The 57,671-nt window shown below is 40.6% G+C and carries 49 protein-coding genes and 2 tRNA genes (2 of these 51 running past the window's edge); 15 read left to right on the forward strand and 36 right to left on the reverse strand.

What is annotated here, in order from left to right; genetic code table 11:
- Both pstC and H8B06_RS16485 read right to left on the reverse strand, forming a co-directional pair.
- A protein-coding gene (gene pstC, locus H8B06_RS16480; RefSeq protein ID WP_317170945.1) for a phosphate ABC transporter permease subunit PstC crosses the window boundary here: on the reverse strand, positions 1–22 show its start. It extends 866 nt beyond the left edge of the window; only the first 22 of its 888 coding nucleotides appear in the window; it begins with the start codon at positions 20–22; its stop codon lies off the left edge, out of view.
- The gene (locus tag H8B06_RS16485; RefSeq protein WP_190995313.1) at positions 19–987 is read right to left on the reverse strand and encodes a PstS family phosphate ABC transporter substrate-binding protein; all 969 of its coding nucleotides are present in this window, start codon (positions 985–987) and stop codon (positions 19–21) included. The genes pstC and H8B06_RS16485 overlap by 4 nt, the downstream gene beginning before the upstream one ends.
- Positions 988–1,161: 174 nt before the next feature.
- Here H8B06_RS16485 and H8B06_RS16490 point away from each other — a divergent pair, with 174 nt between their 5' ends.
- The 8 genes from H8B06_RS16490 (at position 1,162) to H8B06_RS16525 (ending at position 9,412) form a co-directional block, all read left to right on the forward strand.
- Complete coding sequence (locus tag H8B06_RS16490; protein ID WP_190995314.1) at positions 1,162–3,270, forward strand: nitrite reductase; 2,109 nt, start codon at positions 1,162–1,164, stop codon at positions 3,268–3,270.
- Between the two features lie 2 nt (positions 3,271–3,272).
- The gene (cobA, locus tag H8B06_RS16495) at positions 3,273–4,052 is read left to right on the forward strand and encodes a uroporphyrinogen-III C-methyltransferase (RefSeq protein ID WP_190995315.1); all 780 of its coding nucleotides are present in this window, start codon (positions 3,273–3,275) and stop codon (positions 4,050–4,052) included.
- Between the two features lie 6 nt (positions 4,053–4,058).
- Entirely contained in the window at positions 4,059–4,652 is a 594-nt protein-coding gene (locus H8B06_RS16500) for a precorrin-2 dehydrogenase/sirohydrochlorin ferrochelatase family protein (RefSeq protein WP_190995316.1), read from the forward strand.
- On the forward strand, positions 4,636–5,331 hold the full coding sequence (locus tag H8B06_RS16505; protein ID WP_190995317.1) for a phosphoadenylyl-sulfate reductase: 696 nt from the start codon (positions 4,636–4,638) through the stop codon (positions 5,329–5,331). Before H8B06_RS16500 ends, H8B06_RS16505 begins: the two co-directional genes overlap by 17 nt.
- Before the next feature lie 25 nt (positions 5,332–5,356).
- The gene (gene cysD / locus H8B06_RS16510; RefSeq protein WP_190995318.1) at positions 5,357–6,247 is read left to right on the forward strand and encodes a sulfate adenylyltransferase subunit CysD; all 891 of its coding nucleotides are present in this window, start codon (positions 5,357–5,359) and stop codon (positions 6,245–6,247) included.
- 19 nt (positions 6,248–6,266) lie between these two features.
- Complete coding sequence (locus H8B06_RS16515; protein WP_190995319.1) at positions 6,267–7,511, forward strand: sulfate adenylyltransferase subunit 1; 1,245 nt, start codon at positions 6,267–6,269, stop codon at positions 7,509–7,511.
- 246 nt (positions 7,512–7,757) lie between these two features.
- A complete protein-coding gene (gene gdhA / locus H8B06_RS16520) occupies positions 7,758–9,092 on the forward strand; it encodes an NADP-specific glutamate dehydrogenase (protein WP_190995320.1) in 1,335 nt (444 codons plus the stop codon).
- 74 nt (positions 9,093–9,166) lie between these two features.
- Positions 9,167–9,412 carry a hypothetical protein gene (locus tag H8B06_RS16525; RefSeq protein WP_190995321.1) on the forward strand — a complete coding sequence of 82 codons (246 nt, stop codon included), beginning with the start codon at positions 9,167–9,169 and terminating at the stop codon, positions 9,410–9,412.
- 263 nt (positions 9,413–9,675) lie between these two features.
- Here the strand turns inward: H8B06_RS16525 and H8B06_RS16530 are convergent, their stop codons facing one another.
- The 9 genes from H8B06_RS16530 to H8B06_RS16570 form a co-directional block, all read right to left on the reverse strand.
- Complete coding sequence (locus H8B06_RS16530; RefSeq protein ID WP_130140157.1) at positions 9,676–9,942, reverse strand: hypothetical protein; 267 nt, start codon at positions 9,940–9,942, stop codon at positions 9,676–9,678.
- A 214-nt stretch (positions 9,943–10,156) separates the two neighbouring features.
- The gene (locus H8B06_RS16535; RefSeq protein WP_190995322.1) at positions 10,157–10,756 is read right to left on the reverse strand and encodes a gluconate 2-dehydrogenase subunit 3 family protein; all 600 of its coding nucleotides are present in this window, start codon (positions 10,754–10,756) and stop codon (positions 10,157–10,159) included.
- Between the two features lie 16 nt (positions 10,757–10,772).
- A complete protein-coding gene (locus H8B06_RS16540) occupies positions 10,773–12,200 on the reverse strand; it encodes a Gfo/Idh/MocA family protein (RefSeq protein WP_190995323.1) in 1,428 nt (475 codons plus the stop codon).
- 29 nt (positions 12,201–12,229) lie between these two features.
- On the reverse strand, positions 12,230–13,912 hold the full coding sequence (locus H8B06_RS16545; RefSeq protein WP_190995324.1) for a GMC oxidoreductase: 1,683 nt from the start codon (positions 13,910–13,912) through the stop codon (positions 12,230–12,232).
- Positions 13,913–13,939: 27 nt separating this feature from the next.
- The gene (locus H8B06_RS16550) at positions 13,940–15,184 is read right to left on the reverse strand and encodes an MFS transporter (protein WP_190995325.1); all 1,245 of its coding nucleotides are present in this window, start codon (positions 15,182–15,184) and stop codon (positions 13,940–13,942) included.
- A gap of 61 nt (positions 15,185–15,245) precedes the next feature.
- Positions 15,246–16,157: a hydroxypyruvate isomerase family protein gene (locus H8B06_RS16555; RefSeq protein WP_190995326.1), complete on the reverse strand. Its 912-nt coding sequence runs from the start codon at positions 16,155–16,157 to the stop codon at positions 15,246–15,248.
- Positions 16,158–16,176: 19 nt separating this feature from the next.
- Positions 16,177–17,163 (reverse strand): FAD:protein FMN transferase, encoded by a 987-nt coding sequence (locus H8B06_RS16560; RefSeq protein WP_190995327.1) that lies wholly within the window; start codon positions 17,161–17,163, stop codon positions 16,177–16,179.
- Between the two features lie 3 nt (positions 17,164–17,166).
- Positions 17,167–18,480 (reverse strand): Gfo/Idh/MocA family protein, encoded by a 1,314-nt coding sequence (locus tag H8B06_RS16565; protein ID WP_190995328.1) that lies wholly within the window; start codon positions 18,478–18,480, stop codon positions 17,167–17,169.
- Positions 18,481–18,505: 25 nt separating this feature from the next.
- The gene (locus H8B06_RS16570; protein WP_190995396.1) at positions 18,506–19,483 is read right to left on the reverse strand and encodes a formylglycine-generating enzyme family protein; all 978 of its coding nucleotides are present in this window, start codon (positions 19,481–19,483) and stop codon (positions 18,506–18,508) included.
- Between the two features lie 244 nt (positions 19,484–19,727).
- On the opposite strand from H8B06_RS16570, the gene H8B06_RS16575 reads away from it, so the two are divergent.
- Positions 19,728–20,837: an acyloxyacyl hydrolase gene (locus tag H8B06_RS16575; RefSeq protein ID WP_317170946.1), complete on the forward strand. Its 1,110-nt coding sequence runs from the start codon at positions 19,728–19,730 to the stop codon at positions 20,835–20,837.
- Positions 20,838–21,134: 297 nt separating this feature from the next.
- On the opposite strand, the gene H8B06_RS16580 is transcribed toward H8B06_RS16575, so the two are convergent.
- From H8B06_RS16580 to H8B06_RS16600, 5 genes are read right to left on the reverse strand one after another with little or no spacing between them, the layout of a single operon-like run.
- Positions 21,135–21,734 carry a hypothetical protein gene (locus H8B06_RS16580; protein ID WP_190995329.1) on the reverse strand — a complete coding sequence of 200 codons (600 nt, stop codon included), beginning with the start codon at positions 21,732–21,734 and terminating at the stop codon, positions 21,135–21,137.
- A gap of 10 nt (positions 21,735–21,744) precedes the next feature.
- Positions 21,745–22,506, reverse strand: coding sequence for a hypothetical protein (locus H8B06_RS16585; RefSeq protein ID WP_190995330.1), 762 nt, complete (start codon positions 22,504–22,506; stop codon positions 21,745–21,747).
- Between the two features lie 31 nt (positions 22,507–22,537).
- Complete coding sequence (gene pyrF, locus H8B06_RS16590; protein ID WP_190995331.1) at positions 22,538–23,380, reverse strand: orotidine-5'-phosphate decarboxylase; 843 nt, start codon at positions 23,378–23,380, stop codon at positions 22,538–22,540.
- A 2-nt stretch (positions 23,381–23,382) separates the two neighbouring features.
- Positions 23,383–23,982 (reverse strand): TlpA family protein disulfide reductase, encoded by a 600-nt coding sequence (locus H8B06_RS16595; protein ID WP_190995332.1) that lies wholly within the window; start codon positions 23,980–23,982, stop codon positions 23,383–23,385.
- Between the two features lie 14 nt (positions 23,983–23,996).
- Positions 23,997–24,740 (reverse strand): RluA family pseudouridine synthase, encoded by a 744-nt coding sequence (locus tag H8B06_RS16600; RefSeq protein WP_190995333.1) that lies wholly within the window; start codon positions 24,738–24,740, stop codon positions 23,997–23,999.
- Between the two features lie 81 nt (positions 24,741–24,821).
- Here H8B06_RS16600 and panB point away from each other — a divergent pair, with 81 nt between their 5' ends.
- Positions 24,822–25,637, forward strand: coding sequence for a 3-methyl-2-oxobutanoate hydroxymethyltransferase (panB, locus tag H8B06_RS16605; RefSeq protein ID WP_190995334.1), 816 nt, complete (start codon positions 24,822–24,824; stop codon positions 25,635–25,637).
- 27 nt (positions 25,638–25,664) lie between these two features.
- Entirely contained in the window at positions 25,665–26,276 is a 612-nt protein-coding gene (locus tag H8B06_RS16610) for a hypothetical protein (protein WP_190995335.1), read from the forward strand.
- Between the two features lie 4 nt (positions 26,277–26,280).
- Here the strand turns inward: H8B06_RS16610 and obgE are convergent, their stop codons facing one another.
- The 4 genes from obgE to H8B06_RS16630 form a co-directional block, all read right to left on the reverse strand.
- Positions 26,281–27,279, reverse strand: a complete 999-nt coding sequence (obgE, locus tag H8B06_RS16615; protein WP_190995336.1) for a GTPase ObgE — start codon at positions 27,277–27,279, stop codon at positions 26,281–26,283.
- Positions 27,280–27,310: 31 nt separating this feature from the next.
- The gene (locus H8B06_RS16620; protein ID WP_130140141.1) at positions 27,311–27,880 is read right to left on the reverse strand and encodes an adenylate kinase; all 570 of its coding nucleotides are present in this window, start codon (positions 27,878–27,880) and stop codon (positions 27,311–27,313) included.
- 60 nt (positions 27,881–27,940) lie between these two features.
- Positions 27,941–28,014 (reverse strand) — tRNA-Arg (locus H8B06_RS16625).
- Between the two features lie 48 nt (positions 28,015–28,062).
- Positions 28,063–28,135: transfer RNA gene (locus H8B06_RS16630), tRNA-Thr, on the reverse strand.
- Between the two features lie 288 nt (positions 28,136–28,423).
- Here H8B06_RS16630 and clpB point away from each other — a divergent pair.
- On the forward strand, positions 28,424–31,030 hold the full coding sequence (gene clpB, locus H8B06_RS16635; protein WP_190995337.1) for an ATP-dependent chaperone ClpB: 2,607 nt from the start codon (positions 28,424–28,426) through the stop codon (positions 31,028–31,030).
- Positions 31,031–31,040: 10 nt separating this feature from the next.
- Here clpB and H8B06_RS16640 read toward each other — a convergent pair whose 3' ends face one another.
- From H8B06_RS16640 to yihA, 11 genes are all read right to left on the reverse strand, one after another.
- Positions 31,041–32,381: an MFS transporter gene (locus tag H8B06_RS16640; protein WP_190995338.1), complete on the reverse strand. Its 1,341-nt coding sequence runs from the start codon at positions 32,379–32,381 to the stop codon at positions 31,041–31,043.
- Positions 32,382–32,390: 9 nt separating this feature from the next.
- A complete protein-coding gene (locus H8B06_RS16645) occupies positions 32,391–34,679 on the reverse strand; it encodes a glycoside hydrolase family 65 protein (RefSeq protein ID WP_190995339.1) in 2,289 nt (762 codons plus the stop codon).
- A gap of 11 nt (positions 34,680–34,690) precedes the next feature.
- Positions 34,691–35,347 (reverse strand): beta-phosphoglucomutase, encoded by a 657-nt coding sequence (gene pgmB / locus H8B06_RS16650; RefSeq protein ID WP_190995340.1) that lies wholly within the window; start codon positions 35,345–35,347, stop codon positions 34,691–34,693.
- A gap of 3 nt (positions 35,348–35,350) precedes the next feature.
- On the reverse strand, positions 35,351–37,189 hold the full coding sequence (locus tag H8B06_RS16655) for a glycoside hydrolase family 13 protein (protein ID WP_190995341.1): 1,839 nt from the start codon (positions 37,187–37,189) through the stop codon (positions 35,351–35,353).
- A gap of 14 nt (positions 37,190–37,203) precedes the next feature.
- Positions 37,204–38,229 carry a SusE domain-containing protein gene (locus H8B06_RS16660; protein ID WP_190995342.1) on the reverse strand — a complete coding sequence of 342 codons (1,026 nt, stop codon included), beginning with the start codon at positions 38,227–38,229 and terminating at the stop codon, positions 37,204–37,206.
- Positions 38,230–38,256: 27 nt separating this feature from the next.
- On the reverse strand, positions 38,257–39,837 hold the full coding sequence (locus tag H8B06_RS16665; RefSeq protein WP_190995343.1) for a RagB/SusD family nutrient uptake outer membrane protein: 1,581 nt from the start codon (positions 39,835–39,837) through the stop codon (positions 38,257–38,259).
- A gap of 16 nt (positions 39,838–39,853) precedes the next feature.
- On the reverse strand, positions 39,854–42,835 hold the full coding sequence (locus H8B06_RS16670) for a SusC/RagA family TonB-linked outer membrane protein (protein WP_223857726.1): 2,982 nt from the start codon (positions 42,833–42,835) through the stop codon (positions 39,854–39,856).
- Positions 42,836–42,850: 15 nt separating this feature from the next.
- Positions 42,851–45,430 (reverse strand): alpha-amylase family glycosyl hydrolase, encoded by a 2,580-nt coding sequence (locus H8B06_RS16675; RefSeq protein ID WP_190995344.1) that lies wholly within the window; start codon positions 45,428–45,430, stop codon positions 42,851–42,853.
- A 206-nt stretch (positions 45,431–45,636) separates the two neighbouring features.
- Complete coding sequence (locus tag H8B06_RS16680; RefSeq protein WP_130140133.1) at positions 45,637–46,650, reverse strand: LacI family DNA-binding transcriptional regulator; 1,014 nt, start codon at positions 46,648–46,650, stop codon at positions 45,637–45,639.
- 83 nt (positions 46,651–46,733) lie between these two features.
- Entirely contained in the window at positions 46,734–47,582 is an 849-nt protein-coding gene (locus H8B06_RS16685) for a 4-hydroxybenzoate octaprenyltransferase (protein ID WP_190995345.1), read from the reverse strand.
- A gap of 2 nt (positions 47,583–47,584) precedes the next feature.
- Positions 47,585–48,205, reverse strand: a complete 621-nt coding sequence (gene yihA, locus H8B06_RS16690; RefSeq protein WP_190995346.1) for a ribosome biogenesis GTP-binding protein YihA/YsxC — start codon at positions 48,203–48,205, stop codon at positions 47,585–47,587.
- A gap of 125 nt (positions 48,206–48,330) precedes the next feature.
- Between yihA and H8B06_RS16695 the strand changes: the two genes are divergently transcribed.
- Entirely contained in the window at positions 48,331–48,747 is a 417-nt protein-coding gene (locus H8B06_RS16695) for a cupin domain-containing protein (RefSeq protein ID WP_190995347.1), read from the forward strand.
- Here the strand turns inward: H8B06_RS16695 and H8B06_RS16700 are convergent.
- Entirely contained in the window at positions 48,734–49,528 is a 795-nt protein-coding gene (locus H8B06_RS16700) for a Rossmann-fold NAD(P)-binding domain-containing protein (protein WP_190995348.1), read from the reverse strand. The genes H8B06_RS16695 and H8B06_RS16700 overlap by 14 nt on opposite strands.
- A gap of 34 nt (positions 49,529–49,562) precedes the next feature.
- Positions 49,563–50,210, reverse strand: coding sequence for a hypothetical protein (locus tag H8B06_RS16705; RefSeq protein WP_190995349.1), 648 nt, complete (start codon positions 50,208–50,210; stop codon positions 49,563–49,565).
- Positions 50,211–50,353: 143 nt separating this feature from the next.
- Between H8B06_RS16705 and H8B06_RS16710 the strand changes: the two genes are divergently transcribed.
- Positions 50,354–52,363, forward strand: coding sequence for a M13 family metallopeptidase (locus H8B06_RS16710; RefSeq protein WP_190995350.1), 2,010 nt, complete (start codon positions 50,354–50,356; stop codon positions 52,361–52,363).
- A 42-nt stretch (positions 52,364–52,405) separates the two neighbouring features.
- On the opposite strand, the gene H8B06_RS16715 is transcribed toward H8B06_RS16710, so the two are convergent.
- Entirely contained in the window at positions 52,406–53,503 is a 1,098-nt protein-coding gene (locus H8B06_RS16715; RefSeq protein WP_190995351.1) for a sensor histidine kinase, read from the reverse strand.
- Between the two features lie 481 nt (positions 53,504–53,984).
- On the opposite strand from H8B06_RS16715, the gene H8B06_RS16720 reads away from it, so the two are divergent.
- The gene (locus tag H8B06_RS16720) at positions 53,985–54,497 is read left to right on the forward strand and encodes an RNA polymerase sigma factor (RefSeq protein ID WP_190995352.1); all 513 of its coding nucleotides are present in this window, start codon (positions 53,985–53,987) and stop codon (positions 54,495–54,497) included.
- A 44-nt stretch (positions 54,498–54,541) separates the two neighbouring features.
- Here the strand turns inward: H8B06_RS16720 and H8B06_RS16725 are convergent, their stop codons facing one another.
- Both H8B06_RS16725 and H8B06_RS16730 read right to left on the reverse strand, forming a co-directional pair.
- Positions 54,542–54,988 carry a DoxX family protein gene (locus tag H8B06_RS16725; RefSeq protein ID WP_190995353.1) on the reverse strand — a complete coding sequence of 149 codons (447 nt, stop codon included), beginning with the start codon at positions 54,986–54,988 and terminating at the stop codon, positions 54,542–54,544.
- A 157-nt stretch (positions 54,989–55,145) separates the two neighbouring features.
- Positions 55,146–57,671 carry the 3' portion of an efflux RND transporter permease subunit gene (locus H8B06_RS16730; RefSeq protein WP_190995354.1) on the reverse strand. The gene runs 666 nt beyond the window's last position, so 2,526 of the gene's 3,192 nt are visible here — the last part of the coding sequence; the start codon falls outside the window, past its right edge; its stop codon occupies positions 55,146–55,148.

Consider the following 57,671-nt stretch of genomic DNA (forward strand, 5'->3'; position numbering starts at 1 on the left):
CTTTTATTAATCTCCAGTTCACTTTAATTTATTTAATTCATTGTTCTTTATTTCGTCATTCAATGGGACATACCCATTTTCGAGGAGATAGCCCTGTTGCTCCTTTTCCAGAACAAATTGTATAAATGCCTTTAATAAGGCTGTTTTCTTGTCGGAGTGAATGACAAATGTCAAATCGCGGGAAGGTGGAGAAGGGTACCGATTGGTGGCGACTGCATGTGTTAAGGAATCCAGGTGATCGTAGAAATCTTCTTCTTTATGGATATGGCCGTCACCATCAAGATCCAACGGAAGAATAGCGATGTGTTCTACCGTTCGCTTTGTTTTCAAATCATAAACAAAATTGATATTGCTAAAACCTATTGAAAGCGGCTTATCCTTAATCGCTTGTACTAAACCGGGATCTCCGAATATACCCACTCCTTTTAGCCCTTCTTGATGTACTCCCAGAAATTTGGCCCATGTTTCGGCAGCACCGGCGGCATCCGATCGTACGTAAACTTCGATAGGTTTATTTATAAAGCGAGCATCAAGATCACTCCAAAGCTTGTATTTTCGGTGTACAAAAATACCTTCTAGCTCTTCTTGCGTAAGACCCCGTTCCTTTAAAAGGGTATAATTCGGGTGGTTACGGTTAAAAGAACCTACTACGGCATCTTTAGCCACATGTATAGGATAAGCGCCACGCACAAGTTCCTGTTGATGCAGGTCGCGAGACACCAGACCGATATCCACCATGTTAGACAAGACGTCGGAAATACCCTTTCCAGCACCTCCTGCCGAAATATTAAACCGTACATGGGGATGTTCCTTTTTGAAATCTTCACTCCATAATACGACGATAGGATACAAAGCAAATGCACCGGAAATAGAAATATTTCCCGTATAACCTCTTTTTTCGTCGTATCCCTCTTTAACCTTAGGGGCGCACGAAATTGTTATAAATATAAATAAAAATCTGTATATTAGGTAATTGTATATTTTCACTTAACTTGCTGTTTGAATCGCTTCGGGAAATTTCTTACAAATATATACTAAATTGGTAGATTTTGTATTATTAATAGATAAAAAATTTGTAACTTTGCGAACGCGCTATTGCATAAATATAGCCGTAATGAGGAGTAAATTAGAGAATTCGTAAATAGAAAAGAGTTTAGGTTCATGCAAAGTTTTCGAACAGAATTAGAGAATCCAGTTGTTCCACAAGAGATTATTGATTTAGAAAAGAATATTCGTGCTTATAGAGAGGGGCAGATAGTCGAAGATAAATTTAAATCGTTAAGATTAGCACGTGGAATCTATGGTCAACGTCAGCCGGGTGTGCAGATGGTACGTATCAAAATTCCTTTTGGTAAGCTGACATTCAAGCAACTGCTTAAGATTGCAGATGTATCCGATGAATATGCATCGTCAAACCTCCATTTTACCACCCGCCAAGATATTCAGATACATTATGTAAGCTTGGATAGAACGCCGGAATTATGGGCCAAATTATCTGAAGATGATATTACGATTCGAGAGGCTTGTAGTAATACCGTGCGAAATGTCACCGCTTCTTGTATCGCAGGAATAGATCCCAAAGAGCCCTTTGATGTAGCTCCTTATGCACAGGGCTTTTTTAAGTATTTCCTAGGTAACCCGGTAAGTATGGAACTAGGAAGAAAATTCAAATTTGGTTTTTCTTCCAGTGAAGAGGATACAGCACTTTCTTTTATTCATGATATTGGTTTTATCCCAAAGGTGAAATATGAAAATGGTGAGGAAATAAGAGGCTTTAAGGTAGTCTTAGGAGGAAGCCTAGGTGCCCAACCTTATATTGGACAATCGGTATCGGAATTTATGCATGAGGATCTCATTATTCCTTTTTCGGAATCCGTGGTACGTGTATTTGGTATATATGGAGAACGTGCCAACAGAAATAAAGCGCGTTTGAAATTTTTGTTGAATAAAGTAGGTTTCGATGAATTCGTGAAAATGGCTGCGGAAGAGCAGATTGCTAATAAAGTTAAAAGCTATAAAATTGATCGGAATACCGTTCAAGAACCTATTCCGCCAACACCTGAAGTGGTCAACGTAGAAATACCGGCTGACAGGCAATTGGCTTATGAACAGTGGAGAGCGACAAATATATTTGAACAGAAGCAAGCGGGATATTATGGTGTATTCATAAAGGCAAAAACCGGCGATATGTCTACGGATACTGCGCGTAAACTAGTAGCCTCCGTAAGTCATCTTATCGCGGACGATATGCGTGTGACGATGAACCAAGGTTTATTGCTCAAATATGCACGGCAGGATAACCTTCCTGAGTTATTCTTAGCACTAGATACATTGGGATTAACCGAACCTGGACACGATAGTGTGGCTGATGTGACCACTTGCCCGGGAACGGATACGTGTAATCTCGGTATATCGAATTCTATGGAATTGTCACGCGTACTGGAATCCGTTATCTATGAGGAATATATTGATTTTATTCACAATAAAGAGATCAAGATAAAGATTTCGGGGTGTATGAACAGTTGTGGTCAGCACGGTATTGCCCATATCGGATTTCACGGTAGTTCGATGAAAGTCAACGGAAAAATCATGCCTACCGTGCAAGTATTATTGGGAGGTGGAGCTGTGGGTAACGGCGAGGGTCGCGCAGCAGACAAGGTGATCAAAGTTCCTTCTAAACGGGCTCCACAGGTATTACGCACCGTACTGGATGATTATAGCAATAAGGAAGCTGATTATAAAAGTTTTCTAGACTACTACGATAGTTTAGGCAAGGATTACTTTTATCAGCTCTTAAAGCCATTGGCAGATCAAAGTACCGTGGTAGACGACGAATATATAGATTGGGGACAAGATTCCGAATTCATACGTGCGATCGGCGTAGGCGAATGTGCCGGCGTAATTATCGATCTTGTAGCCGCTTTATTGGTAGATTCGCAGGAAAAATTGCATTATGCTGATTTATCCTTAAAAGCGGAGGCGTATGCTGATGGAATCTACCATACCTATACATCCTTTATCAATAGTGCAAAAGCATTATTGCTAGACAAACAAGTACACAGCAGTACACAGATTGGTATTATCAAAGATTTTGATACCCATTTTGTAGAAACAGGCGAATTTGATTTAGGACAAAAAAGCTTTGCTGATGTTGTACTTCAAATGAGTAAAAATGAACCGACGGCGGAGTTTGCTCATGCTTATTTTGCACAAGCGAAACAGTTTTTAGAACAAACGAAATCTCAGCGGGAGGCTGTAGTAGTAAAATAGTCATGCAACAAGAAAATAAACATATAGCACCAAAAGTGACTTTGGTAGGAGCAGGGCCGGGGGATCCCGACTTGATTACCTTGAAGGGGATAAAGGCTATACGGGAAGCAGATGTTATCCTGTATGATGCTTTGGTGAATGAAGAGCTGTTATCGTATGCCAAACCATCTTGTACATTGATCTATGTCGGGAAACGGGCAGAACGTATATCCACTTCGCAAGATTATATTAACAAGCTCTTGGTTGATTATGCTTTGACGCATGGCCATGTTGTACGTTTAAAAGGGGGAGATCCGTTTGTATTTGGACGCGGAGGAGAAGAGATTGATTATGTCAGACAATTTGATATCCCGACGGCTGTGATACCCGGTATATCTTCTTCTTTAGGTCTGACAGGATTGCAACAGATTCCACTAACGTATCGCGGTATCAGTGAAAGTTTTTGGGTGATTACCGGTTCTACATCCGATGGGCGTCTATCAGATGACTTGCAGTCGGCAGTGCATACCCGTGCTACTGTTGTGGTCCTTATGGGATATGCTAAATTGGCACAAATCGTCGATTTTTATCAACAACATGGCAAAGGCCAATTGCCAATAGCGCTGATTCAAAATGGGTCGTTACCAAATGAACGCATTGCATTAGGACGGATAGACAACATCTTAGAAGAGGCAGAACGAAATCTAGTGGGGGTGCCTGCAATTATCGTTTTGGGCGATGTCGTTGCTAAACACCAAGCGTTTGAAAATATTAAAAAAGAACTTCAGTCACTTACTGTTTAATTTTAAATGAACGAACTGTTTCCCATATATGTGAAACTTCATCAGCTTCAAACCCTGTTGGTAGGAGCTGGAAACGTGGGGTTGGAAAAATTGGAAGCGATATTAGCCAATTCACCCGAAGCCAAGGTACATATCGTGGCGGCAGAAGTCAACCCCGAAGTGTACAAGCTCGTTAAAGGAAAAGCTAATATAGACGTGTCAGAGCGACTGTTTGACGAAAGTGATATTAACAATATAGATTTAATTATGTTGGCGACGAATAATACGACATTGAACGCGCATATTCGTCAGCTAGCCAGCAAACATCACATTTTATTGAATGTCGCTGATAAACCTACATTATGTGATTTCTACTTGGGTTCGGTGGTTTGTAAGGGTAATCTTAAAATCGGGATATCAACGAATGGTAAATCACCTACGATAGCCAAACGACTTAAAGAATTTCTCAACGAGCTGCTTCCGGAAGAAATTGATGAAACGCTGGAATTAATGGGACAGCTAAGAGATAATTTAAAAGGTGACTTTCAAGAAAAGGTACGTGCTTTAAATGCACACACAAAAGATGTTTTAGTTAAGAAATCGTATGATAGCACAAATTAAGCAGGAAATACAAGGCCTGAACGCTGCAGAAATTGTTGAGCATGTGCAACGAAAATACGGTTCAAGAACGGTTTTTTCGACTTCTTTCGGTATAGAAGATCAGGTTATCACACATCTGATTGCACAGTCCGGAAAAGAAATCTCTCTTTTTACATTAGAAACGGGACGTCTTTTTCCGGAAACATATTATGTATGGAATAGGACACTCGAGAAATATAAGCTTCCGATAAAAGCTTATTATCCAGATACCGCTGCTGTAGAGAAAATGGTCACAGAAAAAGGGCCGTCCAGCTTCTATGAATCGGTAGAGAATCGGAAAGAATGTTGTCATATACGTAAAATAGAACCTTTACGTCGTGCCATACAAGGATTTGAAATATGGATTACGGGTATCCGAGCTGAACAGTCCGCTAATCGGGAAGACATGGAAAATGTAGAATGGGATGCTGCAAACAATATTATTAAAATACACCCTTTGTTTCATTGGACATTAGAAGAAGTAGAAAGCTTCTTGAAAAAGAATGGTATACCTTATAACCCCTTACATGATAAGGGGTTCCCAAGTATAGGTTGTCAGCCTTGTACACGGGCAATACGTAAAGGGGAGGACTTCCGAGCCGGCAGATGGTGGTGGGAAGATAAAAGCAAAAAAGAATGTGGTCTACATGTTACACAATAAACAGTAAATAGATTATAAATAGAAAATGGATTATTTAGATCATTTAGAAGCGGAGGCAATATATATCCTGCGTGAGGTAGCGGGACAATTTGAGAATCCTGCACTTTTGTTCTCGGGAGGAAAAGATTCGATAACGTTAGTACATTTGGCAAAAAAAGCTTTTCGCCCGGGAAAATTTCCTTTTCCGTTAGTACATATTGATACAGGTCATAACTTTCCGGAAACGATTGAATTCCGAGATTGGTTGGTCGAGCAGTTAGGCGAAAAACTCATTGTCGGACTAGTGCAGGAAAGTATCGATCAAGGAAAAGCTATAGAGCAAAAAGGAAAAAATGCAAGCCGCAATCCTTTACAAACCGTGACTCTTTTGGACACAATCGAGAAGTATGGTTTTGACGCTTGTATAGGTGGGGCTCGGAGAGATGAAGAAAAAGCTAGGGCAAAAGAACGTATTTTTTCTGTACGTGATGAATTCGGACAATGGGATCCAAAACGTCAACGTCCCGAGCTGTGGAATATCCTAAACGGAAAAATTCATAAAGGGGAGAATGTTCGGGTGTTTCCAATTTCAAACTGGACAGAATTGGACGTTTGGAATTATATTAAACGAGAGAATATTGCATTACCTTCGATATATTTTAGTCACGAACGGGATGTGGTATTACGAAATGGACAATGGATGGCAGCTGCACCATTTTTACAAATAGACGGAGAAGATATTGTAGAACATAAATCAGTGCGTTTCAGAACAGTAGGTGACATGACCTGTACAGCAGCTGTAGATTCCGTTGCAACGGAACTTGATGATATCATCGAAGAAATAAAGGCTTCAACAGTAAGTGAGAGAGGCGCAAGGATGGATGATAAAGTTTCGGAAGCGGCAATGGAAGAACGTAAAAAACAGGGATATTTTTAAGGAAGTAAGCTAGAGAGAAATGAATATACTGAAATTTATAACAGCAGGCTCTGTAGATGACGGCAAAAGTACGTTGATTGGCAGATTGTTATATGATACCAATTCGATTTTAGATGATCAATTAGAGGCTATAAAAAAGGCCAACCGAAAAAATAATGATGGAACGGTTGACCTGGCGATATTAACAGACGGTCTGAAAGCTGAGCGCGAGCAGGGAATTACCATTGATGTAGCGTATAAATATTTTCAAACAGAAAAGCGGAAATTTATTATTACCGATGCACCAGGTCATATACAGTACACACGTAATATGATAACCGGCGCATCAAATTCGGAGTTGATTATTATTTTAATTGATGCACGTAAAGGAGTTATTGAACAAACGAAGCGTCATTCGTTCCTTGCCAAGCTATTGTCATTAAAGAAGGTACTCGTTTGTGTCAATAAAATGGACATGGTTGGATTTGATCCATTTGTTTACGAAAAGATTAAAGCAGATTATCTAACACTGGCTAGCCGATTGGGACTTGAAAATGTGGATTTTATTCCGGTTTCCGCGTTAAAAGGAGATAATATCGTAAATCGTTCGGAGAATATGCCTTGGTACGAAGGAGTTTCCTTATTAGATTATCTGGAAACGGTTAATATAGAAGATAAAAAGCCACAGCCGTGGCGTTTTCCCGTACAATGGGTAGTACGACCACAAACAGATGATTTACACGATTATAGAGGCTATGCAGGGCGTGTTTTAGGCGATGGCCTAAAGACAGGAGATGAGGTTATGGTGCTACCAAGCGGAGCGAGGAGCAGGGTAAAAAGCTTGGAATTAGCCGAAAAACCATTGGATCAAGCACAGAATGGACAATCTATTATCGTTCATTTAGCGGACGATGTTGACATTTCAAGAGGAGATATCCTCGTAGCTGTTTCTCAGCCACCATTGGCGGAAAAAAATTTTGAGGCAAATATATGCTGGTTTGATAATAAACCTTTGGATAAAAATCAAATCTATTTACTACAAAATCATACGACAGTTACTAAAGTTAAGGTGGCTGACGTTCTCTATAAATTTGATGTGAATACGCAGGAAAAGCAATATGAAACAGACATTCAGCTGAATGATATTGCCAAAATAGAGATTAAGGCCGCTGGTGATGTTGTCTTTGATTTAAATCGTGATTTTCCGGAGAACTCTCAAGGTATTTTAATTGACCCCCGAACGAATTTAACCGTTGGCGCTTTAATGATTGAGAATGTAGCGTAATTAATATATACATAAGAATGCAAAAAGCGATGCCGTCATAGGTGTCGCTTTTTTTTGAATAATCAAAATTCTAGATATTATATAATGACCCATAATTGACATTATGTTAAATAGAAAATTATATAATCTCCCCTCATACGATCATTCATCCTGCTCCTTGTATTATTTTAATGAATATTCGCTGTTCTTCATTTTTTTTAATAAATTAGCAACCTGAGGGAAAATAATAACTATAATTCATAACAAATGTCACTTAACTTTAAGAAGTTTATTAAATACGTTGAGGAAAGAAATCCAAACGAACCAGAATTTTTACAGGCTGTTGCCGAAGTTACCGAAGATTTGATACCTTATATTAACGAGCGCCACCCCACTTGGAGTGATTTAAAAATATTAGAGCGCATAGTCGAGCCAGAGCGTGTTGTTTCTTTCCGGGTAACATGGTTAAATGACAAAAATGAAGTTCAGGTAAACCGTGGATATCGTGTGCAAATGAATAGTGCTATTGGACCCTATAAAGGAGGTCTCCGCTTCTCTCCCACTGTAAACTTAAGTATTCTAAAATTTTTAGCTTTCGAGCAGGTGTTCAAAAACAGCTTGACAGGGATACCCCTTGGTGGAGGAAAAGGCGGTTCAGACTTTGATCCTAAAGGCAAGTCCAATATGGAAATTATGCGCTTTTGTCAAAGCTTCATGACGGAACTATATCGCCATATCGGGCCGGAAACAGATGTTCCCGCTGGAGATATAGGTGTAGGAGAACGTGAGGTCGGGTATATGTTTGGTCAGTATAAACGTATTCAAAATAACTTCACAGGCGTATTAACTGGAAAAGGCAAACACTGGGGAGGCTCTTTTATCCGTCCGGAAGCGACAGGATATGGTTTGCTTTATTTCGTCGAATGTATTTTTGAAAATATAGATGAAGAAATCGCTGGAAAAACGATCACTATATCAGGCGCTGGCAATGTTGCCTATTATGCAGCAGAGAAAGCCATACATTTAGGTGCTAAAGTGATTTCCTTATCAAATAGCACAGGTACACTGCATGATCCAGAAGGACTGACACTGGAGAAATTGAGCTACGTCACAACGTTGGGGCGTGAATTATCTAAATATCCAGAAAAATTTAAGGCCGCCTCTTTTCATGCAGGAAAAACGCCATGGCATCTTAAATGCGATATCGCTCTTCCCTGTGCTACGCAAAATGAACTGGATGCTGAAGATGCTAAGCAGCTTGTTAAACAAGGTTGTGTATGTGTCGCAGAAGGTGCTAACATGCCTTCTACCGCTGAGGCTATTAAAATATTTCATAAAGCTAAAATTCACTTTGCGCCCGGAAAAGCTGCAAACGCTGGTGGCGTAGCTGTTTCTGGGCTTGAAATGTCACAGAACTCTATCGGACAGCAATGGCATGCAGAGAAGGTAGATGCCCGTTTAAAAGGTATTATGGATAATATTCACAAAACTTGTCTTAAATATGGCAAGGAAGAAGATGGCTATATTAATTATTTAAAAGGCGCAAATATTGGAGGCTTCATCAAAGTAGGCGCTTCTATGAAAGCACAAGGGTTGGTTTAATCCCCAATTTCGTGTAAATTCAAAAGCTCCACAACCAAAATTGTGGAGCTTTATTTTTATCTAATTTTTAAAATATGAGAATAATAGCAGAACTTCCTCATCCAGATTGCAAAATATCTATTTTTTCAATGAATCAAAAATTCATCATTAAGTTTGAACAGGGTGTGCTGGAACAATCTTATAAGCTAGCAGAAACGGACGTAATAGGCGGAGTGAATGGCGTATTTGAACTTCTGGATGAGACATTTATAAGCCAGGTAGTAGAACAATTTAAGTCTATGCGTAAAACCTTTATAGAAGCGTATGATAGATATGAATAGATAATTCTTATAATAGATATATATAACTGATAAACAACGTACTATATTTATGTTTAACTGAAAACAAAATTAAATTTTGTCCAGTGTTCACGTTTTTTAAGTATTTATATATATCATATGCATGGATTATTTACATAAGCAACATAAACCATTGATTAATAGTGTTTTTATTTTTTAAACAAAATATTATTTTGCATAAATGGTATCTATTTTTAGAGCTTTTCCAAAATCTGGCACTTTGGAAAAGCTTAAGAAAAGATGATTTAGAAATCAACTTTTATAATGGATTTCAACGGAATAAGTACACCGTTCTTAATTTGAATATACTGCTCCGTCAACGACCATACCGTTGTTTCAATCCGTTTTGGCCCGTCCTCCGTTTGGAAAACAATAGTTGTTTTGGATTTAAACTCATTGCCTAGGCGCTGCGCTGCCCATAGTTTGTCATATAACGTAGCTGTATTGTCTACTTCAGCTGGAATAATCTTATAATCTCCAATATGTTCTTTTTCGATGATTTGTGCCGTCATATACCCAATTTTTTATGTAAATAATCTCGTTTTCTGTCTTAGCTAAATATAAATATTTGATTTTGACGTTTTATACATAACAACAAAATATTTACATTATTGCTTCCTTTTTAACATTTATTTGCAACTATATAACCATAAAAAAAACATCCAAACAAGGTTGCCCTATTTGGATGCTTATTTGAACTTACATAAAATTGCTAACTGTACCTAATTAAGGTGCGAATGCTCTTTCTCCTTTTTTATACGGATAGTTACCATCATATTTACCCGGAATCTTAACATAGCGCAATGCTTTCGTCATTCCAACCTCAGATGTGAAAAATCCGGTCAATGTTATTTGTTTCAACATGTGAAAGAAATGATTTGGAAGTGGTTCTGCATCTTCGGCTAATTCACTTTGCTTCTGTCCTCTTTCTTTTTGGAATTCTTTAGCTTCCTTGTCTAACATATTGACAAACTGCAATTGTTCGTCTTTTGATAGTTCTTGGAATTTTTTACCAAATTCCTTTTTCGACCGCTCATCTACCCCATCTAAGCCTTCTAGGAAGGCTTTTTGGTCCTGTGGATCATAACAATCCCGGATCATCACCGGAATAAACTCACCTACACCTGCTTCTTTAGCACCCGGAGTTGACGTTTCAGGTAAAATTGCTTCTGCAAGATCTCCCAAAAAATTCATCGTATCCTTTTCGAACAACACGGCCACTTCTTTGGTCGCGGGTCTTGTACACCCTTCTAGGAATAAGTTGGCTCCGATAACCGACCCTCCTATTAGCATGGCGACCCGTTGAATTGCTTCTCTTCTATTCATTTTAATCTGCTTAAAATTAAATGTTATAATTTATATCCCACCCTTGACGGTATTCCCGTTTCACAAACTGATTTACAAGATCAAAGTTGGTTACTTTCATGGCATCCTTATCCCACAATAACTTGAGATTTCTGCCTGGGAACCTGCCATCTACTTGAAGATCTGCCCCACGAATAGCTAAGTTTGCCATTAAAATAGCTTCGGTAAGTGGTCCTGAAATCTCAAATGGTGCGCTGACTTCCATATTTCCATATCCTGCAATACAAGCTTCTACCCACTGGGCATAGTGTCCGCTTGCTTTGCCCGGAACACGCGCATATTTTTGTGCTACGGTTTCTTTGCGGCTAGTTGGAAGCAAACGGGCATTATCACCATAAGTATCTGCTAACAACTTTCCTTTTGTACCGACAAATAAGATACCGTTACCTCCATCACCGAAAATTTCGTTAGGTTCTAATTCATCCGGACGCGCAGGCTGTATACCTCCGTCCATCCAATGTAAAGTAATCGGTCCACTGGTTTTTTCCGTTTTTGGAAAGGTCATTGTAACGTGGCTTGATGGCGGACAACTTTCTGGGAAATAGCCTCGTTTGAATTCATCCACATAGATAGTACCCACAGTTGCCTGTACATCTTGTACATATTGAAGTCCTAAGGTACTAAAAGGCACTTCTAGAAGATGACAGCCCATATCACCCAATGCTCCGGTACCATAATCCCACCAACCGCGCCAATTGAACGGTACAAGTTTTTCGATATAGTCTTTATAGGGAGCCGTTCCTAACCAAAGATCCCAATCTAACTCCTTCGGCACCGATGCTGTTTGAGTTGGCCAAGGAATGCCAGAAGGCCACACCGGTCTATCTGTCCAACAATAGATGGTATGTACGTCGCCTATTAATCCAGCTTCATACCATTCTCGGATCTCCCGTGGACCGTCGTTTGACGCTCCTTGGTTTCCCATTTGAGTCACGACCTTATATTTTTTTGCGGCCTCTGTCAACACGCGTGCTTCCCAGACATCGTGTGTCAATGGTTTTTGTACGTAGACGTGCTTACCCAATTCCATCGCAGCTAATGTTTGGATCGCGTGGTTATGATCCGGAGTGGAAATAGAAACAGCATCTATATGCTTATGTTCCTTGTCCAACATCTCGCGATAATCTTTATAATATTTAGCTTTTGGAAAGTTTTTTATTGCTCCTGCAGCGCGACGATCGTCTACATCACATAGAAAAGCGATTTCTGCTTTCCCGCTTTTGTGAAAAGACATAATGTCGCCATGACCTTTACCACCTACACCTATTCCAGCGATGGACAACTTGTCACTTGGTGCAACAAATCCATTTCCACCCAATACATGACGAGGAACAATCATAAAACCTGCTGCAGCTAAAGCCGCATTTTTTATGAAATTTCTTCTTGAGCTATTTGTTTCTTTCATGATGTGATACTTTATTTAGTTAAGCTGATTTATAGATTCCCTTTTTTAAGCTCGCTAACTGCAAAATCTACCGCACGTGCTGTTAATGCCATATATGTTAACGATGGATTGACACAAGCACCCGAAGTCATCGCCGCACCATCAGTTACGAATACATTTTTCGCATCCCAAACCTGATTATGTTTGTTCAATACAGAATTTTTGGAATCGGTCCCCATACGTGCCGTCCCCATTTCATGAATTCCTTGACCGAAACCATAGATACTATCGTAAGTGCTGACATTTTTAACACCTATTTTCTCTAGCATATCTTTCATCTCATCCATCATATCCGGACGCATTTTTAATTCATTATCTTTGATCTCCATATCCATGGCTAACACAGGTAACCCCCACTTATCTTTCTTATCCTTATCGAGATAGATTCTATTCTCGTGGTACGGTAGGATTTCTCCAAATGCCCCGAAGCCAACACTCCAGCTACCTGGCTCCAGCATAGCATCTTTCCAATCACCACCAACACTCATTTCTGCAACTTCACCAGACCATCTGCCTCGACTTGCCGCCCCTTGATACCCAAATCCACGTACATAATCCCGTTTTTTATCGTCACCAGGTACATTAACAAATCGAGGTACATATAAACCAGTCGGCCGCCGTCCGAAAATATATTTATCTTCGTACCCCTCTACCGTACCACTGGCTCCACAACGAAAATGGTGATCCATAGCATTATGACCAAGCTCACCAGAGCTACTTCCCAAACCGCCTTCCCAAACATCAGTAGCGGAGTTCATTAATACCCAAGTCGAGTTGAATGCCGAAGCACACACGAAGATGACCTTTGCATGGAATTCATAGGTTTGGTTCGTTTCTGCGTCAACAATTTCTACACCTGTTGCTTTCTGTGTATCCTTATCATATAATATCCGCGTAACGATAGAGAAAGGACGAAGGGTTAAATTACCGGTCGCTACTGCAGGAGGTAACGTAGAAGATTGTGTACTGAAATAAGCGCCGAAATTACAACCTAGCCAACATTGGTTTTGATATTGACAATTTACACGTCCGTGATGAGGCCTTGTAATATTAGCCGTTCGTCCCATAATAAAATGGCGCTTCCCATTGTATTCTTTTTGCAAACGAGCAGCTAGATCTTTCTCCACCACATTAAAATCCATCGCGGGAAGAAAATCACCGTCTGGTAACACATCAAGACCATCCCTATTACCTGAAATACCAGCCCATTTCTCTGCATAACTATACCATGGCGCAATATCAGCATACCGAATCGGCCAATCTGTACCATGTCCATCCTTTATATTTGCCTCAAAATCCAAATCGGAGAAACGATAACTCTGGCGTCCCCACATTAAAGAACGACCACCTACATGATAACCGCGATACCAGTCAAATCGCTTAACTTCAGTATACGGACTCTCTTTTTCATTTACCCAAAAATCCAGGTTTTTCTCGTTCAACGGGTAATCTCGTTTCAATACGGGATAATCTTTTTCCATTTGCTTGGTCCGACCTCCTCTATGCGGATATTCCCAAGTATCTTTGTTCGCGTGATAGTCTTTTATATGCTCAACGTTTCTCCCGCGCTCCAGCATGATGGTTTTCAGCCCTTTCTCCGTAAGCTCCTTCGCTGCCCAACCACCGCTGATGCCTGATCCGATGACAATTGCATCATAAACATTATCTGCCATACCTTTTCTATTTTTTTAATTTGTTTTTTATACTGTTTTATTCTCTACTTTCTCATTTTTAAATAAAATCATGAATAAGATCATGACAACAAATGCAATACCAGCTGGCACAATCCATATTTGTTGCCAAAATGCAGCTACATCTGTTTCCTTTATACTTTGGTATTTGTCTCCAATAAAACCGGCAACCCAAAAACCTATCAATTGTCCCACACCGTAAGTCGCTAACGTAATCAATCCCTGAGCGGCACTTTTATACTTTACGCCTGCTTTACTATCGGTATAAATTTGCCCCGAAACAAAGAAAAAATCGTAACATATACCGTGTAGCGCAATACCAATAATTAACATAAATGATAAGTCACCGGCATTTCCATAGGCAAACAAAAGATAACGTACTACCCATGCCAACATACCGATTAGAATCGTTTTCTTAAAACCAAAACGAACAAATAATACCGGTAACAATAATAAGAATACCGCTTCCGAAACTTGTCCTATAGCCATTTTGCCTGTCGCATTGGATAAACCAATCTCCACCAAGAATGGGTTGGCGTTGGAATAATAGAAAGCTAACGGGATACATATTAAGATAGACGAAATAAAGAAAATTAAGAAGTTCCTGTCTTTTAATAGCTTGACTGCGTCCAATCCTATAATGGAGGCAAACGAAGGCTTTTCTACCGAATCCACTTTTATTGGAGGTGTTTTTGGTAAAATGAAAGAGAACAACCCTAATACAGCCGAAGCGATGCCAGCCATCAAGAAGGTATTCCGCAAAGCACCCTGTTGTGCGCCCGCTGGTGAATCCCATTGGAATAGGAAGCTAATAGCCAATCCCGCGACAATCCACCCAATAGTACCCCATACCCGAATACTCGAAAATTGTGTTTCGGGATTTGTTAATTGCCTGAAGGATACAGAATTAACCAATGCCAAAGTAGGCATATACAGAATCATGTATGCTAAAACGTAAGGATAAAACGTAGCTATATCCGTCGCCTTATACATCTGGAACATGAGAAATGCTCCAATTAAATGTAAAATACCTAGGATTCTTTCCGCATTAAAATAACGGTCGGCAATCATACCAATAATAAATGGTGCAATAATAGCGCCTAATGATTGTGTCGAAAATACGTTGGAAATCTGAAAAGGTTCAGCTTGTAGGTTTTGAATCAAGAACGTTCCTAACGTTACGAACCATGCTCCCCAGATAAAAAATTCGAGGAACATCATAAAAGATAGCTTAAATCTTATGGATGTTGACATCTGATAATAGGTTTATTTTTGTATAAATATATTACTTCTCCGTTATTTTATATAAATTCACTCAAAAATTGTCTACTTCCCGATAAGCATTGACCAATGCCTTTTCGCCTTCCACACCAGATTTCGACATTCCGTGTTCCATCCCCACAATACCTGTATAGCCTTTTTCTTTCAACCATTTAAATACATTTTTATAATTGATTTCTCCTGTAGTGGGCTCTTTTCTTCCTGGATTATCGCCTACCTGGATATATGCAATCTCACTCCAACAGATATTCATGAGATTGATAAGATTACCTTCATTTTTTTGTTGATGGTATGCATCATATAATATCTTACAAGATGGACTTCCAACGGCTTTACATATTTCATAGGTTTGATCCGTATATCGAAGAAATAAATCTGGGGTATCGCTTAATGGCTCCAACACCATAGTAATACCATGTGGTTCAAAAATCTCGGCACCACGTTTTAATCCTTCGATCACGTTGGCCGTTTGAACACCTATCGGCAGATTACGCTGATAGTCGCCAGGAACAACCGTTACCCACTTGGCATTGACCCGTTTTGCCACTTCCACAGATTGTTTACATCCTTTCAAGAAAATATCAATATGTTCCTGTTTCCCGGCGGCCAAAGTATTAGCTCCGTTACCTCCTTTAGGCACAACAAATACGCCCATGCGCATACCTAATTTGGCCAAGGTCTCTCCTATCTTTGTTTGTTCTTCTACTGGTCTAGTAGGTAAACCGTTGTCCTCAATACTACGGAATCCCAATTCATGCATGTACTTGATTTCATCAACAAAGTTTTTACCGGCTGTTGCCGAAAACATGCCTTGATGCGGGGCATAATCTAATTGGAAGGTATCTCCTTCTTTATTTTGTTTTGTTGCTGCCATAATTTCATTACCTAAAATAGTTGTACTTCCAATAAACGCTGCACCACTTTTTATAAAATCTGCTCGTTTCATTCTATTTAAATTTAATCGGTTAATTATTTTTTATATATCGGTGAAAGTCTGCTGAAAAAGCTTCTTTAAACCGATCTTCATCCTGATAAATAATATAGACGTCGATGTCTTCGAGTCTGTTTGCTAGCTCTATTCCCTGCTCCGGTGTCATTGCCAAAAATACATTGTCATACCCATCTGCATCCATAGCTGTAGGTGCTATAACTGTGACGCTGGCTACGTTATTTTGTATGGGGTAGCCGTCCTGTGGATTTATATGGTGATGGATCCGACGTCCTTCCAAATCAAATGTCCGTCTATAATTTCCAGATGTGGTCACTGCCCTATCCGTCAATTGCAGTATAACATTCGAATATTTTCCGTTCTGCGGACTTTCGATAGCAATCTCAAAAGGTATGTTAACATCCTTATAACCTTTTACCTTTATTTCGCCACCTAATTCAACCAAATAGCTTTCAACTCCCTTACCATCCAAAAATTGAGCAATTACATCCACTGAATATCCCTGCGCTATTCCATTTAAATCTACCTGTACTCTTTCGTCACTCTTCGTTAGCATATTGTCGTTTAAAACCAGTTTATCCATGCCCACAAATTGCAATATACTATCAATTGTCTGGCGTTCAGGAAATGTGTGAATTCGATTTGGACCAAACCCCCACAAATTTACCAAAGGCATTACGGTTATATCAAAAATACCATCTGACATGCGGTATAAATCAAACGAACGTTTCACCACCTTTGTCATGTGCTCGTCTAATTTCAAAAGTCTCTCTGTCTTGTTAAAAGATGTGATGAGCGACTGATCATCATATAGGGACATTGATTTGTCAATCACCTGCAGCACGCTATCTATCTGTATTTTAGAAACGATAGAATTTGACGCATAGTATTGAATGTGATAAGATGTACCCTGTGCCTTGCCATCAATAGTAAATTTAGGTTGCTGGGCATAAGCCAAACAACCTAAGCATGTTAAACACGATATGAGTACTTCTTTTAGCACGTTCTAAATATAGCGATCGGTATTTTTACCCGGAATAGGATACGGGTATTCTCCGTTTTCATTCGGAACAATTTTGGGCAAGGCATCCCAGGCGTAAACATCGGGAGACAGATCGACAGTGGAGGTTAGGGCCTCTTCCCATTTAATGACCTTTCCCGTATAGCAAGCATTACGACCGATAATACCCGTAAGCGTGCTATACGCTCCATGCTGAGCGTCGTCAAACACATATTCGTTTTTAGCTATTGCCGCAAAAAGTTCTTTATGCTCCTGCTGATAAGCGTTTGGATTGCCTTTGGGGTCATGACGGTATATTTCGTTTCCGTTGGTATCCCATAGTATTGCCTGGTTTCCTGCAGAAAGGAAAGCGCGCCCATTCGTTGCCTGAAAAGTTTCGTCCACACGGTTGGATACACCTTCAAAATGTCTACATTGGCTATATACCACAGCACCATCGTCGTAAGTAAGTTCGATAGCGAAGTTATCATATATTTCACCGTAATCTTTACCGGTACGGTGGGCTCGACTTCCTGTCCCCTGAATAGAAACAGGATACTTTCCTTTTACCCAATTGGCAATATCGATATTATGCACGTGTTGCTCGACAATATGATCGCCACAAAGCCAGTTGAAATAAAACCAATTTCGCATCTGGTATTCCATTTCCGTTTGTTTTGGTTCGCGCGGCCGAACCCAAACGCCCCCACTATTCCAATAAACCTGGCCGGAAACGACATCGCCAATGGCACCATCTTGTATGCGCCTAATGGCTTCCCTATAATTCGTTTGATAACGTCGTTGTAAACCTACGACGACATTTAATTTTTTCTTTTTAGCCTCAGCTGCGGCAGCTAGTACCTTCCGTATGCCTGGAATATCGACTGCAACAGGTTTCTCCATAAAAACATGTTTGCCCGCTTTTACAGCTTCTTCAAAATGGATAGGACGAAAGCCGGGAGGTGTAGCGAGTAATACCACATCTGCATCTCTAATAGCTGCTTTATAGCCATCAAAACCAACGTATTTACGACTGTCCGGCACATCTACCTTATCACCAAATTTTTCTTTTATAGTTTGGTATGTCTTTTCTAGATTATCTTGGAAGGCATCTGCCATCGCAACCAACTTCAAGTTTTGCCCTGAAGCAAACGCATCAAACGTGGCACCGGTACCACGTCCGCCACAGCCGATCAAGGCAATCTTGATCACATCACTTCCAGCAGCAAACACACTCGATACTGGTACCGACGACAAAGCAGCTGCCCCCGTTAATAGGGATCCGGCTTTAATAAAATCTCTCCTTTTAAAATGTTGCATTAGTTTAGGTGTTGTAATTTACTTATTAAAAATCCTTTATAGGTTCTTGATTATAATAAATCATAATTTCTTCCTGTGATGGTGGGTTAACTGGACGAACAAGACGTAACCCAATAAATGGAGCTTCGGGAAACCACCAATTAGATTTCGGTATTTGTGGATCTAATTGCTTCCATATAGGATCAGATACCATACGGGCAGTGGATCGAAGTTCATCAGGCTGGCTATCAAAAGAACCTCCTCTTACGCTATGTGGGTATAGTTCTGTCGGCACAGCAACCGGATTTTTAACCGTCTTACCCTCAAACTGTTTATAGTAATCAGCTATATACTGATCGAAAGTCCATTCTGCCACATTCCCCATCATATCATATAATCCCCAGGCATTCGGTTTTTTCTTTCCTACCGGTGCCGTTTTTTCGTTGCTATTTGCTGCAAACCAAGCGTATTCTACTAGCTGGGAAACGTCGTCTCCAAAAAAATATTCGGATGTAGATCCCGCACGACAAGCATACTCCCACTCTGCTTCTGTGGGTAAACGATAGAAGACGCCCGTACGCGTATAAAGCCATTTGCAAAACTGGATGGCATTATAATGTGTCATTGCTAATGCAGGATGTCCTTCTTTACCCATGCCAAAAGTCATATCTAAATAAGGTTTTGTCGGCCGTGTCACCGCGTCTACGCCAGACGGTACTTTACCATCAATGGCAATCGTCTGTTCCAAGTCCTTATAAACAAAAGGTTCGTATAAATCCCAAGTTACCTCATAAGTACCCATCCAAAATGGATCAAGTTCCACCTGATGAATCGGTTTTTCATCCTCTTTATTAGATTTATCACTTCCCATAAGAAATGTCCCTCCAGGAATCGCTTCCATAGAAAATTCTAAATGCGTTCCTGCGACTTTTTGAATATAACGCTCGTGCTTTTCCTGTGCTTTTGAAAGGAGATTAGCTACCATGAACGTAAAAATAATTAAACCGTTCTTTACATTTTGCATTATCATTAATCTAGATTTTTACAAATCGGAACTAAATATAGGAATAATATTGTAAAAAATACACTAAGTCTTTTTTACAACAATCAAGTTACAAAAAAAAAGTGCTTGCAAAGCGTATTTAAAATGACGGAAATATCACGGATTCTGCATCAAAGCACAGCCTATAACGTTAAAAAAGTAATATCTTTGGCACCAAATTATTATTTTTGAAAAGACGATATTGGAAAAATTTTTTTTAACATCAGTGTTATTAATAGCTACTTCACAACTATATGCACAAGTAGATTCTATTCGAGGAAAAGAACCCGTAAAGAATCCATTTGTTATAGAGTTAGAAATGGAAAATGGTGGAATATTGGCGGCTAAAGATATTAGGCGTACTACTTTTGAAAGTGCATATTACAATGGGATCAACTTAAAAATAGGTTGGAAAATACAGAAATCAGATGACCAATACTTCACACTATATAACAATCCTATCTACGGGATTGGATTTTATAGTAGTACATTTAATACCGATATTATAGGAAGTCCTTATGCTATATACGGATTCATGCAATCCCCGTTTGGAAATTTAAGAAAGAAGCGCTGGAGCTTCGATTATCGTATAGGTCTCGGTATTTCAGGCAACTTTACACCTTATGATGCAGAAACCAATCCGCTGAATGTCGTTATCGGTGCAAAAAATAATGTTTTTATTGATTTTGGTATACGGAGTCAGTATAAAATTAATCCGAATTGGCGTGTAGGATTAGGTTTGGCCTATCACCACTTTTCAAATGGAGCTCTTCGGTTGCCAAACAAAGGCGTTAATCTAATTCCTCTCACGGCTTCCATTACTTATCAACCCAACGGCGAAACCGTTATTCCCGACAAGAGCAAGATCGCTCCCTATAGCGACAAAATTCTCTATCATATCAATTACGGTATAGGCTGGAAACAATTAGATATTAATAAAGATGAGCGTTTTTTAAAGACCACATTAGGTGTTTACGCGAGTAAGCACGTAGCACATAAATGGAGAATGGGTGCTGGTCTCGATTTATTCTACTCCTCTTCGGGAAACTACGATGAAATTGCAGGAGATGATAGCGGGAAATTAAGTGCTAAGTTATCCGGCGGACCATCATTTTACTTGGTGCATGTATTAAACCGTAATTTGGTATTGAATGGGAACGTGGGGTATTATATTCACAAACGATATTTCAATGGTGAAATAAACCATGTCTTTTTAAGAGCAGGTGCACGGTATTATGTTTATAAAGACATTAATGCAGGCATCTCTATCAAAGCCCATAAAGGAAAGGCAGATTTTATCGAATGGACTGTGGGGTATACGTTTAATAGGGATTAACTTCTTCTCCTTTTTTTGTTTCCACTTTTGACCGCAAAAGTGGAGCAAAACTCGCCACTTTAAAATTTTGAATGGAGGGGTAGTGCATTCATAATATTTCTACATATTTCAAAATTTTACATGTGGCATTAATAGTTTAAGGATGGGATCATACAATTGCACAACCTCTCCTTTAACATTAAATGTCGCATCCGGATATTTGAAGTTTGTAGCCCCCCTTGCACGGACCATTGTTTCAAATATTCGAAGCGACGAGGTTTTTGCTTCTTTTTCACGGGGAAAAAGAAGATAAAAAAATTACATAACTAATTTCCCAATGCTTTTCGCTAGATTTCTGTCTACCGTAATATAGCCCGGATAGTAGATATTACTATTACCAATTTTAATAGATGGTTTTATTTTAAGGACAAGAAAACCTTCTCCTTTTCTCGTGAAAAGCTCATTTAATACATTTTCGATTCCTTCTTCCTTTGCGGTACCGAAGATATTCGCTTTAAAGGTTAGGGGTACAACGGTACTCTCACCGGTTGCCAAATGAAGATTTTCGTTCACCGTTCCTTCAAAAAGTGGTTTTCCTTGAATTTCAATCAGATATTTGAAGGAATTGATTTTTGTTGTTGTGGTAGTGGGGTTACTGACTTTCATATTTATCTGCGCCTCCAGCGGTAAATCTTGGCGCAACATCGCCATGGCAATTCCCGGAAGGGAAGCTAAATTTACCCCATCTTTTCCTGTGTAACTATCCATATCCCTACCGGCCAAACGGATATCCTGCAGCGACTCCACTGTATAATCGCATTTGGCAAGTGCGTCAATTTGATTTTTATTGATAGCACAGCCGCTCATTAATAATCCTATGAACATTATACATAGGATATTGATGTTCTTTCTTTCCATATCTAATTTATTACTTTTTTTTATTCCTTTTTCCGCCAAAATTATATGTGAGCCCTAGTGTAAATACAGCATTTCCTGCTTTTAAATAGGTGTTTTCCACCACGTTAAAATTAAAGCCGTTCGTATACTGTAACTGAAAACCTCTATTCAATTCCATGCGCGTATAAAAAAGAGGTTCGATAAACAGGGCTTCTTCTGTTGGACTAGTTAAATCATTGATTGTAAAATCTTGCATGGCCACCCGACTAGCACGAATAGCCGTACCATAATTTAATTCACGTGGCTTACCAAATATATTTAGTTTATTTCTCCGGGTAGATGAATAATTTACCTGCACAAAAATTTTATCAAAATCCATTGTCCTTGTTTCTACCGGCATCATACCTGTTGTAGAAGCCCGGCGATCGATTTCCGTGGAAGATCCGACGCCATAACCTGCATATACTTCCAGTGTTTGTCGTTTTTCCTTCCCTACGTGCGTAAAATAGCCCAGAGCACCTTCTATTAGATACTGTTTAAATAGATTGTTTTTATTGTTGTTATCACCTTGGTCAAGGTAAGAGCCATTCGCGATCAACGCAATGTGATTTCCTACAGCCACACCGCCGCTTCCACTTACATTACCTTTAATATTGGCATGAACAGCGGCATGCACCTCTCCTTTTCGCTGAAACATCGGTGTTGCCGGCACATTAGGCATATATATGGAACTACAGGATGCAAAAAATAACGTGAGCGACAGGATGAAGACATATACAAATCGATTATACATAAGTTATTGTTCTTATGCTGTAGATAAGTAATTATTGTGCCAAAATTATCCCCGCTCTTTCTAATTCGATCTGCATCTCCTTTTGTAGCTTTGAGGCTTCTTCCCGCGCACGTTCCGCAAAGTCCTTTCCATTAGATGCATATATAATACCTCGGGTACTGTTTACCAACAAACCACACGCTTTGTTCATACCAAATTTGCATACCTCTTGTAACGAACCTCCCTGTGCCCCAACACCTGGAACTAGCAAAAAATGGTCTGGCACATGTTCACGCACTTTTAAAAAGCCTTCTCCTCGAGTCGCTCCCACCACAAACATGGTATTTTCGGGAGTGCCCCATTCTTTTACTTTATCCAACACAATTTCAAATAATTCCACACCCGAGGCATTGGTAACGTTTTGAAAATCCTTACTTCCTGAATTAGACGTCAATGCTAGTACGATAGCCCATTTATCTGGAATATCTAGAAATGGAATGACCGAATCATGCCCCATATACGGTGCTATGGTAATCGCGTCAAATCCTAAACCCGATGTATCTTGATCAAAAAATGCCTTTGCGTATCTCGTAGAAGTATTACCGATGTCACCGCGTTTAGCATCTGCGATGCTCAGGCAGTTTTTGGGCAGGATTTTCCATGTTTTTTGTAGCGACTGCCATCCTTTTGCACCATAACATTCATAAAAGGCGATATTAGGCTTATACGCTACACAGAGATCTTCTGTCGCCTCAATTATTGCTTTATTAAAAGAAAATATTGGGTCTTCATCGTCCAACAGATGCGTCGGTATTTTAGTAATATCTGTATCCAATCCCACACACAAAAAGCTCTTTTTGATTTTTATTTGTTGAACTAATGCTGCTTTGGTCATGCTTATTTTTGAATTAATTCTGTAATGAAGTCGGACACCTCTGCGCGAGCATAGTCCGCCATACCCTCATGGCGCGTGGCGATATTTCCCGTTTTATCTAAAATGACTGTCGTGGGAATAGCTCCTCCCAACCATTCGCCCGGAATTTGACTTTCCGGATAATAAACAGGTAGATCCATACTGCCCTGCTGCATAAAGTCTCGTGCTTTCTCTTTTTCACCTTCAATTTCAACAATGAGGAAAACCACTTGATCATTGTCTTTGAATTTATCTTTCAAGACCTGAATAGAAGGCATCTCCGCTTTACAAGGAGGGCACCATGTTGCCCAAAAATTTAGGAAGACCACCTTTCCTTTTAAATCCGGGATATGCACCACTTCTCCATTATCATCTGAAAAAGCAACTCCCGCATAATTACTGTCGGCGGGTGCCTCTGCTGCTGGTGTCGGGGTCGGTTCCGGTTTTTCCAATTTAGGTTTAAACAAACCGATTTTCATCAACCCTTGCTGTACCCAGGTGCGTCCACTCGGTAGAATTAATAAAATAATCAGTCCCACGAAGATAACATTACCAACTATTTTCCAAACTTTCTTTTTATTCATGTTAAGTTCCCCTTTTAACTATCAAACTTCTCTAATAATTTCAACAAGGTAGCAAAATCTTTCGGATATGGGGCTTCAAAACCGTATTCTTTTCCTTCCATAGTAAAGCGGATTTGATGCGCATGCAGGGCAAATCGTTTCATAATTGGTTGCTCTTCTTCTCCTTTTGCCATTGTAAAACCTCTTTTTTTAATCTGGGACAAATAAACCGGTTTACCGCGGTACATCTCATCACCTACGATAGCCGCTCGTTGGGTCGCCAAATGGATACGAATCTGGTGCATACGTCCCGTAATTGGTTTACACTCGACAAGTGTAAAGTGCCGAAAATACTGTATGGAATTAAAAATAGTTTCAGCGGGTTTGCCATGAGCACGATCGATCGAAACGTTTTTATTCCCTTGGTTTAAAATAGGCAGATTTACGGACAGATTGGTAAAAGTATGTGTACCATTAATAATGGCGTGGTATATTTTATCTACACGTCTGCGTTCGAATTCGATAGAAATCAACCGATATGTTTCGGGATTTTTCGCCAATAAAAGTAGACCGGAGGTATCTTTATCCAAACGGTGGCAAACTTGAGCATCGGGATAATATTTTTTTGCAAGGCGTAAAATATTCACTTCATCCCCACTCCTGTTGTCCAAAGAAGCCACAAATGGAGGTTTATTAATGACAATGAGGTTATCATCCTCAAAAATAATGAGATCTTGAAATTTCGGAAATTTAAATAAACGATTGTCGCTTTTTTGCATAAATGCAAAAATACAGAAATCCCCTCAACATCCCCTACTTCTATAACTTTTTATTAGCTTTGTCCTATCAAACAACAGGCCATGTCAGTAAATAAAATAATCAAACGAGTAACCACGAACACCATTTTGGACATGAAAGCAAATGGTGACAAAGTCAGTATGCTCACGGCGTATGATTACTCTACTGCGCGTGCATTGGACGAAGCAGGTATCGACGTTTTATTGGTTGGGGATTCCGCAGCAAATGTTTTTGCAGGATATGAAACCACGTTACCTATTACACTGGATCATATGATATACCATGCCAGTGCAGTAGCGAGAGGTGCAAAGCGAGCATTGATATTAGTCGACCTTCCTTTTGGTGAATATCAAGGTACACCCGAAGATGCTTTCAAATCGGCTGTTCGGATGATGAAAGAATCAGGGGCTCATGCATTGAAACTAGAAGGTGGTGTCGAGATTTTGGACAATATCAAAAAGATTATTGATGCGGGTATTCCCGTTTGTGGACATTTAGGACTGACACCACAATCCATCAATAAATTTGGAACATTCGGTGTCCGGGCACAAGAGGAAGCAGAAGCGGAAAAACTGAAATCGGATGCGTTGGCACTTCAAGAAATCGGATGCTTTGCTATTGTTTTGGAAAAAATACCAGCAAAACTTGCTAAAGAAGTCAGTGAATCACTTTCCATCCCTACGATAGGTATTGGTGCAGGAAACGGATGTGATGGACAGGTATTGGTGGTTAATGATATGCTTGGATTCACCAAAGATTTCAAACCAAAATTCTTGAGACGTTATATGGAAATGTACGATGGTATCGTGGAAGCGGCGGCTAAATATGCAGAAGATGTGAAATCGGGGAATTACCCGAATGAATCTGAGCAATATTAAAAGATATGGCTTTTCTAAGATAGCGCAATGAAGATATTTATTATTATCGCTTTACTCGGACTTTTGCTATATCTTATAGCCCGAAGGTTTATGTTGACTAGTGGAGACAGTACATCTATCGTCCGGGCGAATCAGCGCCAGCATTTTGTCTTGATAGATACGTCATCCCTATTAATCAGCCGTGTGACAAAGAGTACATTACGCACAGTTGGAATCGGTTTTTTACTCCTTTTGATCGTCATCATTCTGGGGATGAAAATCAAAATATTGTGGATACTTATTCCATTAAGTCTTTATCTTATTGGTCAACTTTTTGTTTACACGAACCATATTAAATATACTAAGGATCAACGTATTTATTTTAATCTTGAAACTTATGAAGTCTTGGTGGACCATATTAAAGATAAGCCTCTTTCTTTTAATTTAATGCGTGATGTAGTAAGTGTATCCGAAGTAAAGTCCGTTCAAAAAAACCGAGATACCTTGTTTGGTTATTATAAGCTTCGTTTAAAACAAGATATCGTCGTCATTCCCTATCTTATTGAACAAAACCAAAACCAAGCTAACAAGCAATTCTTTACATATCTTCACGAAAACTTTAAGATCGAAGTAGAAAGTAGATTGTTTCCGATTATCTAATGTATCAATCATTAATAGCCTTCCAGATCATATCTTTTAGCTGTTGGATATTTTTACCCGATACGGAAGATATGAAAATCGCAGGTATTCCTTTTGGTAGTGTTTCCGTCATCTCCGCTTCGAGCTCATCATCGAGCATATCGGACTTTGTAACTGCCAATAGGCGTGGTTTATCCATGAGTTCGGGATTATAAGCCGTTAATTCATTTAGCAAAATCTCGTATTCTTCGGCAATACTACGATCGGTATCCGCAGGAACCATAAATAATAGAACCGCATTACGTTCAATATGGCGTAAGAATCGGTGCCCTAAACCTTTGCCTTTTGAGGCTCCTTCGATGATTCCCGGAATATCCGCCATTACAAATGATCTATTGTCGCGGTAGCCAACAATCCCAAGATTTGGTACCAAGGTGGTAAACGGATAATCGGCAATTTCCGGTTTTGCTGCTGACACAACAGATAGCAACGTGGATTTTCCAGCGTTGGGGAAACCGACTAATCCAACATCTGCCAATACTTTCAGTTCGAGTATAATCCATTGTTCTTGTCCCGGTATACCCGATTGTGCAAAGCGTGGTGTCTGCTGTGTAGCAGATTTGAAATGCCAATTGCCCAACCCGCCTTTTCCGCCAGGAGTCAATATCTTGGTTTCTCCATCTTCTGTAATATCAAATAGAATTTCGCCGGTCTCGGCATCCTTAGCGACAGTTCCTAAAGGTACTTCCAGGATTTCATCTTTTCCGTTAGCTCCGGTACGCAATGCACTTAATCCAGGTCCACCATTTTCCGCAATAATATGCTTACGGTATTTTAAATGGAGTAAAGTCCAATGTTGCGAAGAACCTTTCAGGATAATATGGCCACCACGGCCACCATCCCCCCCGTCTGGCCCACCCTTGGCGGTAAATTTATCCCGATGTAGGTGGGCCGAACCAGCTCCTCCGTGCCCAGAGCGGCAACACACCTTCACATAATCCACGAAATTTGAGCCCTGAGCCATATTCTACTATATTACTTTTTATGTTTGGAAATTAATATGTGTCAATAATCGCTGTCAACGACTGGAAAATTGCATCAATATCACCAATACCGTTTACTTTAGACAGTTTACCCTGTGCTTCATAATACGGCAATACGTGTATGGTTTTATTAAAATACTCTTCAATACGTTTCGTCAACTTATCCGCAGCATCATCTGCACGACCAGATATTTCTTGACGTTTCGCGATACGCTCCTTTAATTCTTCTTCCGTTACGTCTAATGCCAAAACACCTGTGATGTGTTCATTAATCGATTCCAAAAATTTATCTAAAGCTTCTGCCTGCGCTACTGTACGAGGGAATCCATCAAAAATAAATCCTTTTGCTTGTGGGTTTTTATTAATTTCTTCTTCCAGCATAGCGATGGTAATAGAGTCAGGAACAAGATTACCGTCAGCAATAATTTGACTCACTTGCTGTCCCAAAGCAGTTTGGTCTTTGATATGAGCACGGAAAATATCGCCAGTGGAGATATGAACCAATTGGTATTTTTCAATGAGTTTTTCTGATTGGGTACCTTTCCCTGCACCGGGAGGACCAAATAAGACGAGGTTTAGCATAAGTTGTTATTTTATGTTCAAAAAAAAGCCTAATCCCGATACAGAATTAGGCTTTACTTGTGCGCTCAAAGGGAGTCGAACCCCTAACCTCCTGATCCGTAGTCAGGTGCTCTATCCAGTTAAGCTATGAGCGCGGTAACCATCACATCTTGACATATAGCCCTTTGCTTTGGTTTTCTTTGAGCCTCCTATCGGGATCGAACCAATGACCTACTGATTACAAGTCAGTTGCTCTACCAGCTGAGCTAAGGAGGCTTTCGAACCGTTTCCGATTCAGTGATGCAAATATCACAGTTCTATTTTTATTATGCAAGTACTTTTTGAAAAAACTCGTTATATAGAAGATAAAGGCCGAAGACACTGACTATTACCTTCCAGTGTGTCCGCTTAAACGGTAAACAAACAGGTCATTTTGTCATTTAAATGTATTTTTTAGCGACAAAATTTCCGAATAGATAGCTAAAATCAAAAAGGCACTTAAATTGTTTATCCATAAAACGAGATTAAACAAGCATTTACAATAGATTAAAGAGATATTATTATATGAACTTTAACAATTATACAATCAAAGCACAGGAGGCTATTCAAAAAGCTTCCGAAATTGCAGCGGGTAATCAGCAACAAGCTATTGAACCCGCACATATATTAAAGGCACTCCTAACCGTGGATGAACACGTTATTGGGCATTTATTGAAAAAGCTAAATGTAAACACCAACTATTTGGAGACAGAGGTCGACAAACAAATTGCTTCTCTTCCTAAAGTAAGTGGAAGCAATGTATATCTCAGTAACACGTCTGCTTCGGTGTTACAAAAAGCCCAAAGTTATCTAAAAGAATTCAATGATGAATTTGTTTCCATTGAGCATATTCTTTTGGGACTTCTTTCTTCAAGTGATAAGACGGCTTCTTTGTTGAAGGATCAAGGCGTAAACCAGAAAGATCTCAAATTGGCGATCAAAGAGCTTAGAGGAAATAATCGTGTTACCGATCAAAATGCAGAGGCAACATACAATGCCCTTGGGAAATACGCACGTAACCTCAATGAGTTTGCAGAATCCGGAAAACTGGATCCGGTTATCGGCCGTGATGAAGAAATTCGTCGTGTGATGCAGATTCTATCACGCCGAACAAAGAACAACCCGATTCTGGTTGGGGAGCCGGGTGTGGGTAAAACAGCTATTGCAGAAGGTATTGCCCACCGAATCATCAAAGGTGATGCACCTGAAAATCTGAAGTCTAAAACGGTGTTCTCGCTCGATATGGGGGCGCTTATCGCTGGAGCAAAATACAAAGGCGAGTTTGAAGAGCGTTTAAAAGCAGTCGTAAAAGAGGTGTCGGACAGCGCGGGGGAGATTATCCTTTTCATCGATGAAATCCACACCTTGGTGGGGGCCGGTGGTGGCGAAGGTGCTATGGATGCCGCAAACATCCTAAAACCCGCTCTAGCACGCGGCGAGCTTCGGGCAATTGGTGCGACAACGCTGAATGAATACCAAAAGTATTTCGAAAAAGATAAAGCCTTAGAGCGCCGATTCCAAAAGGTCATGGTTGATGAGCCAGACACACAGGATGCCATTTCTATCCTCCGTGGATTAAAGGAAAGATATGAAACACACCATAAGGTGCGTATTCTGGATGAATCTATTATCGCAGCGGTTGAACTATCACAACGCTATATTACCGATAGATTCTTGCCGGATAAGGCGATCGACTTAATAGATGAAGCAGCCTCTAAACTACGGTTGGAGATGGACTCTGTGCCCGAGGCAGTGGATGAATTAGATAGACGCATCATGCAACTGGAAATTGAACGGGAAGCCATTAAACGGGAGCATGATAAGAAGAAAGTGAATGAGCTTTCCGAAACCATTGCCAATCTTTCCAATGAACGGGATTCGTTAAAAGCAGCTTGGCAATCGGAGAAAAGTCTGGTCGATAAAGTCAACCAAGAAATCCAACATATCGAAGATTATAAACTGGAAGCCGATCAAGCAGAACGTGCAGGCGATTATGGTAAAGTGGCAGAATTGCGGTATGGAAAAATCAAAGAAGCGCAGGATAATGTTGAAAAACTAAAAACTGAACTAGCAGAGAAACAGCAAGATAGCCGTATGCTAAAAGAAGAAGTTACGTCTGAGGATATTGCAGATGTGGTATCTCGCTGGACGGGGATTCCGGTGAGCAAGATGGTACAATCTGAGCGCGAGAAATTGCTTAACCTGGAAGAAGAACTACACAAGCGTGTTGCCGGACAGGAAGAAGCGATTGAAGCCATTGCCGATGCTATCCGTCGTTCCAGAGCCGGATTGAGTGATGCGAAACGCCCTATCGGTTCGTTCATCTTCTTGGGTACCACCGGAGTAGGTAAAACAGAGCTTGCGAAAGCATTGGCCGAGTTCCTTTTTGATGATGAACAAGCGATGGTCCGGATAGACATGTCAGAATATCAAGAACGCCATGCGGTATCCAGATTAATCGGCGCCCCTCCGGGATACGTGGGTTACGAAGAGGGGGGACAGTTGACGGAAGCGGTCCGTCGTCGACCTTACTCGGTCGTTCTTTTGGACGAAATCGAGAAAGCGCATCCGGATGTCTTCAATATTTTACTGCAAGTATTGGATGATGGACACTTAACAGACAATAAAGGACGCGTGGTCAACTTTAAAAATACGATTATCATCATGACGTCCAACACGGGATCGCATATTATTCAGGAGAATTTTTCCAAATTGGATGACAATAACCGCGATGAGGTGGTTGCGAAAACCAAGGATGAAGTGTTTGAACTGTTACAGAAGTCTATCAGACCAGAGTTTCTGAACCGTATTGATGAAGTGATCATGTTTACGCCATTGAGCCGGGACGAAATTGGCGATATTGTGCGTATGCAGTTTCAACGGATACAGAAACAGCTTGCCGAACAGCATATATTCTTATCCGCGAGTGAGGACGCGCTTGATTGGTTAGGCCAATTGGGCTACGATCCGGTATACGGTGCAAGACCGTTGAAACGGGTCATCCAAAAACGAGTGCTCAACGAACTCTCGAAAGAGATTCTTTCGGGTAAAGTATCGAGGGATTCCGTTATCCAACTGGATGTATTCGACGGTAAGTTTGTGTTTATGAATAAAAAAGACGGGGATCAATAATCCCCGTTTTTTATTCTTTAATCCGCCATACGGAAATAGCGCCCAACAGCATAAACACCCCGCCTAGCATAATCCCGTATATGGGCTGGCTACCAAAAAAATATTTAATAATCATACCTCCGAAAAAGCCACATACAATTTGTGGAAAGGTGATAAAGAAATTAAAGATCCCCATATATACGCCCATCTTACGGGCGGGCAGACTATCACTCAAAATGGCGTAAGGCATAGAGAGAATGCTTCCCCAAGCTATACCCACCCCTAACATTGTTAATAACAAGATATTCGGCGAAGAAATAAAGAGTATCGAAATCAAGGAGATACCACCGATGACTAATCCGAACGCATGTACTTTTGTTCGTCCAAATCGGTTCGCAAGCCGGGGTAAGAAAATAGCGTATATGGCCGATATACCATTGTATACACCAAAAAGTACACCCACCCAATTGCCGGCTTCCGCATACAGACGATTGCGTTCTCCATCCATTTTATAAAATACATGTTCCGCAATAGCCGGTGTCATGTATACCCACATCATGAAAAGTGCAAACCAGGAAAAAAACTGTACCCATCCAAGCTTTTTCATGGTTAAGGGCATCCGCTTGAAATCTTGAAAGATTGCGCCCAAATTATGGCTGGATGAAGATTGCGTTTCCGCTTCCGCCTCTTCCTCCCCTACAAAAGACTCCAGTTCTTTCGGCGAATATTCTTTTGTGGTGAAAACAGTCCACAGAATGGTAACGATCAAAACGAACGCACCAAAGTAAAAGGAATAAATCACATTTTGAGGAACGACGCCGTCTCCCCCATCCGCAGGGATATGTAAGTATTCTGCAAACACATAAGGTAACCAAGAACCCACTACAGCTCCCACACCTATCAAAACGGTCTGCACGGAAAATCCCAGACTTCGTTGGGAACTGGCCAGGTTATCACCTATGAGTGCCCGGAATGGCTCCATGGTGACATTAATAGACGCGTCCATCAGCATCAACATACCGGCGCCAATCAACAATGGCGGGAGTAGCGCTGTGAACAGTGCGATATTAGGCATAAAGATTAACGCGATTGCTGTCAATATAGCGCCCACGAGAAAGAAAGGGCGCCGACGCCCCATCTTTGTCCAGGTGCGATCACTATAGTGACCAATTATGGGCTGCACCAGCATCCCTGTAATGGGAGCTGCGAGCCAAAACAAGGACAAATGCTCCACATCTGCACCAAACGTTTGTAGAATACGGGAAGCATTACCATTCTGCAAAGCAAATCCCATCTGGATTCCCAAAAATCCCATGCTCATATTGACAATCTGAGCTACAGTCAAGGTGGGTTTAACGCGTATATTGTTCATGAAAAGGTTTTAAGATTTCCACTCAGGTTCTATCACCAGTTGTTCACCGTTAAATATAATACTAATTTCAGTATTTGACAGGTTTTTAACTTCGAAATCATCCTGGCTCACGTTGATATGTAACTTCGTTCCTCTATACTGCACGTGAAAAGCATAGCTTTCCCAATTTTTAGGGATAAAAGTTTGAAAATGCAATTTTCCATCACGTACGCGCATACCGGCAAATCCCTCTACAATAGCCAGCCAGGTACCCGCCATCGACGTGATGTGTAGTCCGTCTTCCGTATCGTTGTTATAATCATCTAAATCAAGCCGGGAGGTGCGGAGATAGAACTCGTATGCCTTTTCCTCCTTCCCTAATTTGGCTGCAATTATGGCATGTACACAAGGCGAAAGGGAACTTTCGTGAACCGTTAATGGCTCGTAGAAGTCATAGTTACGGCGAATGATGTCTTCATCAAACTCATCCTCAAAGAAATAGATGCCTTGCAACACATCGGCCTGTTTAATATAACAGGAGCGTAATATCCTGTCCCAACTCCAATGTTGATTCAAAGGACGTGTCTCTGCAGGAAGCTCCGCTACCGGGATCAATTCCTTATCCAAAAAACCGTCTTGCTGTAGAAATACACCACGGTCGCTATCTTCCGGAAGGTACATATTATCTATAATATGTTGCCATTTTGCACTTTCTTCGGCTTTAAAATCCAGTCTCGACAACAAATTGTATAAACGATCCTCCTGGTGTGCTTGTTCCTGCGAAATGATTTCTAATGCATAACGTAGACACCATACGGCAATTTTGTTCGTATACCAGTTGTTGTTTACATTATTCTCGTATTCATTCGGTCCGGTTACACCCAACATCACATATTGCTGTTTCTGTTCGCTCCAATTGACGCGTTGTGCCCAAAAACGGCTGATTCCGATCAACACTTCCAAACCGTGGGTAGTAAGATATTCGCTGTCGTCAGTATAACGGACATAGTTGTAAATAGCAAAGGCAATAGCACCGTTCCGATGGATTTCTTCAAACGTAATTTCCCATTCATTGTGGCATTCTTCTCCGTTGATAGTGACCATCGGATATAAAGCCGCTCCATCACTAAACCCCAATTTGGCCGCATTTTCGATAGCTTTTTCCAAATGCTGATAACGGTAAAGCAACAGATTACGGGCTACCTTGGGTTCTTGTGTCGCTAGATAAAAAGGTAAACAGTATGCTTCGGTATCCCAGTAAGTTACCCCACCATATTTCTCTCCGGTAAAACCTTTCGGCCCGATATTTAACCTAGCGTCCTCACCTGTGTAGGTTTGGTTCAGTTGGAAAATATTAAATCGGATAGCCTGCTGTGCAGCAACATCTCCTTCAATCTGTATATCACTTTCCTCCCAGATATGGGACCAAGCATCTGTTTGTAATTGCATTAATTCGCTGTAGCTTTTGGAAGTGATTTTTTCCAGACTGTTTTTTGCGGCTTCCGTTAGTTTATCCAAAGGATGATTGAGTGAGCTGAGCATCGCAACATACTTCTCTATGCGGACAGACTCACCCACTTTCAAATGTGTATGCAGCTCCTCGCCTACATAGCATTGCTCTTTTCTCTTTATACCCGACGCTTGTGCTGCTCCCCCGATATAGAATACATTTCGCAAACGCGCTTCTACACGAAACTGCGTTTTTTTAGTTTCCGTTACTAATACGAGGTCATTTTGAATGTCTTCCGCAATGGGTATCCAAAAACGTTCATCATAATTACTATCTCGATTAACGACATCGCCATTTAAATAGGAACATACAGACACTTCTGCATCCGAATTTAAGACACGCAGCGTATATTGCAGTGATGCCGTATCCGACTGAAACAGATGATACATCCGTTTTGCCATCACTTCCACTTCCCTACCATTTGGCATCTTTGCCGTAAACGTACGATAAAGCACACCGGCTTTCATATCCAGACGGCGTTCGAAGCTCATGATTTCACATTGTGCCAAATCCAATACGGCACCGTCTATTTGAATGTCTAACCCAACCCACTGCACAGCATTGATTACTTTGGCAAAATACTCGGGATAACCGTTCTTCCACCAACCTACTCTTGTTTTATCGGGATAATAGACACCTGCCAGATACGAGCCTTGCATCGTTTTTCCGGAATATGTTTCCTCAAAATTTGCGCGCTGTCCCATCCGTCCATTGCCAATAGAAAAAATGCTTTCCGAAAATTCATTGTGCTCTGCTCTAAATTGATCTTCTATGATATGCCAAGGATCGTGTATGATGTAATTCTTCATGTTTTTCGTTGCTATTCACTTATTAATATTTCCGACAAATCGTTGACACGCGCATTGTAGTTCGTCAATACATGAGACTTGTCTACGGCTATCACCTGCATATTAGCAGCCCTTGCAGCTTCGATTCCTGCCTGGGCATCTTCCAGCACTACAGATGTAGCAGGTGCTACACCAACTTCTGCTGCCGCTTTCAAAAAGACTTCCGGATCGGGTTTCGAATGGCGAACAGCATTCCCGTCGATAATAGCATCGAAATAGTGCAGGATACCAGTTTTCTCTAAAATTCGAACCGCATTTTTACTCGCTGAACCCAGTGCGATCTTTTTATCCGTCGTTTTTAAATAGGTCAATAAGTCTATCGTGCCGGGAAGCACATCTCCATTCCGCATGTTTTCCACTAATTCCAGATACCAAGTGTTTTTCAACGTCGCCAACTGTTCTTTTTCTTCGATAGGCACTTCCTTGTTTGCCCATTTTAAGATCAGATTTAGTGAATCAACCCGACTTACACCTTTTAACTGTTCATTTTCGACTTCCGTGAAATCGAAGTTAAACTGTTTTGCCAACCGCCTCCAGGCTTGATAATGAAATATAGCGGTATTCACCAACACCCCGTCCAGATCAAATATGACAGCAGTTGCTTCGTCTATTATCTTTCTTGCGTTCATTTATTATTTTAATTCAAATACCAACGTCTGTTTTCCTTTCACGATAATACTTTTTGGTAAATCCAGCGATTCACCTGTTAAAATATTTTTCATCTGGCCTGATTGTCCTATACCTTCGTCAAAACGGGCCAATGTTACCTCCTGCTGTTCAGCACTACAATTCATAACGACCATTACTTTTTCGTTATCGTTATAACGGAAATATACATACACATCATTTTGCGGTGCGTAATGTAATAATTTGCCATCCTGCAAAGCTGCAGTCTGTTTTCTGTATTGCGCCAATGTACGCACGTGATTAAACATATCGTTTTCAGCTTCTGTACGACCTTTGGCAATGAATTTATTTACTTTGTCTCCGGGGAAACCACCCTTAAAATCATCCCGAACCAAACCATCTGGCCTGCTGAAGTTTTTCATCAATATCTCTGCACCATAGTACATTTGCGGTATACCGCGGTAAGTTAATAACCAGCTAAAGGCACTTTTATACTTTTCGATGTCTTCTCCCACCGTTGAAAAGAAACGGTCTTTATCATGATTATCAAGGAAAATCACATTCGCCAAAGGATTCGGATACAGATAATCTCCACTTAACGTACTATACAATTTGTTTGCACCATCTTTTTCAAAATTAAGGGCATCTCCTATCGCATAAGTTAATTGGAAGTCCGTTACCCCCTCTAGCTTTGTATCAACATCCTGCCCTACTTTTTGACCACCTAAGAAGTATGCTTGGTTAGGAACGGAGTGTACCCATGTTTCCCCAAAAAAGGAGAAATTGGGAAATTCCGCACGAATGGCATCTGTCCATTGCCCCATGAAAGCCAGATCATTGTAGGGATATGTATCGATACGAAAACCGTCTACGCCTGCTTCTTCAATCCACCAGATATGGCTTTGTGTGATGTATTTCTGCATCTTTTCATTTTGGTGGTTCAAATCCGGCATGGTCTCCACAAACCACCCTTTTTCCATCAGATCTTTATCCGCCTTCGTTCCATAGGGGTCAAACATGGTCTGGTCTTTATAGGTTGTTTGTGTAAATGTATCCCACTCATGTAACCAATCAGAAGATGGACGATCGATAACCGTCCAGTGATAAAGCCCCACATGATTAGGCACCACGTCGTGAACCAGTTTCATGTTGCGTTTATGGAGTTCTTTTCCCAGTTCACGGTAGGTATCGACTGTTCCAAAACGCGGATCTATTTCGTAGTTCTCGGTGTTGGCATAACCGTGGTATGAAGCTTGTGGCATATCGTTGGTCAAGACAGGCGTCATCCAAAGGGCTGTAACACCTAAATCCTCGAGGTAATCCAAGTTGTTGATAATTCCCTGAAGATCACCACCGTGTCGGTAATACATGGAGTCCCGGTTTACAGCAGTTTCGCGCAGACCCTTTACCGAATCATTACTAGGATCGCCGTTGGCAAACCGATCGGGCATAATCAAATAAATAAGATCCGCAGCGTTTACACCTTGTGCTTTAACCAAGTCTTTGTCACGGTTCTTCAATATATATTCACACGTTAATGCTTTCTTCCCATTTTTGTATAACTCTATAGGATAGGTTCCCGCTTGCGCATTATTTAGAATTTCGACATCCAGGAAAAGGTAATTCGTATTTTCTACCTGGTGAACCTTTTTTAACTGCATGCCCGCCTTCGGCAATTTGACTTCACAATCACCGATATCCGAACCGTATAATACGATCTGCAGTTCCGGATTATGCATACCTACCCACCAGTGTAGCGGTTCTGCCCGTTGTATGGATTGCCCTTGTACAAAGGCAATCCATACGATAAAACAGGCACTGATTAAAACTTTCTTCAAGTTCATGAATATGGACATATTTATTTTTTAGTAAGACTGTATTTCATGTTCACCAAATCGAATACGACATCATACATGCCGGCTTCTGTTATAACAATATTATCATTATTTAACGTACCGTTTGCACCACCGTAGTTCGTACCCCAATCGTGGTTTTTCCGGAATTTCATCTCGCCGGCCTTCAGCTCTACGGTTATCTTCCACAGCTGTGTACTGTTTTCATAACGCATATCGGTATCGTTATCCCAACTAACAGCCGCATCACCAACAATTCCCCAACTATGGTCTTTATACGTGATGGTATTCTCATTGGTATTTACCGTAAGTTCTAAGTTTCCGGTTCTCGGTGCTTTAATATTGCCTCCGGCGCTTAGTGATATTCTTCCTGCCCCATCGTCTCCATACGAGGCATCCCAGCTGCGTGCAGGTGTTATTTTAAATTCGGAATCTGCTTCCGGGAAATAGATAATACCCGTGTAGATACCGTTACTAGTCGGCGAGATCAGACTTTCGGCGGTTTCGACAGCCCAGTCGGCTCCCGGCGGAATAGCCTTTTGGTAAGCACCCGGCACATAGAGGTAGCTGATGGCTGCATAGGGCGTAACCGCCAACGGCAACGTATTAGAATAAAGTGGCGTAAACGACGTCGAGATAGTAGATTTTAACCGTAATTCCAGATCTGTAACTACATCCACAGGTAATTCCATAGCGAGCAACAGTGCGTTTAATTCAAGGGTATTAAAGCTATAACTATCATCGCCAGCTGAAAAAGCGATCTCTTTAGCCCCTTCAAAATTCTGTCCTTTCAATCCTATTTGCAGGGTATTGATAATAGCGGCTTTAAACCCGAAATCAGCAGATTCCCATTGTATCGCTAATGCTTCCTGATCCGCATTCTCTTTGGTAAGTACCACCGAAGATCCCGAAGCCTGCAACGAACCACCCTCTCCTGGTACTGCCACCAGTTTGGTTTCATCTTTGCTACACGACACGCCTATTAGGCTAAGAAGTAAAGCAAGACATGCAATTATATTAAACGTTTTCATTATTTCCTGATTTGAATATGTACTGTATTAATACCCGGTATTTTGTTCTAGATTCGGATTTGCGATTAGATCAGCCGCAGGAATGGGGAAAAGTGTGCGGAAGGATTCTACTGCTCTTCCGGTTGCTTGTCCACCTTTAAACGGCCATAGGTAACTTCCCCCCGTATACCTTCCATAACGGATCAAATCTGTCCGGCGGAAGGCTTCCCAGTACAGTTCTTTACTCCGCTCTTCCAATACAATATCTAAAGAAATAGTATTCAGGTTTCCGGAAGAGTTACCATAGGCACGTGCTCTAAGGAGGTTAAGGTAGGCCAAGGCCTGTGTATTGTTGCCGCCGGATCCTCCACGCAGAACCGCTTCAGCGTAGATAAGGTATTGTTCTGCCAAACGGAATAATGGGAAATCGGTTGAAACAAAAGTACCGTTGATAGATTTTCCATTTTGATTTGTAGATGTTTTATTGCTAAATTTAGTGACGGCCAATCCCTCCGTAAATACGGCAGGATCTTCAATATTCGGGTTGCTTCCAAAAAACATTGCTCGTTTATCTGTATTTCCGCTTGGATCTTCAAACACCCCTGGCAAGGTACTCCGACTACGATTACCTCCCCATCCGCCACCCGGGATACCAAAATCTGCTGGCGTCATCGAGCCGTGCACGGATGAGTTGATAATGAAGGTCGTCCCCCCATTATTTTGGGTTTGTATACCATCGTATGCAATCGGAAGGATCAATTCCGGATTATTCTGATCGTTGTCAGCCAAGAAAAGATGTTGGTACTGTTGCATTAGACTATAACCAGCATCAATGACTTTAGAAGCGTAAGTTACAGCTTCCGTATACTTACCGTTACCTTGTCCAAGGTACACTTCGGCATTGAGATACAGACGGGCTAGTAATGCCCAAGCTGCTGCCTGGTCTACGCGCGCATATTCATTTTGTCGTGGTGCCGCCAATAGCTCATCAATAGCAAGAAGTTCCGTCTCTACATAGGTAAAAAGTTCCGTCCGAGTGATCTGACTAGGCGGTGTAACACCTATTTCGTTTTCTTCTGTTATAAATGGAGGATTGCCATATAGATCCATCAATACCCAATACTGGTAGGCACGCAAGAATCTCGCTTCTGCACGATACTGGGCGATCATCGTTGCATCATTGCCTGTAATACCTCTTGCAGTTAACCTTTCATCCGTACTTTCACGTAAAAATTCGTTGATAACGGTTATATGGTAAATGCTCCGTGTATATAACCCTCTAAGCATGACATTACTGGAGTTCCACGTCTGATAATTGAGATCAGCTACACCCGGATCTCCTAACCAAGCACAGATGCCTTCGTCGGTTGTGAGTTCTTGCGCATTCCAGTAAAGACGTAGGAAGTCTGATGTTCCCGCATCGATTCCGCCCAGATCACTGTCTCCCGGTCCCGTTCCGCTGGTGAGGGCAAAACTGCCGTACACTTTTGCTAAGGCATTTTTGTAACCCTCGGGCGAGCTATAGGCGACATCTGCCGTGATATCGTTTGTCGGCGCCAAATCCAGATTCTGACTACAACTTGTCAGCATCAAGACGGCATTTATTGCTAAAAATATAGTACGTTTCATTTTCTTCAGTTAACGGTTAAAAATCTAAGTTTACACCTAATACATAGGTTCTCGGTCTCGGATAAAAACGGTTGTCAATACCGCCATCTATTTCGGGATCTACCCCTTTGTATTTACTCACTGTAAACACATTTTGCATGTTTGCTGAGATGGTCAGTCTACCACCCCCATTCCGAAAAATACTCCCCGCAGCATAACTTAAAGAGAGGTTATCCATTTTTAGAAATGACGCATTATGAATGTAGTAATCGCTGTTGTATTGTTTTTGCTCAAATTGAGCTCCTAAAAAACTAGTAGGGGCGTTATTAATTGGCCCATTTGGATCGAGTACATTGTAACGGCTAGCAAAATTGGATGACACGTTATCGTAAACATAATTTCCAATATTGGAACGTAAAACGGTATTCAATGTCCACTTCTTATAGTTTAATTGTGCCGTAAAACCCAACAAATAGGTTGGAAGTGGCGATTTATAGAAATAGCGGTCATTATCATTGATAATACCATCACCGTTCAAGTCTTCATAGATCCCTTCAAGCGGACTGCCATCTTCCGCATATACCTGTCTGTATACTCGATAGCTGTAGGGCACGTGGTTCACCACATGAGCTTGTATGTTGTTACCTGTACTCCCTGATATCCCGCCTTGTTCGACAAGATAATTCGGATCGTCCACGGCGGTTAGGTTGGTTACTTTACTATGGTTATACGTAAAGTTAAATCCTAAATCCAGATTAAGATCATCTTTACGTATGGCGGCTCCATTCAGACTAAACTCGACTCCCTTGTTTTCCATATTCCCTACATTCGTCAATAGCAGATTACTGAAGTTTGTACCCACCGGAATCGGTATTGTGCTTAACAAATCTTTGGTTTTCTTGAAATAAACGTCCACACTACCCGAAAGCCGACCATTCAGAATGCCATAATCTATTCCACCGTTGTACGTAGCGGTACTTTCCCATCGAATATTCTTATCGTAGGCTACCGGCGTATACATATTATAAAACGTGTTCCCAAACTGATATAAGGACTCGTTCATACTACGCACATAATTAGGAAGGTACGAATAGTTTGCAATACCATCCTGCTGACCAGTGACACCATAGCTTAAACGTAATTTTAGATCGGAAATGGTATTATTATCTTTCAAGAAGCTCTCTTCTTTAATACGCCAAGTGGCACCAACAGAAGGAAAAACGCCCCAGCGGTTTTCTTCACTAAAACGAGAAGAACCATCTGTACGCACCGTTCCTGAGAAAATATATTTATCGGCATAGGTGTATATTAAACGACCATAATAAGAGATAAGCCGATTATGCGGTATATCAAATGGGAAGGTTGGCGTACTAAGCACCGTACCGTCTGCACTCGTACGATCAAAATTATATTCCTTAGACCTGTTATCGTAATAACCATAACCCGCGGTAGCGTTAATATTACTCTGAATATCAGTCAGATCCTTGGTGTAGTTTAAGTAAAATTCGCCAACCGTATTCGTAATTTCCTTTTTATATCTGGTAATCTCTCCTAAAGTGTTGATATTGGACGCAGCATATGCTGGGATAGACGTACTTCCCTGTCCTCTGGACACGTCATAGCCTAGATTTAGATTGGCATGAAGCTCAGGCAAGAAAGGTAAAGCATAGTCAAACTGGATGTTACCAAAGCTTCTGGCAACCTTTCCGTTGTCATCTTTTAGATCAATAAGTGCTACCGGGTTACGCGGAGCATTCGGATTTGGATCGTCCTGTTGTGTATTATTGTTATATTGTGTCCATTCGTAATAATTGCCAAAACGGTTCTCGGTATATACTGGTTTTGTTGGATCAAACTGTATCGCTGCTCCGATAGCATCTTGGTTAGCAAATTGAGAATTTGAAATAGACCCTTTCAAATTAATATCAATTTGTAAACTATTGTCAAAAAGCTTAGGAGCGAAGTTGATACCAGCTGTTGTTCGTTCTAAAAGATCGCGCTTTAAGATCCCCTGTTGACTCAGATAACCTAATGATACCCGATAAGGAAGATTGGGTTGGATAGCTCCTGCTACGCTGAGATTATTATCCGAAGCAAATGCTTCTCGGTAAATTTCGTCCTGCCAGTCTGTATTCGCATCTCCCAATGACGCACGCTGGGCATCGTTGCCCTCCGTATTAACATATTCACGGATTTGATCGGCAGACAGTAAATCTACTTTGTTAGCGACCTTCGCCAGCGAATTTTGCGAACTAAAGTTGAAAGACGGTTTACCGCTGGTACCCTTTTTCGTTGTAATCAAGATAACCCCATTCGATGCCCGTGAACCGTAAATAGCCGTTGCATTCGCATCCTTTAATACGGTAAATGTTTCAATATCATTTGGATTAATTAGACTCAATGGATTTCCAACACCCGAAATTTCTCCCGTCGATAAAGGAACACCATCGACAACGATCAACGGATCGTTACTAGCATTTAAGGATGCTCCTGCGCGAACCCGGATGGTGGCTCCACCGCCAGGTTGTCCACCACTCGTGGTAATCTGTACACCGGCTACCTTACCCGCTATTAGCTGCTCTGGTGAACTAATCAGGCCTTTTTGAAAATCTTTAGACGATACCGTTGTCAATGAGCCGGTTAAATCTCCTTTTTTCTGTGTACCATAACCGATGACCACGACCTCATCTAGGCTACTGGCAAAAGATGTTAGTGTGAAATCTAGGGTGTTATCCCCTACTGCCAAACTTATGGTTTGCTCCGCTTGATCGTATCCAATCATGTATACGCCCACCTTGTAGGATCCCGGCGAAACATTGCTAAAGGAATACGCTCCATTTGGACCTGTAGACGTAGCACTTTGTTGACCAATGAATTGGACCGTCGCTCCTACTACACTGTTCCCTTCGTTATCCAAAACTCGGCCTTGTAGGCGTGCCGTTTGTGCGAATGTCAGTGTACTAAGTAACATCAGAAAACTCATGGTCATTACCCTGCGTAATGTGAATTTGTTCATCATGTGATTAGTTTGTTATTATTTATTGTTCAGTTTATTTATGCTTAATATGTAATATTGTCCTGCGGTCAATGTGATCGAACTTTTCGAACGCCAATCACGTGACACCCCTGCCAGGTTATCGTGCCAGTTTTTCTGTAAATCTGCTAGAACAGTGAAGTTATGTGTAACCACATCAAAGTTTCCGATAACAAGTACCTCCTGTCCAGCTTCTTTCAATACATAATATTTCACGGCTCCATTTACATGATGGTTCACCGTTCCATTTCTAAAAATAGTATTCTGACGTTTCCAATCGATCAGCTTTGCATAGTGTGCAAAGAGACTATAGCGTTTCGCATCTTTCAAATAATCCCATTTTACGGGCTTTTCTCCTGTCCTGCCGTTTTCATCAATCGAGATATCATACCCTAATTCTCCAAATTGCCAAATCATTTTCGGACCTGGCGCGCAAAACAGAAATGCCGCTGCCTGTTTCATACGTTCCAATGCCGTCGTCAGCTCTTTCGTTGAATAATTGCTATTTGTATTGCCATATTGCAGATTTTTGTACATCAAACGTTCCTCATCATGCGATTCCATATACGACACAAATCGGGGTTGCTCGAAACCATGCGCGTCCGCAAAAAGACGTCCCATATCGGAGTTATTATTATAACCCATAGTGGCTTCATTGAATGCATGATTTAGGTTATTCCACAAGAACATGCCTTCACTTGCCAATTCCCTTTCTTCCCGATCTTCCGCAAAATGCTCTAAAATGACATAGAAGTTTTGGTCCCGTTCACGGATAAAATTATGGTAGTTTTTCCATATCGCGATACGGCTTGCATCATAAGCTGACCATTGCTGTACGGCTCCGTCGCTTTCATCCGTACCTGAATTTCTCTGTGTAAAACCTTTGGAGAGATCAAAACGGAAACCATCTACGTTAAATTCGTCCATCCAAAACGCAATCACATCTTTGGTAAATTGCTGCGTAAACGGGCTTTCATGATTCAAGTCGTATCCTACATTGTACGGGTGTGTAGGTGTAATATTGAACCAAGGATTAGTTGTTAGTGAACCCGATTGTTGATACAAACGTACCATGGGTGATTGTCCGAATGCATGGTTTAATACCATATCCAGTATTACGGCAATCCCCTCTTGATGGCATTCATCGATAAATGCTTTCAACTCATTTGTGGTACCGTAATATTTATCCAACGCAAAATGAAAAGAAGGATTATAACCCCAGCTGGAGTTTGCCTCAAATTCCTGTATAGGCATAAGCTCAACGGCATTCACGCCCAATCGCTTCAGATAAGAAATAGAATCTCGTAATGTTTTGTAATTGCGTTGATCCAGAAAATCCCTTACATGCAATTCATAAATCACCAAATCGAATACGTCGGGACGATTGAACATTGTGGCTTGCCAAGTATACGCTGTATTGTTTAGCGACAATACCGAAACGATGCCTTGTGTTGCACCCTGGGGATAGCTTGGTAAATACGGATTGGACGCCACTTCCCCGTCATGATTCGGATCTAACACCAATCTTGCATAAGGATCAGCAATCTTCAGCTGTCCATCTATTAGGAATTGATATGTATAATTCTTCTGAAAGTCCAAACTCTTTACTGTAATCCACCAAGTATTCCCGTCTGCTGTGCGTTTCATCGCATAATTTTGCGTCGCTTGAAAATCGTTGAAATTACCTAATAGGAATACAGAAGACTTATCCGGCGCGGTAAGCGCGAATGAGATTTCTTGTTTATCGCGATTAATTGTGACTCCATTTTTGTTTATCCCTTCGGGTAGATCAGCAACTTCCGCATCACTTTCCACAAACACAGTAAGCTCCTTAATCGTGCGTTGTCCATTGGCTTCGATACGCGCCTGTATATGCTGCTGCCCCGTACCATTCAGCTGCAATTTGTGTTGAAGCTCATTCCCTTGGCCAGTCGCAATTTCCTGTCCATTTAGAGAAAGTGTAATTGTACCCGACTGGGAAGCTTGTAATCGAATCGGAAGCTCTTCACCCTTTGCGAATGATTGTTTTTCCGATTGCGGAACAAAAGTGGGTTGAACCGCAGGCGCTTTAAAAGTTATATCGGGTTTTTGCTTCGATGAAATAGACCAATACATATCCGATCCATCCGCATTGCGCGCCACTTTGCTTCCATCCGCATTCCGCACTAAAAGGGCAATATGTGTTACATCGTTTGCTTGGGTACGTTTAAAAAAGCTCGCGGGATGGATAGCAATGCTATATTTACCTTCCGCTTCCCGTTTTAATTTATAGCTATCTAGATTCTCATCCCATGCGGTGACAACTTCTCTCCATTCTTTTTCCGATGTGCTGCTTATCAGTAGTAAGCCTGCATGGAGAAATAGATCGCCCGAATGGTTAGCAAGCTCTTTGTTCCCTTTTGCGAGATCAAACGTAAGTGTGGTGGTTTCATCCCAATAAAGAAAATTGTTGGATAATGATACGAGCCCCTGCGCTGTTTCTTCCTCGATAGTGTCTATATCTGGTTTCACATCCTTTTTACAGGCAACGATCCAGCACAGCGTAATTAACAGATATCCTAAACTTTTGTACGTTTTCATTCTCAAAACGGTTAGCAAAAAACTACGGGAATGTTCCCGAAAAAATTCCATTTAATTAATTATGGAAGAACAAAGCGTACTATAAAAACTTTTACTCTTGTGATCCCTCTATAATTGTCAGCATTTCGGGAATGTTCCCGAAACATATCAAAGGTAAAATGTTTCGGGAATAATACAAAGTAAAAAATGATTTTTTTTACGGTAACTCAAATTTTCCGGCTGGAATCTTGAAAAATAAGGCTGGATTGCAGCAAGGTAGTATATTGTTGGTCACGTTCAGTAGGCTTATCTAATGCCTGAAAAAGAAAATTGGCCGCTTCTTTTCCCATGGCAAAAGCGGGTTGCTTTACAACACTGAGTGAAGGATTCAATAAATCTGCGATGTCTAAGCAGGAAAAACATATCAATTTCAGATCTTCAGGAATACGTACTCCCTCTTCCTGGGCTACCCGGATTGTAGATATCGCCAATCTTTCCACCGAAGCAAAAATTCCATCAGGTTTATGCTGCTGAAGGAGCTCTTGAATAGCGACCTTATTTTTTGTTTCGTCGTTTTCGGTGTCTAGTATCAATTTCTCTTGAAATGGTATACCATTATCTTCCAACGCTTTTCTATAACCATCCATTCGAATCTTACCGATAGATACTTTCTGGTCAATTACCAAATAGGCGATATTTTTACATCCGCTATCAATAAGATGTTGCGTAGCAAGCCGGCTGGATTCAAAGTCATTACCCGTAACGAAATGCCCTTGAAAGTCGTCGTAACTCCTATCGAAGAATACCGTAGGTATACCGTGGTCTTCCAGTGTTTGTAAATGGCTATGATCTTTGCCTTCTCCGGAAGCAGAAATTAATACGCCATCTACACGACCGTTAACTAATGAACGCACGATAGAGGCTTCATTCCGTACACTACTATCCGTTACGTATATCAACGTATGGTATTTTTTAGAACGGGCAACCAATTCAATCCCTTTTATTGCCTGGCTAAAGAATTTGTTTCCGAATTCGGGAATGATAATGGCAATCGTCTGGCTACGGTTTCCCCGTAAACTACTCGCATATAAGTTAGGAGAAAAACCTAGTTCTTCTGCTTTCGCTAGAATACGTTCTTTTGTTTTCGGACTAATATCGCTACTATCCCGAAAAGCCCGGGATACGGTAGATTTGGACAGCCCTAATTTTTCTGCTAAATCAACTATCGTTATCTGTGACATATCTTTATTCTTGTTCAAAGATAGTAATAATTCATTGTTCGTTACCAGATGCTTGTGACGCGTATGGCGTATAGTCGCCTACCCTAAAAAATAATATCCAATAAATAACATGCAGCAAATACGACAGAAGCTACACCATTAGTCGTCATAAATGCGCGATTGACTCGGCTTAGATTAGTAGGGCTTACGATACGGTGCTGATATATCAATAAAAGTCCGTAAAAAGCGATACCCAAGTAGTAGAATAACCCTACTGGCATATAAAACGCCGGTAATAATACAAATACAAAAGAGAGAACGTGCAACAGTTCTGAAATGCGTAATGCTTTTTTTGCTCCAAAATATGCGGGGATAGAACGCAAACCATTTGCTTTATCAAATTCTTCGTCTTGGAGAGCGTAAATAATGTCAAATCCACCGGACCAACACATGACCGCTATACCATAAAATATCGGTACGATATCGAAATGGTTGGTTACAACCAAATAGGCTCCTATAGGCGACAACCCCAACCCAATACCCAATACGATATGACATAGGGGGGTGAACCGCTTGGTATAGCTATAAAACAATACCACGAACAACGCTATAGGTGATAGATAGAAACATAGTGTATTGATGAAATAAGTAGCTGCCACAAATAAGAAACAATTAATGATGGTAAACGTCAATGCACTATTGGCTGAAATCTTTCCGGCGGGAATATCACGCATCGCCGTTCGGGGATTTTTAGCGTCAATATCCCTATCTAAAAATCGATTAAATGCCATGGCCGCATTTCGAGCGGCTACCATGCATACCAACATCAGCAGAAGTTTTTTCCAATCAAAGGTATGTTCTGTGGTTTTTATAGCTAAGAAGAATCCGATAATAGCAAAAGGCAATGCGAAAATGCTGTGTGCAAACAGCACGAGAGACATATACTTTTTCATGGTTACTGCTGTTCCACAATAGGCGGAATAAAATTTTTATTAATATCATCTATCGTCGCCAAAATTTCATCTACCCCTTCTTTTTTCTCTGCCGACGTTAGAAAAAGAGGCGGTATCTCTTCAAACCAAGTTAAGAGTGCCTTTCTGAATTTTGCGATATGTTGATCGGATTTTACCTTGGATTGTTTGTCTGCTTTCGTAAAGATCAATAAAAACGGTAGTCCCTGTTCTCCTAGCCATCGACAGAATTCCAAGTCGATCTTTTGCGGCTCGAGTCGACTATCAATGAGCACAAAAATACATTGCAGATTTTCACGTTGCGTTAGATATCTCCGAATAAAACGTTCCCATTCTGCCCGGTTTTTTTTGGATGTTTGTGCAAATCCGTAACCGGGAAGATCGACCAGATACCAGTTCTTATTGATCATAAAATGATTAATAAGTTGCGTTTTACCTGGCTTTTGAGATGTCTTTGCCAAATCTTTTTTATTGACCATCGCATTGATCAACGATGATTTACCTACATTTGAGCGACCTATAAAAGCATATTCTGGTAGCGATGGTTCCGGCAACTTCCGAACATCGGTATTACTAGTGATAAATTCCGCAGTTTTTACAAGCATATAGCAAAGGTAATATTTTTTCCCATTTGTCTAATGTTGGCAAACATTATCCATTCCTGAATCGTTAAATAATATATTGGCAAACCTTATTACGGAAATATTATCGTGTATAAAGACTTTTAGAAATGGAAAAAGAGAATTTGAACGAAAACAATAAATCAAATGATGCGACACCACAACGCCCCGAGGGTGAACGTATTTTAAACGCTCCTCTTGTAGAAATGGATTTGCTAGCATTCATTGATCAAATAAAAAATGAAACAACTTGGGTCGATAGCGAACGGAATTCAATTACTATTTTTAAATCGGAGACTATGACTATTGTCCTAATTGGGTTGCATGAAAATGCGGAACTAAAACCACATAAAGCAAATGGAACAATAAGTGTACAAGTGTTAGCTGGAAAAATTGAATTCAGTACGGAACACCAAAGTGTACAAATAGAAAAAGGACAAATGATAGCGTTACAGGAAAATCTGATGCACGGCGTAAAAGCACTGGCAGAAAGCTTTTTTTTGCTCACATTGGTCATGAAAGAATAAAATACCGCGGATCGGGATATATGAACTGATAATCCAGTTCCTCCATCAACCTCTTTGAGGAAATTAATCTGCCTATTTCCCTTTTATTCTCTTTGTACGGCCGCCCCGTCTGTTCACAAATCACTTCTCGCTTTGTTGGATGTACGGGAGCCACAATGTTATATATTTTAGATCGGGATCTATTTTCAATCATTTTCTCGATTATAGCAATAATATCTTCGAAATGAACGTGATTAACAGGAGCATCCAGATTGGACACGTTATATTTGTGAAGTTGCCTATCGTCTCCCATAAGTCCACCCAATCTTAAGATATTGACCTCCGGGTATGCAGCCCTTAATAGATACTCAGCTACGACGTTTTCAATAGAAATATCGTCCTCTATAAATTCTTTTTGTTCATCTGGATAAACACTTGTAGAATCCATAAAAAATAGTTGGCCATCGAAATTACCTATAAACTTAGACAAATTGTGAATTCGTCTTTTAATGTTATTACGATCCTTATCTTTACGAGAAGAAATAGGGAAAGTTATAATCAAAACATCTAAAGATGAAACGACCTCCCAAGCTAAAATGTCAACCGTGGAATTATCTGTATTGAAATCTATAAGCGTTGGATTTAATCCTTGTGAAGTTAATGCCCCTATTTTGTCCGGTGAGGTTGTTGTCGTATATAGATCGTTCTTTATCTGCCATTTCCTTGCCATTCTGATACCAAGCCATCCGCACCCTACGATACCTATATGTAGGTTATTTAATTTCGAGCATATTTCTTTCATCGATTTTTTTGTTTATTTCATTATTTACTTATTATTAAGGGCTTTCATAGGATGCATATCCATAGCGGATAACTTTCTCCAAGGCTTCCCACCTCGGAAAATGCTTTTCGATTAATTGTCTTCTACGATTTATTTCTAGAAGCCCATAATCTGCTACCGCATTAAACAAACAGTATGTAATAGCTTCTAATGACAGCTTGTAAAGTTCTTTATCAACACAAATACTTCCTTTCTGTCGCTGCACGACATAGGGTTTATTTTTGTTCTTTCGGAAGGTAATATAGGGAATCAATAAATTAAGCGTTTCTTCCCAGTGACCTACTTCACGTAAGACGAATTGCTGTAGCAGCTCTTCTTTGATTCTTATCTTTCCGGTAGCCGACATCTGCCTACCCATAATATAGCAATGGATGATGCCCTCTTTTATATAGGGTGTCTGTTTATTAGACGATACCTTCATTGGCCAATGTTTATCAAACACTTCCAATCGCTCCTCCACCCAGCGTGTGGAGTCTGAAATCCGTGTTTGCAAAAAGTTACGTATAGTCCAGATAGCTTCCGCTTTTTGCATACTTATCGGCACTTGTATGATCTTTTTGTATTCATTCCATCGACATATCTCCACTTCTTCTTTTGCACTGAAAAGAACGTCTATCTCTTGGTCATCCACTACCCATATCATGAGAGCAAGATACGGAAAATCCAGTTCTTCCTACAATCGTTACGTTCCATTTTCTTAAGATTTATTATGTTTGCATAGAAAACTAAATAACAAAATGGGAAACAGCTCAGGCATAATGTTTCCAAATTAAAACACAACGTATAATGAAAAAACTTCTTGGATTAGCCACTGTTGTGGTGATGACAGCCGGATGTGCCGGCACACAAGAACCACATCAAGCGATTGATTTATCGCACATGGATACCACTGTCCGTCCGCAAGATGATTTCTACCATTATGTCAATGGCAACTGGATGAAAACGGCAGAGATTCCAGCTGATAAGGCACGTTGGGGTTCTTTTGATGAACTTCGGGAGAACACTGACGAGGCTGTATTAAAGATATTAAAAGAATCATTAAAGGAAACGTTTGAGCAGGGTACAGACGGACAAAAAATTGCGGATCTGTATCAATCTTATGTCGATATAGAAAACCGTAATCAATTAGGTTTCGATCCGATTAAACCTTATCTCACAAAAATTGATGCCATCGAAACACTGGATGATCTCTACGATTATCTAGTGGAAGTAGGGCCGGAAGGTGGTAATCCATTCTTCGGAGGATACGTATATGCGCACATGAAAAACAGCGATGTTAATGCGGTTTATTTGGGTGGTGGAAGCTTAGGGCTTGGTCGTTCATACTACCAGAAAGTGGACGACAAAAACACGGAAACGTTAGGACAATATGCTACATTTGCCTCTACACTATATAGTAAAATAGACCAACGAACCAAAGACCTTAAAGGACCTAAGATTGTAGCATTTGAGAAGGAAATCGCCTCTTATCTTAAAACCATTGAGGAGTCGCGTGACGCACAAAAGAGGTATAATCCAGTTGCCGTAACAGACCTTGGAAAAATGGTTAAAAATATCGATATAGCGAAATACATCAAAGAAATTGGTTTTACGGCTGATACGGTTATTATTAGCGAAATCAACTACTATAAGCATCTCGATAAAATTATTACACCGGAAAAACTACCACAGATTAAAGAATATCTGAAATTCAATGTTATGAACGACGCGACGAACTACCTGTCTGCCGAGCTTGACGAGTTAGCGTTTGCGTTTTACGGGCGTCAATTAAAAGGGCAAAAAGAACAACGCGATATGGAGAAAAGAGGGCTGGATTTTGTGAATGGTTCGGCAGGCGAGTTATTGGGTAAACTGTATGTAAAAGAAAATTTTCCACCGGAAGCAAAAGCTGCTTGTGAAGAGTTAGTGCAATACCTTATCAAGTCTTTTGAAGTACATATCAATAATTTGGATTGGATGTCGGCCGCAACCAAAGAGAAAGCGCTAGAAAAACTAGCTAAATTTAATGTTAAAATCGGGTATCCGGACAAATGGAAAGACTATTCGAAGCTGGAGGTAGGAACTTCACTCTTTGAGAATGTTCATGCGCTTAATCGTTGGTCTTTTGAAGATAATCTTGCTAAACAAGGTAAACCTGTCGATAAAACCGAGTGGGGTATGACGCCACAAACGGTAAATGCCTATTATAGCCCATTGTTCAATGAGATTGTTTTCCCCGCTGCCATTCTGCAATCACCGTTCTACGATTATCGTGCGGATGCTGCGGTAAACTTCGGTGGTATCGGTGCGGTTATCGGACACGAATTGTCGCATGGATTCGATGATTCCGGTTCGCAATATGATGGTGACGGAAATCTAAATAATTGGTGGACACCCGAAGATAAGGAAAAGTTTGATGCGGCTGCCGATGCATTGGTGGCTCAATTTGAAGCATACGAACCTGTACCAGGTGTTTTTGTCAATGGTCGCTTTACATTGGGTGAAAACATTGGCGATCTCGGTGGTTCTTCGGTCGCGTTCGATGCCTTAAAAATGTACTTGAAAGACAAAGGTGATCCGGGATTAATTGATGGCTTTACACCAGAACAGCGTTTCTTTTTATCGTGGGCGACGATATGGAGAACAAAGACGACAGATGAATTTGTAGTAAACCAAGTAAAAACAGATCCGCACTCTCCAGCGCAATACCGTGCTTTTGCCCCTATTGTCAACTTAGATGCTTTCCACGAAGCATTTGACACAAAAGAAGGTGATAAAATGTATAAACCAAAAGAGGAACGTATCAAAATCTGGTAATTTAATACGAACAACCATCCCGTATTGTATAATACGGGATGGTTAATATTCAGCAAGTTCCGGAAAAGACAATTCGACGGTCGTTCCCTTATCGATCAAACTAGAAAGGGTGATATTGCCTTTAAGACGAATCATGATTTTCTTTACGACACATAACCCAATACCCGTTCCAGGGAAACCTTCCGTATTCGATGCGCGATGAAATTGTTGAAAAATAGATCCTAGCTCTTTTTTCGGAATGCCGATGCCATTGTCTTGTATCGTGTAAATGATATAACCCTGCTTTTTTGAGCTGCTAATCTCCACGATTGGCTTTTTCTGCTTGGAGGAATACTTTACTGCATTCCCAATAATATTAAAAAATATCTGATAGAACACGTCCTTATCCCCATACAACGGTTCCAGTCGACCAATTTTGAATACACAGTTAGTACCGCTATACAGCGTTTGGCTTTCGAGACATATTTTATGAATGATCTCCTCCAAGGAAACACAAGCATTGTTGTATTTTAATAAACGTGTTTGATTCAGTTGAATATTATGTCCAATGATGTTTTCAATACTAACCAGAGCATCTAAAATGATCGTAGTCCATTTATATTGTTCAGTCTCGCTTAGCCCCCCTTTTGTTTGTAAATATTGCGTTCCCATCTTAGCTATAGACAAGGGATTTTTTAAATCGTGTGATAACGTATGCGCCAGGATCTCCAATTCATTATTGAAAGCCATAATAGCACTCTGCTCCCGCACTTTCTCCAAGGCTTGTCGACGAGAAGACACATCTGTTGCAGTATGGATGATAGCGCTTGTTTTACCTTCCTCATCTACAATAGCTTGATAGATAAAATCAAAATATTTCAGTTCGGTCACACCATTGATCGTGACGTTAGCCGGATATGCTATTGCTTCGTATGTCTGACCTGTCGCCCACACCTTTTTCAATATATCGGTAAAACCCTGTTCAGTAAACTCGGGGAAAGCCTCGCCGAAAAGCAGTCCGACAATCTCCTCACCACGTCCCCATATTTCAAACATGGCACTATTAACGAAGGCAATTCGTATATCTGCGGTGTCATAGATCGCAGTTGCACCTCTAGATTTTTCCAGGGTCTGTAAAATAAAATTTTGGAATCGATTCATGTCTATGATAAAGCCGGCGATATTCAATTTCTACCAGATAACAATTATGGGAAAATTTTGTTTTATTTCGGACATCGTACCAAAATAAATACATAGCATTATTTTCTTTTCCAATGCAGTCTGGTGTCTGAATTAAATAAAAAATGCATAATGTATAAATAGTTGACATTGTTTTGCGACAAACACCCGCTTATTGACCTATTAACTAATTTTTTACCGTATATCGCGCGATTTATACGTGTTATGAAGTAAAACACCTATTTTGTTTTTTAAAGAGACGAGACACATTTTAAAGAAAGATGTTTCAGATAAACTTTTCTTTAGGATTTAGCCTATGGAGGAAAATCCGCACCCGGTACGTATTTTTATCGTTTTTCAAGATTGGCATTTACCACACCATGATTTACAGATTTGTTTGCATTGTTTTTGTTTACTCTTTCTCCACACAATCGGACGTAAACTAGATAAAAACATGAAAACTATGGAAAGCAAAAAATTAAATCTAGCACTATTAGAAAACCAAAGTATTTTAAAGAATATTGCATTTAAGTTTACTAAAGATCCTGAGGAGATCAATGAACTTGTTCAGGAGACATTGGTTCGTTCCATTAAATATCTTGACAATTTCTTTAATAACCCAAAATTGGTTTCGTGGTTATACGTCATTATGAAAAACGTATACATTAACCACTATCGACGTAACCAGCGACATACGGAATATGAGAGCTTCCAAAGCGCTGGATACAGAGGAGAAGGCTGTTCGGAACCCTTCACGACGAATACCGTAGAGGGAAAATTTGTGATGAAAGATATACGTGACGCTTTACAAAAGCTACCTCAAGATCATTACGAACTCTTTGTGCAATATATGGAAGGATATAAATACCGTGAACTTTCCGATCATTTCGGCCTACCCGAAGGCACGGTAAAAACCCGTATCCACCATACACGGAAGTTTCTGCAGAAGGAGTTGTCAATATATAAAAAAGGGTAGAATAAGATGAGTAGAGACGTAGCGTACATTGCTACGTCTCTAGCTTATATAGACCGCTTATATCCCGGTTTATCCATTAGATTATCCAGCGAATACTTTCCTGAACCTACAATTAAAAATGCAAATAATAACACTAAAACCACCAAGGAGATCCAAAACTCAGAATTTAGAAAAGTAAAGCCATTTGTGATGTTTACAAAAAACACGGCACCTATAAGTATGGGTATTTGAAAAAGAACCGCCAGCCGTGTCTGGAAACCAAAAATAATGAATAGTCCGCCAACGAGGTGAGCAAATACCACGTAATGAACAGCCGACCAGATAGAGAGCTGAAAACTTGTTTGTCGAATAAGATCAGCGACAGCGTCCCGATCGTTTACAAAACTTATCCCCTTAGCAAAAATAACAACGCCGAGAAAGATTCTTAAGATGTCTAGCCAACGTGGATGATGCGTATCTCCCCACCGACTAATTTTTTGTACCAGATTCATATAACCTCCTTTTTTAACATTAAAGCCATTGTACAGTTTTAAGGTGCGGTTTATAGTTATACAATCTCCTGCAAAAATCGTGCTTAATTAAAAATATATTCAAAAAAAGAGGTCAACCATTTCTGTGTTGACCTCTTCTTCTATTCGCATTTTTAAATTAATATTTGATTTCCATCTCGTCTACGTAATCTTCGTTTTCGATATAATCAGCGACCATCAGTTCTGCGTAATCTACCTTCTCCTTTTTACCAAATCTTCTACTAATACCATCGAAAATGGAATACACCACCGGTACAACAACCAATGTCAGGAAAAGAGACGATAAAAGTCCACCAATAATCACGATTGCAAGTCCTCTGTTCATATCTGCACCATCCCCTTGTGCCAATGCAATAGGTATCATACCAACAACCATCGCAATAGTTGTCATCAAGATAGGGCGAAACCGCGCATGGTTGGCTGCAACAAGAGCGTCGTATGTACTGGCTCCAGCGTCTTTTCGGTGGTTCGCAAAATCCACTAATAAAATAGCGTTTTTAGCTACCAATCCAATCAGCATGATAATACCCAAAATGGTAAAGATATTCAACGTTTGGTTTGCTATCGCTAATGCTAACAAGGCACCAATGAAAGACAACGGAATGGAGAATAACACGACAAAAGGCGTCATAAAGCTGTCGTAGAGCGCTACCATGACCAGATAGACCAAAAGAATAGCAGCAATCAAGGCCACACCCAATGTTCCAAAACCTTCTTCTTGGTTTTCCATATTACCACCCCACATATAGGAAACACCTGGTTTCAACGTGATGGTGTTGTTATCAATCTGGTTTTGGATTTCCGTTTCCCATTCCGTTGCTACTGTACCTACGGGACGTCCAACCACCTGGGCTTGTACAGACACCGATGGCGATTTATCCCGTCGTTCTAATAAACTTGGCCCCGAAGCATACGTCACATCTGCGAACTGCTCCAATTTAATAGCTTGTCCATCTTGATTAATAAATTTTAAGTTTCGAACATCATCAATATTTCCACGGCCAAACTCATCATAACGGATGTTAATATCATATTCGGTATCACCTGCGCGATATTTGGTATCCGTATTTCCAGAAAATGCCGTTTGCATCGTCATACCTACCGTTGCAACATTTAATCCCAACGTGTTCATTTTATCCCGATCCACTTGTACACTAATTTCGGGATTACCGTCTTCGGATGTCAATTCAATTTCTGAAGCGCCGGGCACACTGCGAAGTACATCCGCAAAGGTACGTGCGGTCTCTAACGCATCCTCTGGAGAAGCTCCCACAACTGTCATCATCAATGGTGCTTGTTCAGCGCCCATAATTCCCATATTAACCGTTTTTAATTTAGCGCCTACCAGAACTTTTTCCATCTCGCGCTTCAACTTTGCGGAGTAAACCTTGGTAGATTCCGTTTTATTGTATCCAGGCTCTAAAATGATATGAATCTCTGCCTTGTACTTTGTACCTCCGACATTCATCATTCCGTCAGATGCTTGTCCTACGGTTGTAATCATCCGTTCAATTTCCGGTTTTTGTGCCAAATAATTTTCCGCTTTTTGAACCATAAAGTTCGTTTGTTCTAAAGAGGCGTCTTTGTTGATCTCCATTTGTAGATAAAACTCTCCTTTATCGTTTCCGGGGAAAAAATCCGAACCAATATATCCCATACCAACCAATGCGAAGGATGCAAACAGTAGTCCTACAGAAATAAGTAAAACGATGACTTTATTTAGGCGACGTCTTAATGACCATTTCAATATACCCGAAATCCAGTTTGTCAACCCCGTTAAACCATTTTCAAAACCGTGTAGTATACCCCCAAAAAATGATTTTTTATTAATATGAGACAGTTTTCCTAGACGAGAATATAGCCACGGTACAATCGTAAACGAAACAAGGAAGGAAAGTAACGTAGAAACCATTACAGTTACACAGAATTGGCGTAAGATATCGGAAACCAGGCCTGATGACATCGCAATAGGTAAGAACACGACCACGATAACTAAGGTAATTGCCGAAACTGTAAAACCAATTTCTTTCGCGCCATCGAAGGAAGCACGTACTTTATTTTTACCCATCTCCATATGGCGGTGGATATTTTCGATAACCACAATGGCATCATCTACCAGGATACCTACCACCAACGACAATCCCAAAAGCGACATCAAATTTAAGGTGTAGCCCAACATATTTAAGAAAATAAAGGTGGCTATCAACGATAAAGGAATAGCTACCACAGCGATAAACGCATCGCGCAAACTGTGGAGGAAAAATAACATGATAAATGCTACCAAAGCAATCGCAATCATTAAATCGTGGATCACGTTATTGGCGGCTGTCAATGTATAGTCCGTTGTATCATTCGCTATGATAATATTAACTCCTTCCGTTTGGTAATCCGCATTCACCGTAGCGATCTCTTCTTGCACTAATTCCGAAACGGCTACCGCGTTGGCGTCAGACTGCTTAAACACCTGCATCAAGATCGTATTTTGGCGGTCAATACGTGATATTTTTTCGATATCTTTAATCCCATCCTGTACGTCTGCGATATCACGTAAACGGATGGCTGCACCGCCCGGTGTGGTGATCGGCAAATCCCGCAACTCATCGATACTTGTAAATTTACCAGCCAACCGTAGCGTCGTCTGATT

The organism is Sphingobacterium micropteri, from assembly GCF_014692515.1.
Classification (GTDB): domain Bacteria; phylum Bacteroidota; class Bacteroidia; order Sphingobacteriales; family Sphingobacteriaceae; genus Sphingobacterium; species Sphingobacterium micropteri.

Excerpts from the sequence above, each read along its gene's own strand:
- H8B06_RS16490 (WP_190995314.1), top strand. The coding sequence starts at position 1,162 with ATGCAAAGTTTTCGAACAGAATTAGAGAATCCAGTTGTTCCACAAGAG.
- cobA (WP_190995315.1), top strand. The coding sequence starts at position 3,273 with ATGCAACAAGAAAATAAACATATAGCACCAAAAGTGACTTTGGTAGGA.
- H8B06_RS16500 (WP_190995316.1), top strand. The coding sequence starts at position 4,059 with ATGAACGAACTGTTTCCCATATATGTGAAACTTCATCAGCTTCAAACC.
- H8B06_RS16505 (WP_190995317.1), top strand. The coding sequence starts at position 4,636 with ATGATAGCACAAATTAAGCAGGAAATACAAGGCCTGAACGCTGCAGAA.
- cysD (WP_190995318.1), top strand. The coding sequence starts at position 5,357 with ATGGATTATTTAGATCATTTAGAAGCGGAGGCAATATATATCCTGCGT.
- H8B06_RS16515 (WP_190995319.1), top strand. The coding sequence starts at position 6,267 with ATGAATATACTGAAATTTATAACAGCAGGCTCTGTAGATGACGGCAAA.
- gdhA (WP_190995320.1), top strand. The coding sequence starts at position 7,758 with ATGTCACTTAACTTTAAGAAGTTTATTAAATACGTTGAGGAAAGAAAT.
- H8B06_RS16525 (WP_190995321.1), top strand. The coding sequence starts at position 9,167 with ATGAGAATAATAGCAGAACTTCCTCATCCAGATTGCAAAATATCTATT.
- H8B06_RS16530 (WP_130140157.1), bottom strand. The coding sequence starts at position 9,942 with ATGACGGCACAAATCATCGAAAAAGAACATATTGGAGATTATAAGATT.
- H8B06_RS16535 (WP_190995322.1), bottom strand. The coding sequence starts at position 10,756 with ATGAATAGAAGAGAAGCAATTCAACGGGTCGCCATGCTAATAGGAGGG.
- H8B06_RS16540 (WP_190995323.1), bottom strand. The coding sequence starts at position 12,200 with ATGAAAGAAACAAATAGCTCAAGAAGAAATTTCATAAAAAATGCGGCT.
- H8B06_RS16545 (WP_190995324.1), bottom strand. The coding sequence starts at position 13,912 with ATGGCAGATAATGTTTATGATGCAATTGTCATCGGATCAGGCATCAGC.
- H8B06_RS16550 (WP_190995325.1), bottom strand. The coding sequence starts at position 15,184 with ATGTCAACATCCATAAGATTTAAGCTATCTTTTATGATGTTCCTCGAA.
- H8B06_RS16555 (WP_190995326.1), bottom strand. The coding sequence starts at position 16,157 with ATGAAACGAGCAGATTTTATAAAAAGTGGTGCAGCGTTTATTGGAAGT.
- H8B06_RS16565 (WP_190995328.1), bottom strand. The coding sequence starts at position 18,480 with ATGCAACATTTTAAAAGGAGAGATTTTATTAAAGCCGGATCCCTATTA.
- H8B06_RS16570 (WP_190995396.1), bottom strand. The coding sequence starts at position 19,483 with ATGCAAAATGTAAAGAACGGTTTAATTATTTTTACGTTCATGGTAGCT.
- H8B06_RS16580 (WP_190995329.1), bottom strand. The coding sequence starts at position 21,734 with ATGGAAAGAAAGAACATCAATATCCTATGTATAATGTTCATAGGATTA.
- H8B06_RS16585 (WP_190995330.1), bottom strand. The coding sequence starts at position 22,506 with ATGTATAATCGATTTGTATATGTCTTCATCCTGTCGCTCACGTTATTT.
- pyrF (WP_190995331.1), bottom strand. The coding sequence starts at position 23,380 with ATGACCAAAGCAGCATTAGTTCAACAAATAAAAATCAAAAAGAGCTTT.
- H8B06_RS16595 (WP_190995332.1), bottom strand. The coding sequence starts at position 23,982 with ATGAATAAAAAGAAAGTTTGGAAAATAGTTGGTAATGTTATCTTCGTG.
- H8B06_RS16600 (WP_190995333.1), bottom strand. The coding sequence starts at position 24,740 with ATGCAAAAAAGCGACAATCGTTTATTTAAATTTCCGAAATTTCAAGAT.
- panB (WP_190995334.1), top strand. The coding sequence starts at position 24,822 with ATGTCAGTAAATAAAATAATCAAACGAGTAACCACGAACACCATTTTG.
- H8B06_RS16610 (WP_190995335.1), top strand. The coding sequence starts at position 25,665 with ATGAAGATATTTATTATTATCGCTTTACTCGGACTTTTGCTATATCTT.
- obgE (WP_190995336.1), bottom strand. The coding sequence starts at position 27,279 with ATGGCTCAGGGCTCAAATTTCGTGGATTATGTGAAGGTGTGTTGCCGC.
- H8B06_RS16620 (WP_130140141.1), bottom strand. The coding sequence starts at position 27,880 with ATGCTAAACCTCGTCTTATTTGGTCCTCCCGGTGCAGGGAAAGGTACC.
- clpB (WP_190995337.1), top strand. The coding sequence starts at position 28,424 with ATGAACTTTAACAATTATACAATCAAAGCACAGGAGGCTATTCAAAAA.
- H8B06_RS16640 (WP_190995338.1), bottom strand. The coding sequence starts at position 32,381 with ATGAACAATATACGCGTTAAACCCACCTTGACTGTAGCTCAGATTGTC.
- H8B06_RS16645 (WP_190995339.1), bottom strand. The coding sequence starts at position 34,679 with ATGAAGAATTACATCATACACGATCCTTGGCATATCATAGAAGATCAA.
- pgmB (WP_190995340.1), bottom strand. The coding sequence starts at position 35,347 with ATGAACGCAAGAAAGATAATAGACGAAGCAACTGCTGTCATATTTGAT.
- H8B06_RS16655 (WP_190995341.1), bottom strand. The coding sequence starts at position 37,189 with ATGAACTTGAAGAAAGTTTTAATCAGTGCCTGTTTTATCGTATGGATT.
- H8B06_RS16660 (WP_190995342.1), bottom strand. The coding sequence starts at position 38,229 with ATGAAAACGTTTAATATAATTGCATGTCTTGCTTTACTTCTTAGCCTA.
- H8B06_RS16665 (WP_190995343.1), bottom strand. The coding sequence starts at position 39,837 with ATGAAACGTACTATATTTTTAGCAATAAATGCCGTCTTGATGCTGACA.
- H8B06_RS16670 (WP_223857726.1), bottom strand. The coding sequence starts at position 42,835 with ATGATGAACAAATTCACATTACGCAGGGTAATGACCATGAGTTTTCTG.
- H8B06_RS16675 (WP_190995344.1), bottom strand. The coding sequence starts at position 45,430 with ATGAAAACGTACAAAAGTTTAGGATATCTGTTAATTACGCTGTGCTGG.
- H8B06_RS16680 (WP_130140133.1), bottom strand. The coding sequence starts at position 46,650 with ATGTCACAGATAACGATAGTTGATTTAGCAGAAAAATTAGGGCTGTCC.
- H8B06_RS16685 (WP_190995345.1), bottom strand. The coding sequence starts at position 47,582 with ATGAAAAAGTATATGTCTCTCGTGCTGTTTGCACACAGCATTTTCGCA.
- yihA (WP_190995346.1), bottom strand. The coding sequence starts at position 48,205 with ATGCTTGTAAAAACTGCGGAATTTATCACTAGTAATACCGATGTTCGG.
- H8B06_RS16695 (WP_190995347.1), top strand. The coding sequence starts at position 48,331 with ATGGAAAAAGAGAATTTGAACGAAAACAATAAATCAAATGATGCGACA.
- H8B06_RS16700 (WP_190995348.1), bottom strand. The coding sequence starts at position 49,528 with ATGAAAGAAATATGCTCGAAATTAAATAACCTACATATAGGTATCGTA.
- H8B06_RS16705 (WP_190995349.1), bottom strand. The coding sequence starts at position 50,210 with ATGATATGGGTAGTGGATGACCAAGAGATAGACGTTCTTTTCAGTGCA.
- H8B06_RS16710 (WP_190995350.1), top strand. The coding sequence starts at position 50,354 with ATGAAAAAACTTCTTGGATTAGCCACTGTTGTGGTGATGACAGCCGGA.
- H8B06_RS16715 (WP_190995351.1), bottom strand. The coding sequence starts at position 53,503 with ATGAATCGATTCCAAAATTTTATTTTACAGACCCTGGAAAAATCTAGA.
- H8B06_RS16720 (WP_190995352.1), top strand. The coding sequence starts at position 53,985 with ATGGAAAGCAAAAAATTAAATCTAGCACTATTAGAAAACCAAAGTATT.
- H8B06_RS16725 (WP_190995353.1), bottom strand. The coding sequence starts at position 54,988 with ATGAATCTGGTACAAAAAATTAGTCGGTGGGGAGATACGCATCATCCA.